General features: G+C 72.0%; 51 protein-coding genes (2 of these 51 only partly in view). 18 read left to right on the forward strand and 33 right to left on the reverse strand.

Going from position 1 to position 57479, the window contains the following annotated elements:
* On the forward strand, positions 1–336 hold the 3' portion of the coding sequence (locus BJ982_RS37470; RefSeq protein WP_184888042.1) for a D-alanyl-D-alanine carboxypeptidase family protein. Its footprint begins 807 nt before the window's first position; the window shows 336 of its 1143 coding nt (coding positions 808–1143); its start codon lies off the left edge, out of view; the stop codon is at positions 334–336.
* A gap of 3 nt (positions 337–339) precedes the next feature.
* Here BJ982_RS37470 and BJ982_RS37475 read toward each other — a convergent pair whose 3' ends face one another.
* The 3 genes from BJ982_RS37475 to BJ982_RS37485 all read right to left on the reverse strand — a co-directional run bounded on the left by BJ982_RS37475 (position 340) and on the right by BJ982_RS37485 (position 3735).
* Positions 340–1278 carry a YihY/virulence factor BrkB family protein gene (locus BJ982_RS37475; RefSeq protein ID WP_184888045.1) on the reverse strand — a complete coding sequence of 313 codons (939 nt, stop codon included), beginning with the start codon at positions 1276–1278 and terminating at the stop codon, positions 340–342.
* A gap of 95 nt (positions 1279–1373) precedes the next feature.
* Positions 1374–2378 carry a tryptophan--tRNA ligase gene (trpS, locus tag BJ982_RS37480; RefSeq protein WP_184888047.1) on the reverse strand — a complete coding sequence of 335 codons (1005 nt, stop codon included), beginning with the start codon at positions 2376–2378 and terminating at the stop codon, positions 1374–1376.
* Positions 2379–2421: 43 nt separating this feature from the next.
* A complete protein-coding gene (locus tag BJ982_RS37485; RefSeq protein WP_184888049.1) occupies positions 2422–3735 on the reverse strand; it encodes a hemolysin family protein in 1314 nt (437 codons plus the stop codon).
* 157 nt (positions 3736–3892) lie between these two features.
* Between BJ982_RS37485 and galE the strand changes: the two genes are divergently transcribed.
* A complete protein-coding gene (galE, locus tag BJ982_RS37490) occupies positions 3893–4852 on the forward strand; it encodes a UDP-glucose 4-epimerase GalE (protein WP_184888050.1) in 960 nt (319 codons plus the stop codon).
* 181 nt (positions 4853–5033) lie between these two features.
* Entirely contained in the window at positions 5034–5492 is a 459-nt protein-coding gene (locus tag BJ982_RS37495) for a hypothetical protein (protein WP_184888052.1), read from the forward strand.
* 9 nt (positions 5493–5501) lie between these two features.
* Here BJ982_RS37495 and BJ982_RS37500 read toward each other — a convergent pair whose 3' ends face one another.
* Entirely contained in the window at positions 5502–6338 is an 837-nt protein-coding gene (locus tag BJ982_RS37500) for a DUF11 domain-containing protein (protein WP_184888053.1), read from the reverse strand.
* Positions 6339–6465: 127 nt separating this feature from the next.
* Positions 6466–7992: an MDR family MFS transporter gene (locus tag BJ982_RS37505; protein WP_239123616.1), complete on the reverse strand. Its 1527-nt coding sequence runs from the start codon at positions 7990–7992 to the stop codon at positions 6466–6468.
* Positions 7993–8059: 67 nt separating this feature from the next.
* On the opposite strand from BJ982_RS37505, the gene BJ982_RS37510 reads away from it, so the two are divergent.
* The gene (locus tag BJ982_RS37510) at positions 8060–8653 is read left to right on the forward strand and encodes a helix-turn-helix transcriptional regulator (protein ID WP_184888055.1); all 594 of its coding nucleotides are present in this window, start codon (positions 8060–8062) and stop codon (positions 8651–8653) included.
* Between the two features lie 15 nt (positions 8654–8668).
* Here BJ982_RS37510 and BJ982_RS37515 read toward each other — a convergent pair whose 3' ends face one another.
* The 4 genes from BJ982_RS37515 to BJ982_RS37530 all read right to left on the reverse strand — a co-directional run bounded on the left by BJ982_RS37515 (position 8669) and on the right by BJ982_RS37530 (position 13449).
* Entirely contained in the window at positions 8669–10549 is a 1881-nt protein-coding gene (locus BJ982_RS37515) for a serine/threonine-protein kinase (protein WP_184888057.1), read from the reverse strand.
* 189 nt (positions 10550–10738) lie between these two features.
* Positions 10739–11956 (reverse strand): NADP-dependent isocitrate dehydrogenase, encoded by a 1218-nt coding sequence (locus BJ982_RS37520; protein ID WP_184888059.1) that lies wholly within the window; start codon positions 11954–11956, stop codon positions 10739–10741.
* Between the two features lie 100 nt (positions 11957–12056).
* Positions 12057–12341: a DUF3017 domain-containing protein gene (locus BJ982_RS37525; RefSeq protein WP_184888061.1), complete on the reverse strand. Its 285-nt coding sequence runs from the start codon at positions 12339–12341 to the stop codon at positions 12057–12059.
* A complete protein-coding gene (locus tag BJ982_RS37530; protein ID WP_184888063.1) occupies positions 12328–13449 on the reverse strand; it encodes a citrate/2-methylcitrate synthase in 1122 nt (373 codons plus the stop codon). The genes BJ982_RS37525 and BJ982_RS37530 overlap by 14 nt, the downstream gene beginning before the upstream one ends.
* Positions 13450–13631: 182 nt before the next feature.
* On the opposite strand from BJ982_RS37530, the gene BJ982_RS37535 reads away from it, so the two are divergent.
* Both BJ982_RS37535 and BJ982_RS37540 read left to right on the forward strand, forming a co-directional pair.
* Positions 13632–14279 (forward strand): FHA domain-containing protein, encoded by a 648-nt coding sequence (locus BJ982_RS37535; protein ID WP_114031322.1) that lies wholly within the window; start codon positions 13632–13634, stop codon positions 14277–14279.
* 136 nt (positions 14280–14415) lie between these two features.
* Positions 14416–15006, forward strand: a complete 591-nt coding sequence (locus BJ982_RS37540) for a Uma2 family endonuclease (RefSeq protein ID WP_239123615.1) — start codon at positions 14416–14418, stop codon at positions 15004–15006.
* A gap of 24 nt (positions 15007–15030) precedes the next feature.
* On the opposite strand, the gene BJ982_RS37545 is transcribed toward BJ982_RS37540, so the two are convergent.
* The 7 genes from BJ982_RS37545 to BJ982_RS37575 form a co-directional block, all read right to left on the reverse strand.
* Complete coding sequence (locus tag BJ982_RS37545) at positions 15031–17943, reverse strand: AfsR/SARP family transcriptional regulator (RefSeq protein WP_184888065.1); 2913 nt, start codon at positions 17941–17943, stop codon at positions 15031–15033.
* 258 nt (positions 17944–18201) lie between these two features.
* Positions 18202–18558 carry a hypothetical protein gene (locus BJ982_RS37550; protein WP_184888066.1) on the reverse strand — a complete coding sequence of 119 codons (357 nt, stop codon included), beginning with the start codon at positions 18556–18558 and terminating at the stop codon, positions 18202–18204.
* A 79-nt stretch (positions 18559–18637) separates the two neighbouring features.
* Positions 18638–20029, reverse strand: coding sequence for an FAD-dependent oxidoreductase (locus tag BJ982_RS37555; RefSeq protein WP_184888069.1), 1392 nt, complete (start codon positions 20027–20029; stop codon positions 18638–18640).
* A 7-nt stretch (positions 20030–20036) separates the two neighbouring features.
* A complete protein-coding gene (locus tag BJ982_RS37560; RefSeq protein ID WP_184888071.1) occupies positions 20037–20204 on the reverse strand; it encodes a hypothetical protein in 168 nt (55 codons plus the stop codon).
* Between the two features lie 173 nt (positions 20205–20377).
* Positions 20378–23293, reverse strand: a complete 2916-nt coding sequence (locus BJ982_RS37565; protein ID WP_184888073.1) for an AfsR/SARP family transcriptional regulator — start codon at positions 23291–23293, stop codon at positions 20378–20380.
* Between the two features lie 151 nt (positions 23294–23444).
* On the reverse strand, positions 23445–24905 hold the full coding sequence (locus BJ982_RS37570; RefSeq protein WP_184888075.1) for a multicopper oxidase family protein: 1461 nt from the start codon (positions 24903–24905) through the stop codon (positions 23445–23447).
* Positions 24906–25089: 184 nt separating this feature from the next.
* Positions 25090–25521, reverse strand: a complete 432-nt coding sequence (locus BJ982_RS37575) for an ATP-binding protein (protein WP_184888077.1) — start codon at positions 25519–25521, stop codon at positions 25090–25092.
* A gap of 695 nt (positions 25522–26216) precedes the next feature.
* Between BJ982_RS37575 and BJ982_RS37580 the strand changes: the two genes are divergently transcribed.
* The 3 genes from BJ982_RS37580 to BJ982_RS37590 all read left to right on the forward strand — a co-directional run bounded on the left by BJ982_RS37580 (position 26217) and on the right by BJ982_RS37590 (position 29388).
* Positions 26217–26660 (forward strand): hypothetical protein, encoded by a 444-nt coding sequence (locus tag BJ982_RS37580; protein WP_184888079.1) that lies wholly within the window; start codon positions 26217–26219, stop codon positions 26658–26660.
* Between the two features lie 25 nt (positions 26661–26685).
* Entirely contained in the window at positions 26686–27849 is a 1164-nt protein-coding gene (locus tag BJ982_RS37585; RefSeq protein ID WP_184888081.1) for a right-handed parallel beta-helix repeat-containing protein, read from the forward strand.
* Positions 27850–28212: 363 nt separating this feature from the next.
* Positions 28213–29388, forward strand: a complete 1176-nt coding sequence (locus BJ982_RS37590; RefSeq protein WP_184888083.1) for an NAD(P)/FAD-dependent oxidoreductase — start codon at positions 28213–28215, stop codon at positions 29386–29388.
* A gap of 13 nt (positions 29389–29401) precedes the next feature.
* Here BJ982_RS37590 and BJ982_RS37595 read toward each other — a convergent pair whose 3' ends face one another.
* The 5 genes from BJ982_RS37595 to BJ982_RS37615 are packed head-to-tail and all read right to left on the reverse strand — an operon-like array spanning position 29402 to position 35022.
* Complete coding sequence (locus BJ982_RS37595) at positions 29402–30379, reverse strand: hypothetical protein (protein ID WP_184888085.1); 978 nt, start codon at positions 30377–30379, stop codon at positions 29402–29404.
* Complete coding sequence (locus BJ982_RS37600) at positions 30376–31299, reverse strand: SCO2521 family protein (protein WP_184888086.1); 924 nt, start codon at positions 31297–31299, stop codon at positions 30376–30378. The genes BJ982_RS37595 and BJ982_RS37600 overlap by 4 nt, the downstream gene beginning before the upstream one ends.
* Positions 31300–31313: 14 nt before the next feature.
* Positions 31314–32270: an SCO2522 family protein gene (locus tag BJ982_RS37605; protein WP_184888089.1), complete on the reverse strand. Its 957-nt coding sequence runs from the start codon at positions 32268–32270 to the stop codon at positions 31314–31316.
* Positions 32267–33178: an SCO2523 family variant P-loop protein gene (locus BJ982_RS37610; protein WP_184888091.1), complete on the reverse strand. Its 912-nt coding sequence runs from the start codon at positions 33176–33178 to the stop codon at positions 32267–32269. The genes BJ982_RS37605 and BJ982_RS37610 overlap by 4 nt, the downstream gene beginning before the upstream one ends.
* Positions 33178–35022 (reverse strand): SCO2524 family protein, encoded by a 1845-nt coding sequence (locus BJ982_RS37615; RefSeq protein ID WP_184888093.1) that lies wholly within the window; start codon positions 35020–35022, stop codon positions 33178–33180. The genes BJ982_RS37610 and BJ982_RS37615 overlap by 1 nt, the downstream gene beginning before the upstream one ends.
* Positions 35023–35265: 243 nt before the next feature.
* Here BJ982_RS37615 and BJ982_RS37620 point away from each other — a divergent pair, with 243 nt between their 5' ends.
* Positions 35266–36402 (forward strand): 2-hydroxyacid dehydrogenase, encoded by a 1137-nt coding sequence (locus BJ982_RS37620; protein ID WP_184888095.1) that lies wholly within the window; start codon positions 35266–35268, stop codon positions 36400–36402.
* 86 nt (positions 36403–36488) lie between these two features.
* Positions 36489–38135: a 5-guanidino-2-oxopentanoate decarboxylase gene (locus BJ982_RS37625; RefSeq protein WP_239123614.1), complete on the forward strand. Its 1647-nt coding sequence runs from the start codon at positions 36489–36491 to the stop codon at positions 38133–38135.
* A gap of 13 nt (positions 38136–38148) precedes the next feature.
* Here BJ982_RS37625 and BJ982_RS37630 read toward each other — a convergent pair whose 3' ends face one another.
* Positions 38149–39000, reverse strand: a complete 852-nt coding sequence (locus BJ982_RS37630; RefSeq protein ID WP_184888097.1) for a bifunctional methylenetetrahydrofolate dehydrogenase/methenyltetrahydrofolate cyclohydrolase — start codon at positions 38998–39000, stop codon at positions 38149–38151.
* A 486-nt stretch (positions 39001–39486) separates the two neighbouring features.
* On the opposite strand from BJ982_RS37630, the gene BJ982_RS37635 reads away from it, so the two are divergent.
* Positions 39487–40824 carry a NosD domain-containing protein gene (locus BJ982_RS37635; protein WP_184888098.1) on the forward strand — a complete coding sequence of 446 codons (1338 nt, stop codon included), beginning with the start codon at positions 39487–39489 and terminating at the stop codon, positions 40822–40824.
* A 113-nt stretch (positions 40825–40937) separates the two neighbouring features.
* Here BJ982_RS37635 and purH read toward each other — a convergent pair whose 3' ends face one another.
* Positions 40938–42482, reverse strand: coding sequence for a bifunctional phosphoribosylaminoimidazolecarboxamide formyltransferase/IMP cyclohydrolase (gene purH / locus BJ982_RS37640; RefSeq protein WP_184888100.1), 1545 nt, complete (start codon positions 42480–42482; stop codon positions 40938–40940).
* Positions 42483–42596: 114 nt separating this feature from the next.
* Positions 42597–43220, reverse strand: a complete 624-nt coding sequence (gene purN, locus BJ982_RS37645; RefSeq protein ID WP_184889950.1) for a phosphoribosylglycinamide formyltransferase — start codon at positions 43218–43220, stop codon at positions 42597–42599.
* 83 nt (positions 43221–43303) lie between these two features.
* Between purN and BJ982_RS37650 the strand changes: the two genes are divergently transcribed.
* Positions 43304–43714, forward strand: a complete 411-nt coding sequence (locus BJ982_RS37650; RefSeq protein WP_184888102.1) for a hypothetical protein — start codon at positions 43304–43306, stop codon at positions 43712–43714.
* Between the two features lie 144 nt (positions 43715–43858).
* Positions 43859–44155 (forward strand): UBP-type zinc finger domain-containing protein, encoded by a 297-nt coding sequence (locus BJ982_RS37655; RefSeq protein ID WP_184888104.1) that lies wholly within the window; start codon positions 43859–43861, stop codon positions 44153–44155.
* Positions 44156–44165: 10 nt separating this feature from the next.
* Here the strand turns inward: BJ982_RS37655 and BJ982_RS37660 are convergent, their stop codons facing one another.
* Positions 44166–45749: a cell division protein PerM gene (locus tag BJ982_RS37660; RefSeq protein WP_184888106.1), complete on the reverse strand. Its 1584-nt coding sequence runs from the start codon at positions 45747–45749 to the stop codon at positions 44166–44168.
* A gap of 440 nt (positions 45750–46189) precedes the next feature.
* Between BJ982_RS37660 and BJ982_RS37665 the strand changes: the two genes are divergently transcribed.
* A complete protein-coding gene (locus BJ982_RS37665) occupies positions 46190–46498 on the forward strand; it encodes a hypothetical protein (protein WP_184888108.1) in 309 nt (102 codons plus the stop codon).
* Positions 46499–46513: 15 nt separating this feature from the next.
* Positions 46514–46774, forward strand: coding sequence for a hypothetical protein (locus tag BJ982_RS37670; RefSeq protein ID WP_184888110.1), 261 nt, complete (start codon positions 46514–46516; stop codon positions 46772–46774).
* Positions 46775–47003: 229 nt separating this feature from the next.
* Here the strand turns inward: BJ982_RS37670 and sucD are convergent, their stop codons facing one another.
* Positions 47004–47891, reverse strand: coding sequence for a succinate--CoA ligase subunit alpha (gene sucD / locus BJ982_RS37675; RefSeq protein ID WP_184888112.1), 888 nt, complete (start codon positions 47889–47891; stop codon positions 47004–47006).
* Positions 47891–49069 (reverse strand): ADP-forming succinate--CoA ligase subunit beta, encoded by a 1179-nt coding sequence (gene sucC, locus BJ982_RS37680; RefSeq protein WP_184888114.1) that lies wholly within the window; start codon positions 49067–49069, stop codon positions 47891–47893. Before sucC ends, sucD begins: the two co-directional genes overlap by 1 nt.
* Before the next feature lie 429 nt (positions 49070–49498).
* Between sucC and BJ982_RS37685 the strand changes: the two genes are divergently transcribed.
* Positions 49499–50356, forward strand: a complete 858-nt coding sequence (locus tag BJ982_RS37685; RefSeq protein ID WP_184888116.1) for a hypothetical protein — start codon at positions 49499–49501, stop codon at positions 50354–50356.
* Between the two features lie 152 nt (positions 50357–50508).
* On the opposite strand, the gene pcrA is transcribed toward BJ982_RS37685, so the two are convergent.
* Complete coding sequence (gene pcrA, locus BJ982_RS37690) at positions 50509–52731, reverse strand: DNA helicase PcrA (RefSeq protein ID WP_184889952.1); 2223 nt, start codon at positions 52729–52731, stop codon at positions 50509–50511.
* A gap of 204 nt (positions 52732–52935) precedes the next feature.
* Between pcrA and BJ982_RS37695 the strand changes: the two genes are divergently transcribed.
* Positions 52936–53664, forward strand: a complete 729-nt coding sequence (locus BJ982_RS37695; RefSeq protein WP_239123612.1) for a PIG-L deacetylase family protein — start codon at positions 52936–52938, stop codon at positions 53662–53664.
* 31 nt (positions 53665–53695) lie between these two features.
* Here the strand turns inward: BJ982_RS37695 and BJ982_RS37700 are convergent, their stop codons facing one another.
* The 5 genes from BJ982_RS37700 to BJ982_RS37720 all read right to left on the reverse strand — a co-directional run.
* Complete coding sequence (locus BJ982_RS37700) at positions 53696–54463, reverse strand: CPBP family intramembrane glutamic endopeptidase (RefSeq protein WP_184888118.1); 768 nt, start codon at positions 54461–54463, stop codon at positions 53696–53698.
* Entirely contained in the window at positions 54460–54726 is a 267-nt protein-coding gene (locus tag BJ982_RS37705; protein ID WP_184888120.1) for a WhiB family transcriptional regulator, read from the reverse strand. The genes BJ982_RS37700 and BJ982_RS37705 overlap by 4 nt, the downstream gene beginning before the upstream one ends.
* A gap of 158 nt (positions 54727–54884) precedes the next feature.
* Entirely contained in the window at positions 54885–55595 is a 711-nt protein-coding gene (locus BJ982_RS37710; protein ID WP_239123609.1) for a neutral zinc metallopeptidase, read from the reverse strand.
* A gap of 40 nt (positions 55596–55635) precedes the next feature.
* Entirely contained in the window at positions 55636–56268 is a 633-nt protein-coding gene (locus BJ982_RS37715; RefSeq protein WP_184888123.1) for a response regulator, read from the reverse strand.
* A 37-nt stretch (positions 56269–56305) separates the two neighbouring features.
* Positions 56306–57479, reverse strand: partial view of an ATP-binding protein gene (locus BJ982_RS37720; RefSeq protein ID WP_184888125.1) — the 3' portion only. It continues 8 nt past the right edge of the window; the window shows 1174 of its 1182 coding nt (coding positions 9–1182); the start codon falls outside the window, past its right edge; the stop codon is at positions 56306–56308.

Below are 57479 nucleotides of genomic sequence, written 5' to 3' on the forward strand. Positions count from 1 at the left end.
GGCCACACGATCATCGTCGCGGTCATGCGCCACGAGGGCTCGTTCTGGGGCGAGGTGCAGGAACTGCTCGACTGGGGCTTCGCGTCGCGCGGGCGCGTCCAGCCCGTCGGCACGCTCGTCCCGCCGGTCCCGGAGCCGAAACCCACCAGGCCCGTCGGCGGCCCCGTCAAGGTCGGCCCCGCGCCGGCCAAGCCGGTCGAGGCCGCGCACGACTCGCCGCTGGTGGGCATCGGGGCCGGAGTGGTCGCGGTCGCGCTGCTCGGCGGCGCGGCCTGGGTGGTGTACGGCGTGCGCCGCCGAGCGCGGGCGGGCGCCCTCCCCGGGGACGCGCCCTGACCCTCACTCGTATCCGCTCATCGGCGCGGGGGTGGGCTCGGGCGGCGGCGCGCCGTCGGAGGTGGACGTCCACGCCGCGACGTACAGTGACAGGCGGGCGGCCAGGTTGATCCAGATCAGCAGGCCGACGATCACGGCGAAGGCGCCGTAGATCGGGTTGGCCAGCGTGCGGGCCAGCAGAAGCGTGGCGACCTGCTTCAGCACCTCGAACCCGATGGCGCCGATCAGCGCGCCCTTGAGGACGAACGCCAGCTTCCGTATCCGGGCCAGCCAGCGCAGGATCACAAGGAACACCAGCACGTCCCCGCCGACGCCGATGAGCACGCCCGCCGTCCGGACCAGCACCGCCGCCACGATCGACTCCTGCGCGCCGAACCACCCGAGAATCGTCCCGGTCGCCTGGACGGCGAACCCGCTCACCGCCACCGACAGCACCAGCGTGAGGCCGATCAGCACCAGCGCCACCAGGTCGCGGAGCCGGGCCACGAACCAGTTCATCGGCGGCTCGCAGCTCATGCACACCTCGTGCAGCGCCTCGCGCAGCGCGTCCACCGCGCCGACGCCCGCGTACGCCAGGCCCAGCAGTCCGATCAGCCCGGCGCCCGCGCGGGCCTCGGCCAGCCGCCTGACCTGCAGGTGTTCGGCCAGTCCCGGGAGCTGCTGGTTGATCGCGGACTCCAGGGTCTTCAGCGCGTCGGGGTTGACCGCCAGGAAGTACCCGAAGACCGCGAAGGCCAGCGCCATGAGCGGGAAGAACGACAGGAACGCGAAGTAGGTCACCCCGCCCGCGAGCCGGTCGCCCTTGACGCTCTGGTAGCGGTGGACGGTGCGGATCAGGTGGTCCAGCCACGGCCAGCGGACCCGGGAACGCTCGGTGACGCCCCTGCCCCACGCCTTGACGGCGTCCACGCGCCGCAGCAGCGCGGCCCACACGCGTCCCATCCTGGCCACCTACCCACCAGGCGTACGGTATGCGGACAGCGGTGGTCATCGGACGGGGAAGAATCCCGTCCTGAGCGGCGTGCGGCGGCCGGGGCTCAGCGCCGGGGCAGGAACCCGACCCGGTCGCGGACGACCTCCATGGTCTCGCGGGCGACCTCGGAGGCGCGGCGGGCGCCGACGTCCAGCATGCGGTCCAGCTCGGCCTCGTCGGCGAGCAGCTTCCCGGTGCGCTCGCGGATCGGCGCGAAGGCGTCCATGACGACCTGGGCGACCTCCTTCTTGAAGGTGCCATAGCCCTCGCCCGCGTACCGGGCCTCCAGGTCGGGGACGGGGGTGCCGGTCAGGGCGGACTGGATGCGCAGCAGGTTGGTGACGCCCGGCTTGTTCACCGGGTCGGCGACGACCTCCGAGCCGGTGTCGGTGACCGCGCGCATGATCTTCTTGCGCAGCGGCCCCGGCTCGTCCAGCACGTCCAGGATGCCCTGCGGGCTGGAGGACGACTTGGACATCTTCGCCGAAGGGTCCTGAAGGTCGGCGATGCGCTCGACCTCCTGGAGGATGTAGGGCTCGGGCACGGTGAAGGTGGGCCCGAACCGGGTGTTGAAGCGGCGGGCCAGCTCGCGGGTCAGCTCGATGTGCTGCTTCTGGTCGGCGCCCACGGGGACGTGGTCGGCCTGGTAGAGCAGAATGTCGGCCGCCTGCAGGATGGGGTAGGTGAACAGGCCCACCCCGGCGGAGTTCTCACCCGAGCGGGCCGCCTTGTCCTTGAACTGGGTCATGCGCGCGGCCTCGCCCATGCCGGTGTTGCAGCTCAGCACCCAGGTCAGCTCGCTGTGCTCGCGCACCTGGCTCTGCACGAACAACGTGCTGCGCTCGGGGTCGATGCCGGCGGCGAAGAGCTGGGCGGCCGAGACGCGGGTGCGCCGCCGCAGCTCGGCGGGCGTGGGGCCGACGGTGATGGCGTGCAGGTCGGCGATGAACCAGAACGCCTCGTGCGTCTCCTGCATGCCGACCCACTGGCGCACGGCGCCGAGCAGGTTGCCGAGGTGGAAGGAGTCGGCGGTGGGCTGGATTCCGGAGAGGACGCGAGGTCTGGCCATAGAACACAATTGTGGCAGCCGCCGGCGGTGGTCCGCGAATCCGTCACCGCTCCTGGGGAGGCGCGGGCTCGGGCGGCGGGGAACGCCTGATCACCCGCACCCGGGCGACCCTGCGCCCGTCCATCTCGGCGACCACGAGCGCGTACCCCGGCCCCTCGACCCGCTCCCCCGCCTCGGGCAGGCGGCCGAGCGCCGCCATGACGTAGCCGCCGAGCGTCTCGTACGGCCCCTCCTGGAGCCGGATGCCGGTCTCGGCCGCGAAGTCGTCCAGGTTGGTCAGGCCCTCGATCTCCATCTCGCCGGCCACGAGCCGCACGGTGTGGCCGTCGTCGTCGTACTCGTCGCGGATGTCGCCGATGAGCTGCTCGACCAGGTCCTCCATGGTGACGATGCCGGCCGTGCCGCCGTACTCGTCCATGACGATGGCCAGGTGCTGCCCGTCGTCGCGCATCTCGGTCAGGGTGGCGATGACCCGCTTGCTGGCGGGTAGGAGCTTGACGGGCCTGATGGGCACCAGCTCGCTGATCGGCTCGATGCGGCCGGTCAGCACCGGGTCCAGCAGGTCGCGCACGTGGATGAAGCCCACGATGTCGTCGTAGGAGTCGCGGTAGACGGGAAAGCGGGAGTGCGGCATGGCGGCGGCCAGGATCGCCGCCTCGGCCAGCGGCGTGTCCGCGGCCATGAACTCCACCTCGGTGCGGGGCAGCATGACCTCGCGCAGGTGGCGCTTGCCCGCGGTGAACACCTCGGCGATCAGGTCGCGCTCGTCCTGGGTGAGCTCGTGGTGGGCGACGACCATGTCGCGCAGTTCCTCGGTGGTCATCGCGGCGCGGTCGGCCTTGGGGTTGCCGCCGAGCAGCCGCACGATGCCGTCCGTGGACTTCGACAGCACCCAGATGACCGGCCGCGACAGCGAGGCGAGCCGGTCCAGCAGGGGCGCGACCAGCAGCGACAGGCCCTCGGCGCGCTGGCGGGCCAGGCGCTTCGGGGCCAGCTCGCCGAGCACGAGCGTGACGTAGGAGATGGCGAGGGTGACCAGGACCAGCGACACCGGGCGGGCGACGCCCGAGGGCAGCCATGATCGGGCGATGACCGGTTCGAGCTGCCCGGCGAGGGTGTCGGCGCCGACGGCGGCGGACAGCGCGGTGGCGACGGTCACGCCGATCTGGACGGCCGACAGGAAGCGGTTCGGGTCGCGGGCCAGCTTGGCGACGCGCGCGCCGCGCCGCCCTCCGCCGGCGAGCCTGCGAACCTGGCTCTCCCGCAGCGAGACCATGGCCATCTCGGCCGCGGCGAAAAACCCGCCGATCAGCACGAATAGCAGAACGAGGAGGATATTAGCCGCGACGTTGTGCACGTCGATCGATGTCCGTTTCGCACGAGGCCCAAGACGATGATCTGGTCAGCGTACCCGCTGGACGCCGCGCGGCCGGTGTCCAGAGCCGCGTAAGCTGGGCAAAGAGCATACAATTTTCAACATCACCGAACATTTTTCAACGAAAGGGACCAGACGCGTGAAGCTGCTCGTCACCGGGGGCGCGGGCTACATCGGAAGCGCCGTGGCCGCCCAGCTCGTCGAGGCGGGGCACGAGGTCACCGTCCTGGACGACCTCTCCACCGGCCACGCCGACGCCGTCCCACCCGGAGCCGCCTTCGTCGAGGCCCCGCTCACCGAGGCCGGCAAGGTCCTGTCCCCTTCGTTCGACGGCGTGCTGCACTTCGCCGCGCGGTCGCTGGTCGGCGAGTCGGTGGAGAAGCCGGGCCTGTACTGGTCGGCCAACCTCGGCGGCGCGCTCGCCCTGCTCGACGCCATGCGCGAGTCGGGCGTGCCGCGCATCGTCTTCTCCTCCACCGCCGCCACCTACGGCGAGCCGGAGACCACGCCGATCCCCGAGACCGCCCCCACCCGGCCGACCAACCCCTACGGCGCCTCCAAGCTGGCCGTGGACACGGCGCTGACGGCGTACGCGGACCTGCACGACCTCGGGGCCGTCAGCCTGCGGTACTTCAACGTGGCGGGCGCCCACACCGCCGCCGACGGGCGCGTGTACGCCGAGCGGCACGCCGTGGAGACCCACCTCATCCCGAACGTCCTGGCCGTCGCGCTCGGCCGGCGCGAGTCGGTGAACGTCTTCGGCGCCGACTACCCGACCCCGGACGGCACCTGCGTCCGCGACTACATCCACATCACCGACCTGGCCCGCGCGCACCTGCTGGCCCTGGACGCCTGCCGTCCCGGCACGCACGCCGTCTACAACCTGGGCAGCGGCACCGGGTTCTCGGTGCGCGAGGTCCTCGACGTCTGCCGCGAGGTGACCGGGCATCCGATCCCGGCGGTGCTCGCCGAGCGCCGGGCGGGCGACCCCGCGGTGCTGGTGGCCTCCTCCGAGCTGATCCGCCGCGAGCTGGGCTGGACGGCCGAGCACGCCGACCTGCGCGAGATCGTCGCCGACGCCTGGTCCGCCCTGCGCTGACGAGCCCGCCGAGGCGTGCGGCGAAGACATGGTCCCGACGGGCCCGGCGGCCGGGGGCGTACGACGAGTGCCACGATCGCCGTACGTGACCGGCCGCCCGGCCGGGCTCGGGTTGCGAATGCGAATCACTCTCCGCGAACCTGACATTCCGGTGCGCGATCTGTGATGGGGTTCCCCCGTGATGCCCGCAGGACGTCGTCTCCCACCGCTCGCGATCAAGGCCGGCGCCGCGGCCCTGATCCTGGTGTGCGCGGGACTGGCCGCCGCGGGCGCGGTGTTCGCCACCACACGGCCGGCCGGGCCGGCGGCCCGCCCCACCTGCTCGGGCGCGCCCGCCCGCTACGGGGACTACAAGAGGGACGGCAAGCCCGGCAAGCCCGACGAGTCCGGGCGTTCCAACGGTCACCGCCGCTACGGCGACCGCGGCCAGGTCCCCCCGGCCTACCCACCCCCTGGGTACCCGCCACCCGGATACCGGCCGCCGCCGGGCTATCCCCCGCCTCCGCCGCCGGGGTACCCGCCGCCATGGCCACCGCCCGGCTACCCGCCGCCCCCGGGGTACGGCCCGTCCCCGGCGCCGTCCACGGCCCGCCCGCCGTCCACGTCGGCCGGCTACCCGACGCCCGCTCCCCCGACCTAGCCGCGCGGCTCAGCCGCGGCCGAGCGAGACCCGCATGCGGGCCTGGTTGTTGCCGGGCCGCCGGTCGCCGAGCCTGGCCGAGTAGACCGTCGCCGCGACCTCGCCCGCGCCGTCGCGGGGCACCTGGAAGACCAGGCTGAGCGTGCCGCGCGCCCCGGAGCCGATCGGGCGCAGAACGCAGCCGACCTTCCCGTGCCGGGCCGAGCACCGGCCGCCCTTGGCCGACAGGAACCGCGCGCCGCGCTCGGTGAAGTACACCCGCGCGTCCGGCACGCGCCGCGGGCCCTTGTTGCGCACGGCGGCCCGCACCGTGAAACGCCCGCCCGGCGGGGCCGTGCGGTGGGCCGGGGACAGCCGGACGGCGAGGTCCGCGCCCTCGTCCACCTGCGTGGTGGCCTCCGCGCGGTTGTCGGCCTCGTTCTCGTCCACGACCTCCGACGACAGCACGGCCGAGGCGCGCAGCGGGCCCTTCGCCCCGGTGCGGACGACCCCGAGGATCGTGACCGCGCCCGACCCGCCGGCCCGGATGTCCACCGGCGAGGGACACACCACCTCGTTGCGCGCCCTCCCGGGACGGCAGCTCGCCACGTTCACGCCGGTGATCTGCACCTCGTCGGGCATCCTGACCCTCAGCACGGGCAGCACCGCGTCCCCGGGCCCGGCGTTGCGCACCTTGACCACGTACGACAGCCACTGACCCGGCTGGGCGACCTTCGGCGCGGCGGTGAGCCGTACGGACAGGTCGGCCCCTCCCCAGACGCCGGACGCCCGGGCGGCGTTCGCCACCACCGGGGCGCCGGTGACGAGGAACAGGACGAGACCGGCGGCGATTCCCGTCGAGAACAAGACCATTGCTGTGCGCCCCCCAAGCGTTCGCGATCAATTCAAGCCCTGGGACGCACGGCCCGCCCGCCCGACACGCGGCCTCCGGTGCAGGTCAACCCCACGGGCGGGCAAAACCTGCGTGCGCGGGTCACTCGGCGGGGACCGCCGCGGGCAGGTCCCGCCGGACCCGCGGGAGCGTGCGGTCGGGCAGGAACACCAGGGCCAGCATCGCGACGACGGCGCCCACGGCCGCGAGCCAGGGGATGACCGTCGCGGCGGCCGCGTGCGCGTCCACCATGCTCCCCCTGCTCGCGTGCCCGGCCGCCCGGTCGCGGACGACCGTGGTGTAGACGGTCCCGGCGACGGCCAGGGCCACCGAGCCGCCGATCTGCCGGAAGAAGGTGAGGTTCGCGCTGGCCGTCCCGATGTGCTGGGGCGGCACGGACGTCTGGACGGCGACGGTGAGCCCCGACAGCATGGGGCCGACGCCGAGCCCGATCAGCGCCATCCAGGCCACCAGCGCCCAGAAGGGCGTCTGGACCGTCAGCCCGGCGCACAGCAGCGCCCCGGCCACGCCGAACAGCGGCGCGCCGAGCAGCCACGGCTTGTAGCGCAGGGTCCTGGTGATGAGCACGCCGGTCAGGACGCTGCCGGCGAGCATGGCGAGCATGAGCGGGTAGATGTGCAGGCCGGAGGAGGTCGCGCTCTGGCCCTGCGCCTGCTGGAAGTAACGGGGCAGGAACACCACCCCGGCGTACAGGCAGGACGCGCTGCAGAACGAGGCGATGTTGACGACCGTGTAGGTACGGTCGCGGAACAGCTCCAGCGGGATGATCGGCTGGGTGGCCCGCCGCTCGACCAGGACGAACGCCACGAGCAGCGCCGCCGAGGCGATCAGCGGGAATGCCACCGCGGGGCTGGTCCAGGTGTGGCCGTCCAGGCCGTGCTCGGTCAGGCCGATGAGCAGGGAGCTGATCGCGGCGGTGAACACGGCGATGCCCAGGTAGTCCGGGCGCGAGCCTCCGATGCCGGGCACGCGGGGCAGGCGCCGCACGATGACCGCCAGCAGGACCGCCCCGATCGGGAGGTTGACGGCGAACGCCCACCGCCAGCTCGTGTGGTCGGTGAAGATGCCGCCGAGCAGCGGCCCGGCGACGTAGCTGGCCGCCATGATGCCGCCGAGCGCGCCCTGCACCTTGCCGCTCTTCTCGGGCGGGAACAGGTCGGCGACCAGCGCGAGCGACAGCGGCAGCAGCGCGCCGGCGCCGAGCCCTTGCACGCCGCGGAAGGCGATGAGCTGGGTCATGTCCTGGGCGGCGCCGCTCAGCGCCGATCCGGCCAGGAACACCGTGACGCCGATGAGCAGCAGCGGCTTGCGGCCGTAGACGTCGGAGAGCCTGCCGTACAGGGGGACGGTGACCGTCGAGGTGAGCAGGTAGGAGGTGACCACCCAGGTGTAGAGGCCGTTCTCGCCGCCCAGCTCGGCGGTGATGCGCGGGAGCGCGGTGCCGACGATCGTCTGGTCGAGCATCGCCAGGAACATCCCGCCGAGCACGGCGGCGAGCAGCGGGCCGGTGCCCTTCCCGCCCGGCGGCGCCCACGCGGGCCTGGACCGCACGCCGGGCGGCACGGCTGCCGTGGACCCGTTCATCGTCATGTCGCGCTCCCTGGTCATGTCGGCGATAACATGTAGAAGATGACATGTCGGTAGTGACATGTCAATGCGGAGATAGGATGCCGTCATGTCCCTGCGGATCGCGCTTCTCGGCCTGCTGAGCACCTCCGGCCCCGGCAGCGGCTACGACCTGACCAAGGCGTTCGAGAGGTCGATCAACTACGTCTGGCACGCCGGGCACAGCCAGATCTATCCGGAGCTGGCCAAGATGGCCGCCGACGGCCTCATCACGGTCGAGGCGCAGGGCACGCGCGGGCGCAAGACCTACGCGATCACGGAGCGGGGCGCGGAGGAACTGCACCGCTGGCTCACCGAACACCGGCCCGCGCCGCCCGTGCGCAGCGAGGGCGCGCTGCTGGCGTTCCTGCTCCCGCTCCTGGACCCGGCCGAGGCGATCGGCGTACTGCGCCCCCTGGAGGCGGAGATGACCGCGCGGCTCCGCGAGCTGGAGGAGCTCCGCGCCCTCAAGCGGTCGTCCCAGGTCCCCCCGCGAGGCGGCCTCTACGCCCTGGACTTCGGCATCAGGAGCGCCCGCACGGCCCTGGAGTGGATCCGCGCCACCGCCGACGACATCGCCGCCCAGGCCACCCCCGGCGCGGAGCGTCCCACCGGCACGCATCCGGCCGAGCACACCGGCCCGGCCGGGGACGCGGACGCCTGAGCCCGCGCGGGCCCGTCAGTCGCAGCTCACCGGTGAGGGCATCTGGGTCTCCGGCGTGAAGTGGACCTTCGAGAAGTACTTCCTGAGCAGCGACTTCACCGTGCCGTCCTGGTACATGCGGCTGATGGCCCCCCGCACCGCCTTGCACGTCCGCGTGTCGCCCCGCTTGATCGCCACCGCGTACCGCTCGTCGGAGAGCTTGGCGCCGAGGACGCGGTACCGGATGTTCTCGCGGTCGGCGAACCCGGCGAGCAGCAGGTCGTCGCCGGGGACGGCGTCCACGACCCCCCGCCGCAGCATGTTCATGCAGTCGGTGTAGTTGTCCGCGGCCACCAGCCGCACCTTGACGACGTCCTGCACCATGCCGATCGAGACGTTCGTCCCCGGCGCGCACAACGTGCGCCCCTTGAGATCCTCGATCTTGGCGAACGGGTCGCCGTCGCGGACCAGGACGTCCACGTGCGCGGTGTAGTACGGCCCGGCGAACGTCACCCGCTCGTCGTCGTTGATCGAGTAGGTCGCGATCACGAGGTCGGCCGCGCCGGAGTTCAGCATGGACACCCGCTCGTTCATGCCGGACTCGACGAACGTCACGCCGTTCGCGGGCACCCCGAGCTGCTTGGCGATGGAGGCGCCGAGCTCGACCTCGAAGCCGCGCCAGGTGTCCCCCGAGGCGAGCGCGATGCCCGGCAGCATGTTGCGCATGGCGATCGTCAGCTTGCCCGTCCTGGCCGCCTTGTCCACGACGGAGGTGAACCGCGGCGGCTGCGGCACCTGGGCCGAGGAAGTCTCGGTGGGGTCGGGCAGCGACCGGCCTCTCAGTTCGGACCAGAGGTCGGGCGCGAACCGCCGCACGGCCATGGCGCCCCCGCCGGCGAGCACGGCGACCGCGACCGCGGCGGCGATCCACCTGCCGGGGCCGCGCCGGCGGGCGGGCACCGGGCCGTCCGTCACCGCGGCGGCGGCCTCGCCGCCGCCCCTGGCCGCCGTCCTTCGCCCCCACGCCCCGCTCCGCGGGCGCGTGACCGTCTCGCGGGCGGCCAGCTCGGCGCCCTGGCTGAGCACGGCCGTGGACGCCCCGGCCTCCTCGTGCCGGCCGAGCAGGCGCAGCAGGATGCGGTCGGCGGTCGGGCGTTCCGCCGGCTTCTTGTTCAGGCAGGCGCGGACCACGCCGCGCAGCGGCTCGGGCAGCCCGCCGACCTCGACCTCGTCGTTGAGCACGCGGTTGAGCACCACCGCGATGGAGTTCCCGCCGAAGGGCACCTCGCCGGTGGCGGCGAACGCGACCGTCGCCCCCCAGGCGAAGACGTCGGCGGGCGGGCCGACCTCGCCGCCCGAGATCTGCTCGGGCGCCATGTAGGCGGGCGTGCCGACGGCCCTGCTCGTGATGGTGCCGGTCGAGTCGAGGATGCGGGCGATGCCGAAGTCGACCACCCGGGGCCCGTCGGCGGCCATGAGCACGTTGTCGGGCTTGAAGTCGCGGTGCACGATGCCCGCGTGGTGGATGGCGGTGAGCGCGGTGGCCGTGCCTACGGCCAGCCGCTCCAGCGTGCTGCCCGCGAGCGGGCCCGAGGTCTCGACGCTCTCACGCAGCGACCTGCCGTCGATGTACTCGCTGGCGATGTACGGGGTGTCACCGTCGAGGTCGGCGGCCAGCACGCGGGCCGTGCAGAACGAGGCCACCCGCTCGGCGGCCTTCAGCTCGCGAGCGAAGCGCGATCTCGCGGTGCGGTCACCGCTGAACTTGACGTGCAGCAGCTTGACCGCGGCCCGCTCCCCCGCGTCGTCCTGCCCGAGGTAGACGACCCCCTGCCCGCCTTCCCCGATGCGCCCGGTGAGTTCGAAAGGGCCCAGCCGCCGGGGGTCTCCCCGTTCGAGCGGCCCGAGTTCCGGCATTCCCCGTCCCCGTGTTCCCGTCAAGTGTCGACCATGAGAACTTTACGACTTGTTGGCGTCTTTACACGGAGACGAGACCACGCCGTGACCTGCCGTGTCCTTTCCGCCACCACGCCAAGCCCCCGGGCCCCCCGGACACAAGCCGGCCCCTGCCCGGCGGGAAACCGCAGGCAGGGGCCGATCTCGTGACTAGCCCGCCATCTTCTTCTTCAGGTTCTCGTCCAGGGCGGCGAGGAAGTCCTGGGTGGTGAGCCACTTGGCGTCGCCGCCGACGAGGAGGGCGAGGTCCTTGGTCATCTGGCCGCTCTCGACGGTCTCGACGCAGACCTGCTCCAGGGTCTCGGCGAACGCGGTCACCTCGGGCTGGGAGTCCAGCTTGCCGCGGTGGGCCAGGCCCCGGGTCCAGGCGAAGATCGAGGCGATCGGATTGGTGGAGGTGGGGTTGCCCTTCTGGTGCTCGCGGTAGTGGCGCGTGACCGTGCCGTGCGCGGCCTCGGCCTCGACCGTGCGGCCGTCGGGGGACATGAGCACGGAGGTCATCAGGCCGAGCGAGCCGAACCCCTGGGCGACGGTGTCGGACTGCACGTCGCCGTCGTAGTTCTTGCACGCCCAGACGTAGCCGCCCTCCCACTTGAGCGCGGCGGCGACCATGTCGTCGATGAGCCGGTGCTCGTAGGTGAGGCCGGCGGCCTCGAAGTCGGCCTTGAACTCGGTCTCGTAGACCTCGGCGAAGATGTCCTTGAAGCGGCCGTCGTAGGCCTTGAGGATCGTGTTCTTCGTCGACAGGTAGACCGGGTAGTTGCGGGCCAGGCCGTACCGCATGGAGGCGCGCGCGAAGTCGCGGATCGACTCGTCCAGGTTGTACATCGCCAGCGCGACGCCCGAACCGGGGAAGTCGTAGACGTCGAGCTCGATCGGCTCCGAGCCGTCCTTGGGCGTGAAGGTCAGCGTGAGCGTGCCCTCGCCGGGGATCTTGAGGTCGGTGGCGCGGTACTGGTCGCCGAAGGCGTGACGGCCGACCACGATCGGCTTGGTCCAGGTCGGCACGAGCCGCGGCACGTTCTTGATGATGATCGGCTCACGGAAGATGACGCCGCCGAGGATGTTACGGATGGTCCCGTTCGGAGAGCGCCACATCTTCTTCAGCCCGAACTCCTCGACGCGGGCCTCGTCCGGCGTGATGGTGGCGCATTTCACCCCCACCCCGTACTGCTTGATCGCGTTGGCGGCGTCGACCGTCACCTGGTCGTCGGTCGCGTCACGGTGCTCGATCCCCAGGTCGTAGTACTTGAGGTCGACGTCGAGGTAGGGCAGGATCAGCTGGTCCTTGATGAACTGCCAGATGATCCGGGTCATCTCGTCGCCGTCGAGTTCGACGACGGGACCCGCTACCTTGATCTTGGGCATGCTTGGGGTTCCCCTTCTCAACACTTCTTACGACTAGGCTGACCAACCGGTCTGTTGCTGGACAACGCCGGTTGAGGCTACCGGACCGGGCAAATCCGGCTTACTGCCTACCCATGATCCATTGCACGGCGACGCTGACGGCGGCCACGCCAAGGGCGACGCCGAGAACCGCGGACATGACGGCGTCGGCGCGCCTGCTGCGCACCGCGAGCAGGCTCGCGCCGTCATGGGGGACGAGAAGACGCAGCACGGCGCCCGCGAGCACCGAGCAGGCCACGATGAACGAGCCCGCCCAGGCGGGCAGGCCCATCGCGATCGTCCCAAGGCCGGTGGCCGCACCCACCACGGTGAGCAGGTACGGCCCCCATGCCTTACCGTTCGTCAATAGGTATCCACTTCTGGTCGCGCTCTCCGATGTACTCGCTGTCCGGGCGGATCAGGCGGTTGTCGGCGTGCTGCTCGATCACGTGCGCCGTCCAGCCGGACATCCGGCTGACCGAGAACACCGGAGTGAACAGGTCCGTCGGGATGCCGAGGTAGTGGTAGACCGTCGCGGCGTAGAAGTCGACGTTCGGGTACAGACCCTTCTCCGCGAAGACGACCTCCTCCATCTCCTTCGACATCCGATAGTAGGTGTCGTCCCCGCTCGCCTCGCCCAACTCCTGCGACATCTTGCGCAGGTGCGTCGCGCGCGGGTCCTCGGTCTTGTAGACCCGGTGGCCGAAGCCCATGATCTTCTCGCCGCGCGCCAGCTTGTCGCGCACGGCCTGCGCGACGCCGTCCGCGGGGATGCTCTCCAGCGTGCGCATGACCTGCTCGTTGGCGCCGCCGTGCAGGGGGCCCTTCAGCGTGCCGATGGCCGCGACGATCGCCGAGTGCATGTCCGACAGCGTGGCCGCGCAGACGCGGGCCGCGAACGTGGAGGCGTTCATGGTGTGGTCGGCGTGCAGCACGAGGCAGGCGTCGAAGATCTCGACGGCCCTCGGGTCGGGCTCCCTGCCGGTGATCTGCAGCAGGAAGTTCGCCGCGATGCTCAGCGCCGGATCGGCGTCCCTCGGGGTGACGCCGGTGCGCGCGCCGTGGTAGCGGGCGACGAGAAGGGGCTGCTGCGCCGTCAGGCGCGCCGCCTTGCGGCGGTTGGCGTCCTGCTCGTTGGAGTCCTTGTCGGGATCATCCGCCGAAGCCAGGGAGACGAGCGTGCGCAGGGCCTCCATGGGCGCCTGTGTCTGGGCGATCTCGCCGATGTTGGCCTGGACCAGAGCTCCTAGCTCGCGCCCTCCCACGAGTTCCGCTCCGTAGTCGGCGAGTTGCCGGCGTGTGGGAAGCGTCCCGTGCTGAAGTAGGTGCGCGGTCTCTTCGAAGCTCGTGCGCCCGGCCAGATCATGGATGTCGTAGCCGCGGTAGAAGAGGCGACCGGCTTTGCCGTCGATGTCACTCAGCGCTGTGGACGCGGCGACGACATCGGCGAGACCTTTGGTGGGGTTGTCCGCCATGTGTTGTTTCCTCCGCTTATCTTCGTCCGCAGTCTACCTGTGAGCAGGTAAAACCGGCCGAGGAGGTCCAGACCAATTTCTGCAGTGATTCTCGTTATGGCAAACGAGATTCCCCAACCCCTCGTTTGGGTAAGCCGGAGCTGTAGCGGAAGTAACGGCGGGCTACCTGGGGAGGAACTGCCGTGGAGGGGCCGTTCATACGCGTCGAGGACACCGGCGAGGTCGTCCCGTTGCGCCCCGAAGTCACGACGATCGGCCGAGGCCGAGGCGTCGACGTCAGGCTGGCCGATCCGAGCGTGTCACGGTTGCACGCCGAGTTCGTCCGCCGCGGACCATACCTGTATGTCGTTGACCTGGGCCTGTCCCGCAACGGCACCCGGGTGAACGGGAGGCCGATCGCCCGGAGGGTACTCGACGACGGTGACGTCGTCTCGTTCGGCGCCGCCCGGTGCAGGGTGGGCGGCGTGCCAAGGGAGGACTTCGCCCCCGAGGTCGAGCTGCGCCGGGCCGCCGCGCCCGAGCTCACCCGGCGCGAGGTCGACGTCCTCACATCCCTGTGCCGTCCCGCGCTGTCGGACGAGGCGTTCGTCGCCCCTGCCACGGCGCGCGAGATCGCCGACGACCTCGTGGTGACCGAGGCGGCGGTCAAGCAACACCTGCTCCGGCTGTACCAGAAGTTCCGCATCCCGGAGGGCATCAACCGCCGAACGCGGCTGGCCAACGAGGTCGTAGCCCTCGGCCTGGTCCGCCCCACCCCGGTGGTCCCCCCGCAACGCACCGCCGGCCCCGGCGAGTCACCCCCGCAAACCGCGGGCCGCCGCGCCTCGTAGAACAATCCCCCGACGCCCTGGGCACGCCGCCCGGGGCGTCAGGCTTGCTCTTGATACGCGCACCGACGCGGGCCGTGTGAGTCCGCGACAAGCGGAAGTCGCGGTACGTGAGCAGTCAAGTCGCTAGCGTGAGGGCGTGACAGAGCATCCCCTTGACGTGGGAACAGAATCCCTGTGGCCGGTGCCCCCCTCCGGCGGCCACACGGTGGAAGATCTCGTTCACCTCCCGGATCTGCCTTCTCACACCCAGTTGATCGACGGCAGCCTGATCTTCGCGGCTCCTCAGACCGCCTGGCACTCCGTGGTGCTCGACCTCCTGGGCAGGGTCCTGCGGGAGTGCTGCCCGGCCGAGTACCGAGTGCGCCGGCAGACATACGTCATGCTCGGTCCTCGCCAGTGTCCGGAACCGGATATCATGATCATCAGCTCCAACGCCGCGCATGCCGACACCGGCGTCTGCCGACCGGCCGATGTGCTGCTCACGGTCGAGGCCATGACACCGGACTCCGAACTGCGCGACAGGGAACGTAAACCCCAGTTGTATGCCGAGGCAGGCATTCCGCACTTCTGGCGAGTCGAGCGAAGCTCAGGGCCCGCGACGGTGTACGTCTACGAATTGGACCCGGCCACCCGCTCGTACGCCCTCATGGGCATTCACCACGACAAACTGCACCTCTCGATCCCGTTCGAGATCGACGTCGACCTCGCCGAGGTCGAACGACTCTGAGTCTCGATCCGCGTAGCCGGCCGATCAAGTGTTTCCGAGAAGGTTCGACAGGAAGGCCGTCAGTTCCGGGAGGGACAGTTCGCGTCCCCGGGCCGCCGCGGATTCGTAGCGGTCGGGGGGGAGGGACTCTCGGACGGCGGTGGCCTCGCGGGGGCCGTCCAGGGGGTCCATCAGCTCGGGGGAGAAGCCGACTCGGCGGCCTACGGCCTCCACGCCGCCCATCAGGACGGCGGCCTCCTCGGCGTGGCCGGTGAGCGTGAGGGCGTGGGCGGCGGTGTGCAGGAGGACCAGGCGGGATGTCACGTCCTCGTGGCGGTCGAGGGCGTCGACGATGCCGGTGGCGATCCGCAGGGCCCGCCGGCCGTCGCCGGCGTCGCAGGCGGTCTTCATGCCGGCCCACGCCGCGGAGCCCGCCGCCCAGTCGTGGCCGCAGGAGTTCGCCGTCGCCACGGCCTCGGCCAGCACGGCGGCGGCCCCGGGAAGGTCTCCGAGGACGCGGGCCAGCATCCCCCGCACCATCAGGGCCTCGGCCACCAGCCAGTCCTCCCCGGCGCGCCGCGCGAGATCGACGGCGCCGCGGGCCAGCGCCGGGGCGTCGATGGGCATCCCGGCGAGCACGCCGAAGTGCGTCTGGTAGACGCGGGCGGACGCCTCGACGACCAGGTCACCGGCCTCCCGGGCCTCCGCCTCCGCCAGCAGGACGGCCTCGTACGCCTCGCGCGGCCGCCCGGCGAGGTAGCCGAGCCCGCTGACGGCGAGCCGCGCACGGCCGCGGACCCCCGGCTCGGCGTCCGGGGCCGCGGCGAACGCCCTGTCCATCCAGGCCAGGCCCTCGGCGATGTGGCCCATGCGGTACCAGAACCAGTACAGCGCGCCGCCCAGCCGCAGGGCGTAGACCCCGTCGCCCTCCTCCAGCGCGGAGGCGAAGGCCGCGCGGAACTCGGGTTGCTCCCGGGTCAGCCGGGCCAGCAGTTCGGCGGCCTGCGGGCCGTGCAGGCGGCGCTCCGCGCTCTCGGCCCGCGCCAGCGCCCAGGCCCGGTGGCGGCGCCGGGTGCCCGCGAGGTCGGCCACGTCCAGCTCGCGAAGCGCGTACTGGCGCAGCGTCTCCAGCATCCGGTAGCGGCGGGGCGCCGTGCCGGGTTCGACGGTGACCAGGGACTTGCGGACCAGCGCCGACAGCGGGCGCAGGACCTGCGGCTGGCCACCGACCGCGCCCGCGGAGTCCAGGTCGAACCCGGCGGCGAACACGCCGAGCCGGTGGAACAACCGCCGTTCGTCGGGTTCGAGCAGCTGGTGGCTCCAGGCGACGGCGGCCTCCAGCGCGCGGTGCCGCGCGGGCAGGTCGAGCGGACCGTCGACCAGCACGTCGAAGCGGTGCTCCAGGGCGTCGGCGATCTGCCCGACCGACAGCACGCGGCACTGCGCGGCGGCCAGCTCGATGGCGAGCGGGATGCCGTCGAGGCCGGCGCACAGCACCGGGATCCGGTCCAGATCGCCGGGGTCGGGGGACCAGGCGGGCAGCGCCGTGGCGACCCGGCTGCGGAACAGTTCGCTGCCGTCCCCGGCGGGGTCGAGCGGCGGCACCTCGTAGACCGCCTCCCCCTCCACGCCGAGCGCCTCGCGGCTGGTGGCCAGCACGCGCAGGTCGCGGCAGCGGCTCAGCAGGACGCCGATCAGCGCGGTGACCGCCTCCAGCAGGTGCTCGCAGTTGTCGAGCACCAGCAGCAGCCGGCGCGCGGCGAGCACGGCGGCCAGTTCGTCGGCGGAGGACGGCCCCGGGACCCCGAGGGCGGCGGCGACGGTGGCGGGCAGCAGGTCGGCGGAGGTCAGGGCGGCCAGTTCCACCATCCACGGCCCGTCGGCGTCGCCGGTGCGGCGCCGGGCGAGCTCCAGCGCGAGCCGCGTCTTGCCGACCCCGCCCGGCCCGGTCAGCGTGACCAGCCGGTACTCGGCCAGCAGGCCCTCCACGGCCGTGATCTCGGCGGCGCGGCCCACGAAACTGGACAGGGCGAAGGGCAGGTTCCCCGGCACGGGACGGGCGCCCGTGGCGGCGGATGCTCCCCCGCCGTCCGGCGTTCCCCCCGCGTCCGATGCCTCCCCGCCGCGCTCGGCGTACCTCGGCCCGGCGGCGCCCCTGAGGCGGGCGGGTGGAGGGTCGAGGCGCGGGTCCTGGGTGAGCACCGCGGTCTCCAGGTCGCGTAACGCGGGACCCGGGTCGATGCCGAGCTCGTCGGCGAGCCGCTCGCGCGCCGCCCGCAGCGCGGCGGTGGCGTCGGCGCGCCGTCCCGACCGGTACAGGGCCAGGGTGAGCAGTTCCCAGCCGCGCTCCCGCAGCGGCTGCTCGGCCACCAGGGCCTCCAGCTCGCCGGCGGCCGCGGCGTGCCGTCCGAGTTCGATGGCGGCGGCGAGCCGGTCCTCCTGCGCGCCGGCCCGCAGGTCCTCCAGCCGCGCGGCCTCGGGCACCGCGAACCCCGCCTCGGCGAAGTCGGCGTAGGCGGGGCCGCGCCACAGCCCGGCCGCCTCGGTGAGCAGTTCCTCTGCCTCCCCCGGCCTGCCGCCGCCCAGGGCGCGCTTCCCGGCGACGGCCAGGTCGGCGAACCGCTCGGCGTCCACGGCGGCCGGGCCGGCCCGCAGCGCGTACCCCGGGCCCTCACGGACGAGGAGCCGGGGCGGCGCGCCGGACCGCCGCCCGGGCTCAAGGGCCCGGCGGAGCTCGGAGACGTAGGCGTGCAGGGTGGTCGGGGAGGGCGGCGGGGCGTCCTCCCACACCTCGGCCATGATCCGCTCGGCGGAGACCATGCGCCCCCGGGCGATCAGCAGGACCGCGAGGACCGCCCGCTGCCGCGGACCCCCCAGGCCGACGGCCCCTCCCCCTGCCTCGGCCCGCAGGGGGCCGAGCACTCCGAACCGCACAGCGGCGGGATCGACCCCGGCCATCGGCCTCCTCGCGGCGCTCGTGGAGATCGTGAGATCTTCTGCGAGGGTAACCGAAGGGGCACGGCCTCAGAAGGGGTCGATCACCAGGCGGATCGGGCTCGTGCGAGCGGACCGGGCCGAGACGTGCGCGCGCCTCCCCCCTTGGCGACGTCACCGCAGGTCACAGCCACGGTTCGGTTTTTCGTGGTGCCCCCCACCATCAGGGCATCCGCAGGACGGCTCCCCCCTCGGCAACCGTCCTGCCCGACGCGCGGTGGTTCAGCCCGCGCAGGTGGCCTTGACGGAGACGTACACGCGGACGGCTCCCCCGTTGGTGGCGGTCACGGTCAGCTTGTCGCGGCTGAAGGCGTCGGAGGTGGTGTCCAGGCTGGTGCCGACCGACACCGCGGGGCCGGCGGTGACGGTGATCGTGTCTGTCAGCATGGTCGGCGCGTACGAGGGGCACATCACGAGGAACGACCGGGTGGCGCCGGGCTCGACCCAGACGGCGTTGCCGGCCTTGGCCGTCCCCGCCGCGGAGGCCGGGAGGGCGGCGACGGTCAGCCCGCCCGCGACGGTGGCGGCGGCCAGGGTGACGCCGGCGGCGCAGCGCTTGATCGTGAGAGCGTTGATCATGACGGTGTCCTTTCACTCCGGTCCCGTTCGGGACCGGCTGGGGATTTCAGGGTTCCGCTCCGGATTCGGGCGGGGTGTTTCACTGACCGGCCGGGACACGGTCCCGGGCCGGAGTCTTGTGGCGGGCGCGGCCGGGACGCGGCCGGAGAACCCGGGCCAGGACGCCCGGCGACAGCAGCCGCTGGGGCGGGGCCTGCAGGTTGGCGACGCTGAGGAAGGCGTGCCCGACCGCCGGGTCCGCCCCGGCGGCCACGTGCAGGCGCGCGATGTAGGCGTTGAGCAGCTTGAGGCGCAGGGGACGCGGGCCCTCGACGGACGGGAAGCGCAGGTCGCCGCCAACCGATATGTCCCAGGCCACGTCGATGATCCGCGCGGCGCGCCCGTGGAAGCGCCGGGCCAGGCCGTCACGTCCGCCCGGCGCGGCCAGGCATTCGCGCAGCGCCACCGCCTCACAGGCGGCCACGGTCATGCCCTGCCCGTAGGTGGGGTTGAACTGGCACAGCGCGTCGCCGAACACCAGGTAGCCCTCGGGGAAGCGGCGCAGGCGCTCGTAGCGGCGGCGGACGCTCACCGGGATGCGCATCAGCCGGGGATCGCCGAGCGGTTCCAGCCGTTCGAGGAGGCGGTGCAGGTCCGGGACCGGGAGCCGGGCGGCGAACCGGTGGTAGCCGTCCGGGTCGGTGGGCGGGATGTCGTCGCCCATGCCGTACAGCGTGACCAGCCAGCGGTCGCCCTCCCCGCTCAACGCGACCCCGCCCCGGGGGACGGCCGTGCCGTGCCCCACGATCATGGCGACGACCTCGGCGTCGCCCGGCCGGCGCCGGTACTCACGCGAGACGTACACCAGCCGCGAGTCGACGCGCTCCTCGGCCGCGGGCTCGTATCCCAGCCGGCGCAGCCACTCGGTCCCCCGGTTGCCGCGGCCCGTGGCGTTCACCACGAGGTCGGCCTCGATCTCCTCGAACTCCCCCGGCTCCCCCGGCCGGCCGGGACGCGCCACGCGCACCCCCGTGACCACGCCGGGCCGTACGGCGACCGGCTCGACCACCTCGCGGCGGTCCTGGATCACCACGCCGGGCAGGGCCTCGACCCGGGACCGCACGTACCGTTCGAGCAGCGGCCTGCTCACCGACAGGCCGCGCAGCCGCGACGACGCCGGACGCAGCAGCAGCCCGTCGTTGTACCAGTGGACGTCCCGCTGGATGTCGCACGGCACGGCGCCCGCGGCGACCAGGTCGTCGAGCAGGCCGGGGAACAGCTCGTCGAGGATCTCGCGGCCCCGGGACAGCAGCCCGTGCGCGTGGTGGCCCTGCGGCACACCCCGCCTCGGGACGCCCTCCCCGGGCAGCGCGTCACGGTCGAGCACCGTGACGCGGTCGAAGGACTCGCCGAGCACCCGGGCGGCCAGCAGCCCGCCCATCCCCGCTCCCACGACGACGGCGTGCCGCGCGGGGCGGCCGATGCCTGTCATGGCGTCCTCACCCCCACTGGGAGGGGTCGCCGGTGACGGACCACGGCGACGGGTCGCCCGCCGCGGACCACTGGGTCGGATCGCCGCCGGCGGCGTGGGCGGCCGTGCCCAGGCCCAGCAGGGCCGCCAGGGCGATCCCGGCCGCCGCCGCCGTGCGGATGATGCTCTTGCTCACGGTTCACCTCGTTGTCCGGATCGTCCGGCCGCCCTGTGCCGGGCGGCGTCGCGTTCACGACAACGAGCATGCGGACGGCCGCTTGGCGGCCGATGGGAACCGGCTTTCCCAGCGGATTCCAAGCGCCCCCGCCGATGCTTGGAGGCACGACAGGGGCGCGGGGGCCCGCGGGATCAGGGGAAGGTGATCAGGTGACCGAGCAGGGCGCCGGCCTCCTGGCGGGACAGCGTGCGGCCCCGGGCGGCGTGGCGCGCGTACTCCTCCGGCGGCAGGGCCTCGCGGACGGCGGCGGCCTCGCGCGGGCCGTCCAGCGGGTCCATCAGCTCCGGCGAGACGCCGGCCCGCGCGCCGATCGCCTCCACGGCCCCCATGAGCACCGCCGCCTCCTCGGCCTTCCCGGCCAGCACGAGCGCGCGGGCGGCGCTGTGCACCGTCACCAGCCAGAAGGAGATGTCCCCGTACCGGTCCATGGTGGCGAGGATGCCCCCCGCGACGGCGAGCGCCCGTGCCCCGTCGCCCCGGTCGGAGGCGGTCTTCATCTCGCACCAGGCGGCCCCGTCGGCGGCCCAGTCGTGGCCGCTGGCACGGGCCGCGGCGATGGCCCGGCGGAACACCGCCTCGGCGGCGGGCAGGTCTCCGAGGGCCCGCAGGGTCATGCCCCGCGCCATGAGCGTCTCGGCCTCCACCCAGTCCTGCCCGGTGCGCCGGGCCAGCAGGACGCCCTCCTCGGCGAGCGCGGCGGCGCCGTCCGCCACCCCGGCGAGCACGCCGAAGTAGGCGGCGTACGCGGTCGCGAGCGACTCCGTCACCGGGTCGCCGGCCGTACGGGCCTCCTCCAGCGCCGTCCGTACGGCCTGGTGCGCCTGGTCGGGCCGCCCGGCCATGTACCGCAGCCCCGCCACGGCGAACCGGGCCCGCGCGCGGACGTCGGCGGCGGCGCCCGGGGCCGCGGCGAACGCCTCCGACAGCCAGGCCAGGCCCTCCCCCACGTAGCCCATGCGGAACCAGAACCAGAAGAGCGCGCCGCCCAGCCGCAGCGCGTACTCCCCGTCCCCGAGTTCCAGGGCCGAGGCGAACGCGGCGCGGAACTCCGCCTGGTCGCGTCCGAGCCCCTTCAGCAACGCCACCGCCTGCGGGCCGCGCAGGTGGCGTTCGACGTTCTCGGCGCGGGCCAGCGCCCAGACGCGGTGGCGTTCCCGGGCGGCGGCGCGCTCCTCGGACGGCAGCGCGGCCACGGCGTAGTAGCGCAGCGTCTCCAGCATCCGGTAGCGGCGCGGCGCCGTGCCGGGTTCCACGGTCACCAGCGACTTGCGGACCAGCGCCGACAGCGGGCCGAGCACGGGGGCGACGCCGCCGACCGCGGCGGCGGCCTCCAGGTCGAAGCCGCCTTCGAGCACGCCGAGCCGGTGGAAGAGGCGGCGTTCGCCCGGCTGGAGGAGCTGGTCGCTCCAGGCGATGGTGTCCACCAGGGTGCGGTGGCGGTCGGGCCGCCCGGCGGGCCCGGCGACCAGCAGCGTGAAACGGTCCTTCAGGGCGTCGGCGATCTGGTCGAGGGACAGCGTGCGGCACTGCGCGGCGGCGAGCTCGATGGCGAGCGGATTCCCGTCGAGCCGCGCGCACACCGTCTCGATCGTCTCCCGGTCGCCGGCCTCGGGGATCCCACCGGGGAGCGCGGCGGCGGACCGGCGCAGGAAGAGCTCCGTGCCTTCGGTGGCCGCGTCCAGGGGCGGGATCTCGTAGACGGCCTCCCCGGTGATGCCGAGGGACTCGCGGCTGGTGCACAGCACGCGCACGCCGCCGCAGCGGGCCAGCAGGGTGTGGACCAGGTGGGCGGCGTGGACCAGCAGGTGCTCGCAGTTGTCCAGGACGATGAGCGTGCGACGCCCGGCCAGCATGGCGGCGAGCTGCTCGGGCGACGAGGCGGAGGGCAGGCCCAGGGCCGCGGCGGCGGTGGGCGTGAGCAGTTCGGGGGCGTGCAGCCCCGCCATCTCCACCAGCCACGGCCCGTCGGCGTCGGTACGGGCGCGGGCCGCCTCCAGGGCTAATCGGGTCTTGCCGGCCCCGCCGGGTCCGGTGAGCGTGACCAGCCGGTGCGTGTCCAGGTACGCGCCGACGGCGGCCAGGTCCCGGGTGCGCCCGACGAAGCTGGACAGGGCGAACGGCAGGTTCCCCTGGCCGGACGCACCCCCGGCGGCCTGTCCGCCGGAGGCCGGGGGCTCCGCCCCGGTCGCGGGCGCGTCGGCACTGGCGTTGGCATCTGGGCCGATCCCGGCCTCCGCCTGACTCCTCCGCCCGCCCGCCCGTGCCGGCGGGTGCAGCGCCGGGTCCTGGGCGAGGATGGCGGCCTCCAGGTCGCGCAGACCGCGCCCCGGGTCGATGCCGAGCTCGTCGGACAGCCGCCGGCGTACCGCGCGCAGGGCGGCGAGCGCGTCGCCCTGCCGTCCGGACCGGTACAGCGCGAGGGCCAGCAGTTCCCAGCCGCGCTCGCGCAGCGGCTGCTCGGCGACCAGCGCCTCCAGCTCGCCGACGGCGGCGGCGTGCCGCCCGGCGGCGATGATCGCGGCGAGCCGGTCCTCGTGGACGGCGGCCCGCAGGTTCTCCAGCCGCGTCGCGTCGGGGGTGGCGAAGGCTGCGCCGCCGAAGTCGGCGTACGCGGGCCCCCGCCACAACGCGAGCGCCTGCCCGAGCAGGTCGGCGGCCCGCTCGGGGTCGCCGCCGTCCAGCTCGCGCCGGCCGCGCGCGGCCAGGTCGGCGAAGCGTTCGGCGTCGACGGCGGCGGGGGCGGCGCGCAGCGCGTACCCGGGCCCGTCACGGACCAGCAGACTGGGCGGCGCGCCGGGGGCCCGTCCCGGCTCCAGCGCGCGGCGCAGATCGGCGACGTACCCGTGCAGGGTGGTCGGCGAGGGTTGCCGGGCGTCGCTCCACACGTCGGAGAGGATGCGGTCGGCCGAGACGATCCTGCCCCGCGCGATCAGCAGCAGCGCCAGCACCGCCCGCTGCCGCGGCCCGCCTAGCCCCGCCGGCCGTCCGCCCACCTCGGCCCGGAGCGTTCCCAGTACCCCGAACCGCACGCCCTCGGCGACGCTCACCGCAGCCTCCCTGATGCCCGCCGTGACGATATCCGAATCATCTACGTCTGCGAAGAGGCTGAATTCGGACGTGCGTCCGGCATCGTCCCGGAGGCTTCCGCCGGCGGCGCACGAAAACGGACGGCACGGCGGGGCGCCGTGGCGGATCAGATCAGGGAACGACCTCCATCTGGGCCATCATGCCGAGGGACGAGTGCTCCAGGAAGTGGCAGTGGTACACGTACCGGCCCAGGTAGTTGCGGAACGTCGCCTGGACGCGCACGGTCTCGTTGGCCGGGAGCTGGATCGTGTCCTTGAGCCCCGCGTCCCACGGCTGCGGCGGGGCGCCGTTCCGGTCCAGCACCCGGAACTGCACCAGGTGCATGTGGAAGGTGTGCTCGATGCCCTGGGCGCTGTCGCCGTTGGTCAGGGTCCAGATCTCCGTGTCGCCGCGCTTGATCCGGAAGTCCACCCGGTTCGGGTCGAACTGCTTGTCGTTCACCAGGCCGAAGACGTCGGTCTCGGTGTACCCGAAGCGCATCGAGACCTCGCGCTGCACCGTCGCTGTGGGCATCGGGGGCAGCGGCCTGAGCACGTCGGGAACGCGGCTGTCGTCCCGTGCCTGCCGCACCACGTCGAACCTGACCACGGGCGTGCCGCTGCCCGCGTCGGTGAGGACGACCTGGGTGCCGACCGGGTAGCGCCCGAAGTCGACGACGATGTCCGCGCGCTGCGCCGACCCGAGGACCAGCTCGGTCAGCGGCACCGGCGCGGGCAGCAGCCCTCCGTCGGAGGCGATCTGCTGGAACTCCGTACCGCCGAGGCTGAGCCGGAAGGTGTACTCGTTGGCCCCGTTGACGAGCCGGAACCGGTACTTGCGCGCCGCGACGGGGAAGTACGGCTGCGACCTGCCGTTGGCCAGGATCGTCGTGCGATCGTAGGGGCTGAAGAAGACCAGGCCGCCGTTCTCGTCGAACTGGGCGTTGCGCAGGAAGATCGGCACGTCGTAGGGCCCGTCGGGCAGGCGCAGGCGCCGCTCGGCCGGGTCGTCGATCACGTACATGCCGTGCAGGCCGCGGTAGACGTGCTCGGCCTCCATGTGGTGGCTGTGGTCGTGGTACCACAGCGTGGCGCCCTGCTGGGCGTTCGGGTAGTCGTAGCTCCGGAAGCGCCCGGGGTCGATGGTGTCCATCGGGTGCCCGTCGCTGATCGCCGGTACGTGCGCGCCGTGCAGGTGCACGTTGGTCGGCCGGTCGAGCCGGTTGACGAACACGACCTTGGCCGGGCGCCCGGTCCGCGCGCGGATCGTCGGGCCGACGAACGTGCCGCCGTAGGTCAGCACGGGGGTGGTGAGCCCGGGGAGGATCTCCAGGTTCGCCGGCTGCACAGCGATCTTGTAGACGTCGTGGTCGCGTCCCGACCAGGCGGGGCGCAGTTCCTGGGGCACCGGCATCCGCATCGAGAACGGAGCCCCCGTGGACCGCGCCGCGGCCCTCGGGGCGCGCGGGATCAGGTCCTCCCTGCGCAGCGGCACCGTGTCGTCGGCCCCCTCGGCGGTGAGCCGTGAGAACGGCAGCACCATCGCACCACCGGTGATGGCGCCGAGCGCCAGTAATCGTCGCCGGTTCAGCATCGATCTTCCCCCTATCACGTGACGGCCGGGCGGCGGCGCTCCCGGCCGCACGCCGGACGACGCCCAAGGGAACGCGCGTTAGGGAAGAATCTTGCATCGACGCCTCGCGACGTCTTCTTCCAAAGTGCCTGACCGCTTCGGTGATCCGTCACCGCACGTCCGCGCCCGGCGCCGGCCGTGCCGATCAGGTGGTGGACACCTGAAACCACACGACGTGACCGTCCGGATCCGCGCGCCAGCCCCAGGCGCTGGCGAGCTGGCACACCAGCCAGAGCCCCCGCCCGCCCTCGGCGTTCTCCCCCACGTCCCTGTGGACGTACGGGTGGGCGCTCGCCCCCTCGTCGATCACGTCCACCTGGATCGCGCGGCCGTGATCGGTCAGCACGACGGCGAGCCGCCCGCCCGGATGCCGGCCGGACCCGGAGTACCGGATCGCGTTCGTCACCAGTTCGCTGACCATCAGCACCGCGTCGTCCAGCTCCGGACAACGGGTCGTCCGCAGGATCTCCCTGACGAACGCCCGCGCCAGCCCTACCGACGCCGCCCTGCCGGGAAGCTCCACCCGCCCCAGCAGATCCGCCGTCGCCATCACCCCGATCTCCGGCATCGCCGTCATCGCCCCGACCTCCATATGCCCCCTGGCGGACCGCGCCATGGTATGCGTGGTCCCGTACTTAGCATGGCATTTCTCGTTGAATGGTGTAAATCAGTTTGTTTGGCGGATTCACCATGCCCAGGTGGCGCCGGGGGTGATATTCATGATCGCCTGCGAGAATGCGAAAACGGGCCGGATTTTAACGCGATAGGGGACCACCCAAAGGGCGCGGCGGACGCACGCGCGGGGCGCAGGGCCCCCACGCCGCAGCCGCGCCCCCTACGCCACCCCGCGGCGACGGGATCCTACGGGCTCGCAGGCAGGCGAGCACCCCCGAACCAGGGAGAGATAACCCTTGACCCGCCCGACCAAACGCCGAAATAAAGTCATTAATTGGACAGCATTTCCCCCTCGCCAACCCATATGCCTCTCGCCATACTGGGACGGTTCTCGCCCATCCATCCCTCTCGCCACAGAGCCCGATTTACGGGTTTGGAACGGTACAAAATTTTCCCACCAGCCCGGACTTCGTCATGTCTTCAGACGTCGCACATCATTCGCGACTTTTGACTTCCGAGCATGAGGAGATCCGACTCCTCGCATCCGAAGAAGGTTGAAAGAAGAAACGTCCCCGAAGGCAAGGAAGAAAACTGAACATGATTCGATTAAGCCGTGCGGACCGTCCTCCCCGCCCCTCGCGACAACGCGGGCGGCGTGTGGGCCGGCCCCCCGCCGCCGTCCTCCTGACCGTGCTCGCCCTCAGCCTCGGCCAAGCCCCCACCACGGCCGCCCACGCCGCAGCGACCATCGGATGGGGATGCGGGCTCACCCTGACCACCAGCGTCACCCTCACCGAGGACCTGGTCCGCGCCGGCCGCGGGCCGATCATCGGGGCCGACGACATCACGATCGACCTCAACGAACCTCTTCACGAGGAACGGCCATGCCCCGAGCGGGCTCACCGACCCGCAGGGCGTGCCGGTGCGCGGAGCCTCCACATCGGCTTCACCGCCGGTTCCCGGCTCACCGTCGCCGACAACACCGGCACGCGCAACGCCGGTTACTTCGTCTACGCCCCGCCCGGCACGGTGACCGACGGCGGCGGCAACAAGGGACGCCCCTGCGGACCCCAGCCCACACCGGCCGTGACCTGTCGCTGACGGCCCTCTCTCGACTAGGAGTGACATGCGAACGAACCGATCGGCGCGGGCGGATCACGGCCCGCGGTTCTCACGTACGTTCGGCAGGCGGGGGTGGGCGGGCTTCGCCGCCGTCCTGCCGGCCGCCCTCACCCTCAGCGGCCAGGCCGCCGCCGCGGCGGACCCCGCCCCCACCCCGGCCGCAGGATGCGGGGTCACCCTCACCACCAGCGTGACCCTCACCGAAGACCTGGTCTGCGCCGACAGGGCCCTGCTCATCGGCGCGAACGACATCACGATCGACCTCAACGGCCACACCATCCGCGGCCCGGGCACGGGCACGGGGATCTCCGCCGACTATTTCCGTGACGTCTCCTGGACCAACATCACGGTGAAGAACGGAAAGATCGAAGGTTTCCCGACCGCCATCTACTACGCGAACGTGACCGGGGGCGCCGTCACCAATGTGCAGGCCGGAGGCCAGATCCGCCTGGAGGCCGTGAAGGACCTGACGATCAGCGGCTCGTACCGCCGGTGCGTCCTCGGCTCCTTCCACTCGTGGCACGGCCGCGTGACGATCGACCACTGCACGCTGCACGGCGTCACCCGCAACCTGGAATCCGCGACGACGGTGAAGAACAGCAGGCTCATCTCCGGCCAGCTCCGGTTCAACCAGTCCGACAACAGCACCATCGTCGACAACGTCCTCGACGACTATCCCGTGAGCATGGGGACCGAGAGCCGCGGCAACGTGTTCAGGAACAACGTCTTCAAGAACGCCGACATCGCGTTCGAGACAGGCGGCGCCATCCGCCCGAACACCATAGAAGGCAACACCTTCAAGGACAACTCCATCGGCATCACCGGCTATCTCTTCAGCGAGAACATCACCGGTAACCGCTTCATCGGCAACCGCACCGCCGGCATCTACCTCGGGGACTACGCCCAAGGGCCGAACACCATCACCGGGAACACCTTCACGAGAAACGGCCACGACCCGAGCGGCCTGACCGACCGCCAAGGAAACCCCGTACGCGGCGGCATCCACATCAGCCCGCGGCAGCCGCCCGCGTCACTCACCATCACCGGCAACACCGGACGCCACAACGCCGGCTACTTCATCTACGCCCCGCCCGGCACCGCGACCGACGGCGGCGGCAACAAGGGCCGTCCGTGCGGTCCTGAGCCGTCCGCGGTGACCTGCCGCTGACGGTGCGCGGAACTCGTCACGGGGGTCACGCGGACCCGTCCGGTCCGGCCCGCCCAGGGAGGACGCCGGCCGGGCGGCATGGACGGGTGAGCGAGGATCAAGAGATCTCCGACCCCCGTGACGCCCCGGGCCCGTGCCCCGGTCGGTCGGCCTCCTGGCCGGCTCGGCGGCGCTGATCGCGGAAGGCCGCCGCGACGGGCCCGCGTGGCGTCGTAACGGATCACCCACGCGACGACGGCATTTCCCGGCCCGCGTGGTCCCCTCGCGGTACAGTGCCGCCGAGGCCACGGGTGTGTGACCTTCATGAAGGGCCGCGCCTCGCTTACTGTCGGAGCAGGGGACGGCGAAGCACAGGGAGCCTCGGTGCCTGAGACCTGCGACGTCGCGATCATCGGTGGTGGTGTGATCGGCTGCGCGGCGGCACGCGCGCTCGCCTCGCGGGGCCGCACCGTCCTGATCGTCGACGCGGCCGACCGGCTCGGCTCGGGCGCGTCCAGCGCGGCCATGGGCGGCATCCTCACCCAGACCGAGCCGTCCTGCCTGGGGCCGCTCAGCGCGGTCATCAAGCACAGCCGCGACCTCTACCTCGGCTGGCTGGACGAGCTGACCTCGGTGTCGGGGGTGGACGTCCCGGTCCTCCAGGGCGGCGACATCCAGGTCGCGCTCGACGAGACCGAGATGCGGCGCCTGGAGGACGAGGTGCTGCCCCGCTGGACGGGCTCGCCGTTCGAGGTCGTCCGCCTGACCGCCGCCGAGGCCAGGGAACGGGAACCGATGCTGAGCGAGGCCGTGATCGGCGGCTTCCTGCTGCCCGAGGAGCTGGCGCTCGACCCGATGCTGCTCATGGAGTCGCTGACCACGGCGCTGAAGGCCGGCGACCTGCCGATCCGCGTGCGGACGGGCGCGGCGGCGACGCGGGTGGCCTCCACCCCGGGCGGCGCGGAGGTCCGCCTCCGCGACGGCGACCGGATCGCGGCGGACGCGGTCGTGGTCGCCGCCGGTCACCACAGCCCGGCCCTGCTGCCCAGCCACCGCGCGCACCTGTTCCCCATCAAGGGCGAGGCGTTCGACACCCGCCCGCCCGGCGCGAAGGGGTACCCGCTGCGCCACCACATCTTCACCGAGTACAGGGACGGCGACTTCGAGGCGTTCCCCTACCTGGTGCCGCGGCACGACGGCCGGGTGGCGATGGGCGTCACCTACGAGCCGTGCGTGAGCGACACGACCGCGACCGCCGCGGCCCGCGAGCAGATCATGCGCGGGGTCGCGGCCCTGATGCCCGAGGCGGCGACGTGGCCGGTCGTGCGCCACTGGGCCGGCCTGCGCCCGGGCAGCACCGACCACATGCCGATCATCGGCCACGTCGACGACCACGCCCGCGTCCTCGCCGCCACCGGCCACAGCGGCCTCGGCATCACCCTCGCCCCCGCCACCGCCGAACTCGTCGCCACCCTCATCGCCGGCCACCCCACCCCCGAGACCCGCCCCCTGCTGGACATCTGCCGCCCCGACCGGGAGTTCGTGCCCCCCGCCACCTGAGCGGGAGGCGGCGCTACGGCCGGGGCGAGGCGACCCGCCACAGGTCCTCGAAGCGCTCCATGCCTTCGCGCACCTTCTCCGGGCGCGCGTTGATGACGGTGCTGGCGATCGTCGGGGTGATGCCGGTGCGCTGCGGCGCGGGGTTGGACTCGTAGTAGACGGACCGGTCGAAGATGATGAAGTCGCACAGCGACCCGCCCAGCGCCATCGGGGTGTCCTCGTCGGTCAGCACGCGCACGTCGATGCCGACCTCCGTCTGGAGCTTCCACACGCGGCGGAACTGCTCGGAGTCCAGCCACTCGGAACGGTCCACGACGAAGATGCGGCGCGCCCGCACCCCGCGCAGTACGAGATCACGCTGGATCTTGATGTAGCGCTGCCCGAGGTCGGACACCCAGAAGCCGCCCGCGAACTCGGTGTCCCGGGCGTCCACGCTGCTCAGGCTGATCGCGTCCAGGCTGACCTGGGCCTTCAGTGCCAAGGCCAGCAGCCACTCCCGGTCCTCGCCCTCGTAGAAGGCCCTGCCGGTGTCGCCGAGCTCCTGCAGGAGCTTGGACAGGCGCTCGATCTCGTGGTGGACGAGGTTCCTCATCAGCTCGGGCAGGTCGTCGCCGATCTTGGTGGCGCAGCGGACGAACCGGGTGACCGCCTCGGTCCGCATCGCGGAGCTCTCCACCAGGCCGTATAGCTCGCCGGCCTCGTTGATCCTGGAGAAGCCCTCGGTGACGAGGCGGTGCGTGCTGCCGTGGTGGACGCGCTGCTCGTCACGGACGATGTCGAGCTGGACGTCCACGTCGATGAGGAACTGGACGACGAAGACCACGCCGCTGATGAATATCGCGAGCAGCATGCTCCAGACGTCCTCGTTCTCCCCATGGATGAACGCGTTCGTCACCAGATAGCTCGCGCCGCCGATCAGCCCGGTGATCAGCAGCTTGCGGACGATCTTCGGGACGACCATCGGGGAGGGTTTGCGGGGACCGTCGTTCATCGGCACCTCCGTCCTGCTTCCGCGGCCACGCGCAGAAGGGCCAGCGTGTTCACCGCCACCTGGTCACGGATGCGGTCGACGAGGGTCAGCCACTGGCGGGTGAACCCGGACCTGCGGTCGAGGCTGTCCCAGAAGGGGAGCAGAGCGGGATCGACGTGCGCGGCGGGCATCCACAGGTGGAGCAGGTGGTCGATGGCGGGGGCCAGCCGGGCCGCGGCGTCGGGCCTGACGCCGATGCCGGCCTTCTCCGCCATGCGCAGCACCGTGGTCAGCAGCCAGTCGTGCAGGGCCAGGTCCTCGCAGAGGCCGAGGACGGCCGGGGTGAACGGGCCGGCGTGGACCACGCGCAGGGTGCGCAGGCCGTCCCCGCGGACGGTGAAGCGGATCGCGGGCTCCCCTGTCTCCGCGACCCAGCGCACCCGGGTCCTCGCGGCCTTGAACGAGGCCCGCCGGTCGAACCCCGGGGACGACTGGACCAGGTCCACGAGGCGGGCGCCGATCGAGCCCAGGTCGAGGCCGTCCGGGTCCGGATCGCCGTCGAAGCCTTCGGCGACGTCACCGGCCTTGACCTTCCCGAGCACCTCGACGACGCCGGGGCGTGCCATGTAGTGCGACCACGGGAGCCTGCGGTCGGCGCCCCGCTCGACGCGGGTGTGCGCGGAGCCCTGCACGACACGGCCGCCCGTGATCGTGCCGCGGGCGACCACCGTGCCGACGCCGCGCACGCGCGCGCGTGACGCCGAGGGGAGCCCGCAGTCGACGCCGACCAGGCGATCCGGAGAGACGGCGTAGGCGATGGGACGCCGGGACACGCGCACGGGCTCGCCCGCCGTCAGCGCGAGCACGCTCGCGCACGCGTCGTCGTCGATCTCCCCGGAGTTCTGCAGCAGCGCGGTCCTGACCTCTCCCAGCACCAGCATCGGGTGTCCGTCCGCTAGCCGAAGACGTAGAAGACGCGGTCGACGAGCTCGTCCGCGAGCTCGACGCCCTCTTCCCCGCCGCGTTCCTTGAGCTGCCGCAGGACCTCGCCGTCCACGGCGACCTGGCTCAGGATCGTGCGCACGGCCAGCTCGACCGGCAGGAACCGGGGGGAGAGCACGGACATGGTGGTGTAGGCGGTGAACGGCGGAGCGTCGTCGCGCAGGCGGACGACGGCGGGCATGGCGTCCCAGTCGGCCGGCCAGGCGGGCGGACGCGGCGCCGGACGTACGGGCAGCGCGCCCTTGTCGCGCAGCGCCCCGAGGCGCAGGAGCTGCCAGACGGCGGCGAGGAACGGGCAGGACCAGACGCGGCCGGTCCCCTTCTCGTCCCACAGCTCCACGTCGACGAAGATGGAGTGGCCGCGCTTGGCGTTCTGCACCGGGGGCGCCCACGGCCGCTCCTTGCCCATGGCCTGCGCGCCCGCCCCGGACGGCGACCGCGCGCCGTTGCACAACCAGCCGGACTCCATGACCGGCGGGCGGGAGCCGTTGGTGCCGGGCGGCGGATCTCCGACGATGCGGTCGGCCACCAGCCGGGCGAGGTCGAGCCCGTCGGCGGTCGCGCAGCCGGACTCGCGCGCCAGGTAGTCGACGCGCAACCCGCACGTCTCGGCCACGTCCAGGACCATGGGGACCAGCGCGGCCGGAGTGCTGAAGCGGCTGAAGTAGTCGTCGATCAGGAAGCAGGTGCTGATCCTGGCGGACTGGGACCCCACGCGTCCCCGCCAGGCCGACCGGACGGCCTCCAGCCAGGGCGCGACCCGGCGGAACTGCGCCTCCAGCCGCTCGGGCCCGGCCTGGAAGTCCTCCATGTAGAGGTGTCCCAGCTCGACCGAGACATGGGACAAGGGCGCGGAGGAGACCCTGCGCTCGGCCGAGGTCTCCCCGAACGCCGCGTCGACGGACGTCACAACCCCTCCCAGGCGCTGTCGTCGATGATCTTCTTGGCGAGGTTCTCGAACGCCTCGGCGGTCTCGGCGTTGGCGATCTTGCTGGCCAGGACGTCCTCGTCGGTGATGAGCTGCTCACGCCACTGCAGGACGGGGTCGAGCGGCACCTTCCCCAGCATCGTCGTACGGCCGACGCCGTGCCGCCCCGCCAGCTCGCGCAGCTCGCCGTCACAGGCGCTCAGCCACGCCCGCTGCTCGTCGCGCAGGCCTTCGAGCTCGGCGGCGTCGGCCTCCAGGACGGCGGTCCTGACGAACCGGACGCGGTCGCGCAGGACGTCAGCGTCGTGGCCGTGCCGGGCGCCGACATCGAGGAGGCCGTCGGTGCCGGTGACGAGGCCGTCGGCGGCGATGATGTGCTGGCGCGTCCAGCGATGGAAGACCAGCCAGCGGAAGGGGATCCGCGTCCGGGAGGTCACCTTGAGGATCATCTCGGCGGTGAACGAGCGCCCGGCGCTCACGTCCACCATGCACAGGTCGTACTCCTCCTCCAGCAGGCCGAACAGCCGCCCGCACCTGCGCACCATCTCGTCGTCCACCGCGGACAGCTCGCCGCCGCCCTCGCTGCCGGGGTAGAGGATCATGCGCCCGGCGCCCGAGGGCTTGTTCCTGAGCCCCTCGCGGTCCGACTCCCCCCACACGTCGACGCGCCGCGGCTCGGCGGCCTCGCCGCGCAGGTACTCGTGCAGGCCGCCCGACCTGATGCCGCGGGCCACCGCGCCGACGCCGAAGATGGCGCCCGCCGTCGGCGAGCCGAAGTCGAAGTCCAGGTAGCAGACGTCGTTGCCCTGCAGGGCGTGGCGGTAGACGATGTTGGTCCCGGTGACCGACCGCCCGGTGCCGCCCTTGTCGGAGATCGCGAACACCAGCATCAGATGGCCTCCGACGCGCTGTCACGTGCGGTCGCCAGCCGTTCCAGGGCGAGCAGGGCGTCGTAGATCAGCGCCTGCGCCGTGGCGGGCTTGTCGCTGACGATGGCCCGCGCCCGCAGCAGGCCGGCCTGGATGCCGCGCAGCCTCGGCTGGATGGTCTGGCCGGCCACCAGCGGACGGCTCACCAGCTCCTGGTCCAGCAGGTGCTCGGCCTCGCCCAGCATCTGGTAGGCGAGCTCCACCAGGCCGGGACTGCGCGGCGGCGACTCCCCGCTGGACTTCGCCGCCGACACGAGGAACTCGACCACGCGCTCGGTGACGTACCAGAACGGCTCGTCGTGGCGGGCCTGGATGTCGGAGAAGACGTTGCCGGGCTGGTCCCACAGCCCGCGCGCCGCGCCGTCGGTGCACCGGCGCAGCGCCACGTGCTGCCAGATGCTTTCCGCGAGGCGGAGCAGCCGTTCACGGACGGCGGTGTGCTGGGCGACCGACGCGGCCCAGATCGTGCGTTTCAGCAGGGTGATCGAGAAGTCGGAGACCATCCAGACCAGGCTCGGCCCGAGCGCGTCCGAGCCGTGCAGGTTGGCCACGACCCCGGGATAGTGCATGCGCACGGCGGGATCGCCCGGGACGGCGCGCCGGGTGATCTTCGACCGCATGGCGAGCTCTTCCAGCACCCCGGCGACGCGGCCGAGGTCGACGTCGGAGGCCCGGCTGCCGACGTCGTTCACCAGGCTCTGCACCACGATGGCGGACACCAGGAGGCTGTAGTAGTCCGATTCCTTCTCGTCGGTCGTCCTCCAGGGGATGTCCTCCAAAGGCCAGGTGCCGCGGCCGAACATGGCGATCGTGCGCCAGTAGAGGCGGGTCAGGTCCCAGCGGCGCTGGATGTACTGGGCGAGGGTGAGCTGGTCGTCGTTCAGCAGGCCGAGGGTACGGGTGCGCTGGGAGAACAGGTCGGCGATGCCGACGAGGGCGTTCACCGTGAAGTACAGGCGCGGGGCGTCGATGGCGACACCCTTGGGCTGGGGGCCGATGTTGAGCGGGGTCGGGATGTCCGGCGCGTCCTTGACGATGCCCCAGGACCACCCGCACTCGAACAGCAGGTTCTCGTTGTCCAGGTCCACCTGGCTGCCGGAGCCGATGGTGAGGTCGCGCAGGCCCGCGCGGACCGGCTCCAGTTCGCGGCGCAGCTCTTCCAGCGCGCGGCGGGTGGGCGCCTCGGTCTGGTTGGCGGTCCTGAGCAGCGCGCGCCCCGCCGTCGAGTTCGGGTCGAAGGCGTTGACCGTGAAGCTGCGCAGCAGTCCCACCATGGCGGCCGACAGCCGCTTGCTGGCCTCCTTCTCGATCGTCGCGATCTCGGCGAGGATCGCCTCCCTGCGCACGCTCTGCCGGAAGACCTTGAGGAAGCCGAGCGTGCCGAGCATGAGGGTGACGGACATGGAGAACGAGTCCACCACGTCAAGCTGGAGCTGGTCGGGGGTGATCTCGGCGTTCTCGTCCGCGGTGCGGAAGTAGCTTCCCCCGGAGAAGATCGGCCGGCCGTCCTCGGCGGTGTAGGTGCGGATGTACTCGCCGACCACCTTCAGCAGCAGTTTGGGAATCTCGACGGCGTCCCCGAAATCGGACAACGCGGTGAGGACATCGTCCGCGGTCTGATTCGGCGTGTCGAGCCGGAAACCGGGAAGTTCCGCCGCCGGATATACGAAGCACAGCAACTGTTCCGCGTCGGAAATGGAGTTCGACCCACCGCGCCCGCTCCACGCCCACGTGCCGCCGCGGTACGACGTGCGGGCGGCGGCCTCCCAGAGTTCCAGAAGCTGCTGGCGGGGCTGCAGTCTCATGTGCACCCTCTCCGTACTAGAGGCATGTACACGTAGTCGGGTGAAGGTGTGGCACCCCTATCGGCCCACTCTTGAGTTCCGCTTTAAACTTAGATGAAGACGGAACCACCAAGACCCTTATACCATTAGAATCCAACCTCGTCGCCAGGACCACGAGGAGATTTCGCCCCCCGCACATTTACCTGTGGCACCGAGAGGTACGACGAAACGGACATTTAGCGCCTAAGGCCGAGAGGCTGAACCATGCCCCAAGAAGCGGCGCCCACGGACGACCGTCCCGCGGCCCGGCACATGCCCGCAGACGGACGCGCGCTCGGGGGCGACAAGGTCCTGGTCACCGGCTCGGGCGTCGACATGAGGCTCCTGGAGCCGCTCCGGCGGCGTGGCCTGGAGCCGTGGCGGCCGGACCGGCACCTCTCGGAGCGCGAGCTCGCACGGGAGCTCAGGGGCGTGGTGGCCTATCTGCACGGCGGCGAGGAGCGCGCCACCGAGACCGCCCTGAGGAGCGCCGAAGGCACGCTGCGGGTGGTGGCGTTCCTCGGCGTGGGCTACGAGAACTTCGTCGACGTGGCCGCCGCGAACGATCTCGGCATCGTCGTGACCAACACGCCCGGCGCCGCCACCACCTCGGTCGCCACCTTCGCGATCGGCCAGATCGTCAACGCCAACTGGCGTATCACCCGCCACCTGGGCAGCCTGGTGCCCGACTGGGCCGACGGCGAGGAACTGCCGTACGAGCTCGGCGCACGGAAGATCGGCATCGTCGGCCTGGGGTCGATCGGCACGCGCATCGCGCATATCCTCAAACACGCTTTCGGCGCGAATCTCGCGTATTTCAGCCGCACCAGAAAGCAGCACCTCGAAGCATCTCTGGACATGCCGTATAAGCCTCTTCACGAGCTGGCGGAGTTCAGCGACATCCTGGTGGTCATGGTGCCGGGCACCGGCAAGACCATCTCGATGATCGATTCATCGGTGATCAGCCGGCTCGGCCAGGGCTCCGTATTGGTGAACATCGCGCGCCCGGCCATCGTGGACGCGGAGGCCCTGTACAACGGCATGAAAGAAGATCGCATCGCGGTCGCGGTCTTCGACGGCTTCTACGGCGGCGACTCCGATTTCGGCCTGCGGATTCGCGAGGACTTCCCGGACCGGCTCCTGGTCACCGGCCATATCGCCTCGCACACGCGCCAGGCCATGGATCGAATGGTGCGTCAGGCGGTCAAATCCATTGAGAACGTGCTCGATCACGGCGTGGACGAACACGCGGTCGGCACGTTCACGGATCCGGAACCGTATGCGGAACCGTATCGGAAAGTCGCGGGCCCGCACCGGCTTACTTCGGACACACCACAAAAGGCGGGGTGCGGCACGCACTAATATCCGGAACGGGAAAGGCGTGTGGCGATAACGGGAACGATGCCCGTACCCTACGAGAAATTTTCCCGAGCCCATGGATGTGACGCGTGGCGGCTGACGAATCGATCCCGACGGCGGGAGGAAAAGGGCTAACGGGAGCGGGGGCGCTCGTCGCCGGGCTCCGGTCGCACGGCGTCGACACGGTGTTCGGGATCCCGGGGCTGCACAACCTCGCCGTCTACGCGGAGCTGGACCGCGCGGGGATCCGCTGTGTGACGCCCCGCCACGAGCAGGGCGCCGGGTACGCCGCCGACGGGTACGCGCGGGTCACCGGCCGGCCCGGGATCGTCCTCACCACGACCGGGCCGGGGGTCACGAACGCGGCCACCGCGCTCGGCGAGGCGTACTCCGACTCCTCGCCCGTGCTGCTGATCTCGCCGGGCGTCCCCACCGACCATCCGCGCGGCGGGCGCGGGTACCTGCACGAGAGCAAGGACCAGTCGCGGGCCATCGAGGCCCTGTGCGCGTGGAGCCACCGCGTGACCTCCGTGCGCGAGATCCCGGCGGCCGTGGCCCGCGCGTTCGCGGCGTTCACCGAAGGACGGCCGCGGCCGGTGCACATCGAGATCCCCGCCGATCTGCTGGACTCCAGGACCGAGGTGCACGTCGCCCCGCCGTACCGGGTCATGCCGCGCGTGCCGGACCCGGCCGCGCTGCACAGGGCCGCCGAGCTGCTGAGCCGGGCGCGCCGGCCGGCGTTCGTCCTCGGCGGCGGCACCCACCGGCCCGCCGAGGACCCGAGGCCGCCGGGCGAGCCGATCATGCGGCTCGCCGAGCGGGTCGGCGCCCGCGTGGTCACCACCGCCAGTGGCAAGGGCGTGGTGCCGGAGAGCCATCCGCTCTGCCTGGGCGCGACCCTGCACCTGGAGACGGTGCGCCGCTGGCTCGCCACCTGCGACGTCGTGCTCGCCATCGGCACCGAGCTCGGCCCCGCGGACCTGTGGGAGGAACACTTCGCCCTCACCGGCACGCTGATCCGCGTGGACGTGGACCCCGCCCAGATGTACGGCGACCACGTGGCCGACGTGGCGATCGTGGCCGACGCCGCGCTCGCCGTCCAGGGGCTCGGCGAGCAGCTCCGTGACGTCGCGGGCCCGGTGCCACGGGAACGGCCGGGGTGCGACTACCGCGCCGAGCTGGAGACGCTGACCGGGCGCTGGATCGAATACCTGCGCGCGCTCGGCCGGGCGCTGCCCGGGGACGCGATCATCGTCGGCGACAACTCGATGGTCGTCTACCACGGCGCCCTGGTCGGCATGGTCATCGACCCGCCGGGGCGGTTCCTGTTCCCCGCCGGGTTCGGCACGCTCGGCTTCGCGCTGCCCGCGGGGATCGGTGCGAAGCTCGGACGGCCGGACCGGCCCGTCGCGGTGCTGGCCGGCGACGGGGCGCTGCAGTTCAGCCTCCAGGAGCTGGCGATGGCCGTGGAGCTGCGCCTGAGCCTGCCCGTGGTCGTCGCGCTGAACGGGGGGTTCGGCGAGATCAGGGAGGAGATGGTGCGCAAGGGCATGAGCCCGGTGGCCGTCGACCTGCACGGCCCGGACTTCCCCGCGCTCGCCGAGGCGTACGGCGCGCACGGCCGCGCGGTGAAGTCGCCCGAGGGGCTGCGCGAGGCCGTGGAGGAGGCCCTGCGGACCCCCGTCCCCACCGTGATCACCTTCACCGAGCCGTGCGGCGGCGACGGCCCCGCGTGACCGGGGAGGACGGTCAGCGGGCGCGGCGTTCCGCGGACTCGACGACGTTGGTGAGGAGCATCGCGCGGGTCATCGGGCCCACGCCCCCGGGGTTCGGCGAGAAGAACCCCGCGACCTCCTTGACCTCCAGGGCCACGTCGCCGGCGAGCTTGCCGTCGAGGCGCGAGACCCCGACGTCCAGGACGGCCGCGCCGGGCTTGACCATGTCGCGCGTGATCAGGCCGGGCACCCCGGCGGCGGCCACGACGATGTCGGCCCCGCGCACGTGGGCGGCGAGGTCCTGCGTGCCGGTGTGGCAGAGGGTGACGGTGGCGTTCTCGGTGCGCCGGGTGAGCAGCAGGCCGAGCGGCCGGCCGACGGTGATGCCGCGGCCGATGACGGCGACCTCGGCGCCCTTGATCGGCACGCCGTACTCCTGCAGCAGGGCCACGATGCCGCGCGGGGTGCAGGGCAGCGGGGCGTCGACCATGTGGACCAGACGGCCCAGGTTCACCGGGTGCAGGCCGTCGGCGTCCTTGGACGGCTCCATGCGCTCGATCAGCGCCTGGGCGTCGAGGTGGCGGGGCAGCGGGAGCTGGACGATGTAGCCCGTGCAGGCGGGGTCGGCGTTGAGCTCGTCGATCGCGGCCTCGACCTCGGCCTGCGTGGCGGTCTCGGGGAGGTCCTTGCGGATCGAGGCGATGCCGACCTCGGCGCAGTCGCGGTGCTTGCCGGCGACGTAGATCTGGCTGCCGGGGTCGTCCCCGACGAGGACCGTGCCGAGACCGGGCGTGACACCCTCGGCGGTCAGCCGGGCGACGCGCCGCGCGAGGTCGGACTTGATCTTGGCCGCGGTGGCCTTGCCATCGAGAATCTGCGCGCTCACAACTCGCCATCCTTCCATGCCGCCCGCGCCGGCCACGCGCCGACCGGTCCGGTCGGGCGGAGGGTTCTCCCGGGCCGCTCACCCGCTCGACGGCGGGGAGGATTTCTCGCGCCCGGCGCCGGTACGGCCCCGCCGCGGGACGGCTCCCCGCGTGGCGGGCGAACCATCATACGTGGCGATCGGCGGATGTGAAGGCGTGCGCGACGTCGCAAACAGGCGGCCGAAGTCTCTCGTCAATCTCAGATCACTTAGTTCATAATAGCCGCGTTGTCCCTCATATCCGGAGGAACTCCTCGTCAGCATAACGACACGCTTATCCGATTCGGCTGACCACAATCTTCGTGGCCATAAGCCCGTTACGGCGGATGCGTGTCCATTGAGCGATCTCGCGATTCCTTCGTCCGATCGATCGGGGGGGCCGGTTATGGAACGTGCCATCACCGGCTTCCCTTTCGAGGCCCATCAACGGCACAGGAAAGGACAAAAGTGCTGCCACACCAGAAGAGGCGGGCGAGAGATCTCCCTTGGCCTGCAGCGTGGTCGGCGGGGTGGTCGGCGGGGTGGCGCAGAGCGGGTTCGGCCGTCTTCCTGCTCGCCGCGCTGCTCGGTACGGCACTCGGGCAGATCCCCGCGAGCGCGGCCACCTTGAGCGGGGGCGCCGCCATCGCGCCGCCCGGCCCGGTCGCCGACCCCGCGCCGCCGTTCTCCCTGTCGGAGATCACCATCACCCCCAGACCGTCCCTCTTCGCCCCTCCGCCGACCGGGTTCGGCTGCGGGAAGCTGCTGCTCGCCAGCGTCACCCTGACCGAGGACCTCACCTGCGAGGGCGACGGCCCGATCATCGGCGCGGCCAACGTCACGATCAACCTCAACGGGCACACGATCTCCGGGTCGGGCACGGGATACGGCGTCAGCGTCGGCAACGCCACCACCGGCTACTGGCCGGGCGCCGTCATCCGCAACGGCACGATCGACGGCTTCGCCGTCGCGGTGTACCTGGAGCGCTCGACCGGCGCGCGGCTCGTGAACGTGACCAACTCCGGAGGCCGCGTCCAGGCGCTGCTCGGGTCGAGCCTCGCGATCAGCGGCTCGCGGGGCAGGTGCGTCATCGAAGGCCTGTACATCCAGGATTCCGCGCTGACCGTCGACCACTGCACGATTCACGGCGACAACGGCCTGAACCGGGGCAACGGATTCTCTTTCACGTCGAGCCGGTTCACCGGCGGGGGCCTCAGCATCGGCCAGTCGGACAACGGCGTCATCACCCGCAGCGTTCTCGACGACTGGTCCCTGTCCGTCTACGCCGAGAGCCGCGGCAACAGAATCCACGACAACGTGTTCAAGAACTCCGAGACCGCGCTGTGGCTCGGTGACACGTCGGTGCCGACCGTGGTCGAGAACAATGCGTTCAGGGACAACTCCGTCGCCATCGAGGGATACAACTTCAGCGGCATCGTGAAGAACAACGAATTCGTCCGCAACGCGACGGCCGGCATCTATCTGCGTAACGCCCAGGGAGTGGTGGGCCAGATCTCCGGCAACACCTTCGCGCGAAACGGCCGGGCCCCCAGCGGGCGCACGGACCCGGACGGCAACCCGGTGCGGGGGGACATCCACATCGGCTGGAAGGACGACCCCAAGCCGATCACCGTGAGCGGCAACACCGGCAAGAGGACCACCGGGTGGTTCATCTGGGCCCCGCACGACTCCGTGACCGACGGAGGCGGCAACCACGGCGCCCCCTGCGGCCCGCCGCCCTACGAACAGCACACCCCCGGCGGGGGGCCCACGGTCGTCATCGACCCGGCGGTGACCTGTAGCTGATCCGGCATCGGCGGCAGGGCACTTCGCCTCCGGGCGTCCTTCCCGGCGCCCGGCGGCGGAACAGGAACGCGTCCGGCGGCCGGGCGCGGCGTGCGCGCCCGGCCGCCGCGTGGTCAGTGGAAGAAGTGGCGTGTGCCGGTGAAGTACAAGGTGATGCCGGCCTTGGTGGCGGCCTCGATCACCTCTTCGTCGCGGATCGACCCGCCCGGCTCGACCACGGCCTTCACCCCGGCGTCGATGAGCACCTGAAGGCCGTCGGGGAACGGGAAGTAGGCGTCCGAGGCGCCCACCGCGCCCGCGGCCCGCTCCCCCGCCCGGGACACGGCCAGGCGCGCGGAGTCGACCCGGTTGACCTGGCCCATGCCGACCCCGACCGTCGCGCCGTCCGCGGCGAGCAGGATCGCGTTGGACTTCACCGACCGGCAGGACTTCCACGCGAAGGCCAGGTCGGCCAGCACCTCGGGCGACGCCGGAGCGCCGGCCTTCAGCTCCCAGGTGGCGGGGTCGTCGCCGGGGGCGTTCACGCGGTCGACCGTCTGGACGAGCAGCCCGCCGTCGACGCGGCGGAACTCGGCGGTGTTGGACGGCCCGGACGGGCAGCGCAGCAGCCGGATGTTCTTCTTGGTCGTCAGTACCGCCAGGGCCTCCTGGCTGAACTCGGGAGCGACCACGACCTCGGTGAAGATCGGCGCGATCTGCTCGGCGAGCGCGCCGGTGACCTCGCGGTTGACGGCGATCACCCCGCCGTACGCCGACAGCGGGTCACAGTCGTGCGCCTTGCGGTGCGCCTCGACGACGTCGGCGCCGACGGCCAGCCCGCAGGGGTTGGCGTGCTTGATGACCGCGACGGCCGGCTCGGGGAAGTCCCACACCGCGCGCCAGGCGGCGTCGGCGTCCAGGTAGTTGTTGTAGGACATCTCCTTGCCGTGCAACTGCTCGGCGTTCGCCAGGCCGTCCTCCGAGCCCGAGTACAGCGCGGCCCCCTGGTGCGGGTTCTCGCCGTAGCGCAGGACGGCGCGCCGCTGCCAGGCCGCGCCCATGAACGTGGGCCAGCCCTCGTCCTCGGGGGCGTAGACGTCGCCGAACCACGAGGCGACGGCGGTGTCGTAGGCGGCGGTGTGGGCGTACGCCCGGGCGGCGAGGCGGCGGCGCTGCGGCTCGGTGAAACCGCCCTCCTCGATCGCCCGCAGCACGTCGCCGTACCCGCGCGGGTCCACGACGACCGCGACCGTGCCGTGGTTCTTGGCCGCCGCGCGGATCATCGCGGGCCCGCCGATGTCGATCTGCTCGACGCACTCCTCGGGCGAGGCGCCGGAGGCCACCGTCTGCTGGAACGGGTACAGGTTGACCACGACAAGCTGGAACGGCTCGATCTCCAGCTCTTCGAGCTGCTTGACGTGAGAGGGGTTGTTCCCGTCGGCCAGCAGGCCGGCGTGAACCCGCGGGTGCAGGGTCTTGACCCGGCCGCCCAGGCACTCGGGGAAGCCGGTCAGCGACTCGACCGGGGTGACCGGCACGCCGAAGGACGCGATCTTCGAGGCCGTGCCGCCCGTGGACACGATCTCGACGCCGGCGGCGTCCAGCGCCCGGACCAGCTCCTCCAGCCCGGACTTGTCATATACGGTGATCAGCGCGCGCCGGATGGCGATGCGGGTCACTTCGTGCTCCTCCCTGTGTCCGGGCGGCCCGGCGCACCGGGCGGCCCGGAGGTTGCCACTGGCGGGACGTCACGCGCCGGGGCCTCCCGGGTCGCGCCCCTCCCCGCCCTCCCACTACTGTCCGCCGTCGCCCGCCGGTACGCCAAGGCGGACGTGACGACCGGTGAGCGTCCAGCCGTGCCTGGCCATGCGGCCGACGACGTCGACGAGCAGGCGGCGCTCGACGACCTTGATGCGCTCGTGGAGGGACCGCTCGTCGTCCCCATCCTCCACGGTCACGGGCTCCTGCGCGATCACCGGGCCGGTGTCCACGCCCGCGTCCACCAGATGCACCGTGCAGCCGGTGACGCGCACCCCGTACGCCAGTGCCTGCGGCACCGCGTGGGCGCCGGGGAACGCGGGCAGCAGGGCCGGGTGGGTGTTGACGACGGTGAACGCCCGGAGCACGCGCGGGCCGAGGATCTTCATGAACCCGGCGGACACCACCAGATCGGGCCGGTGCTCGGCGATGCGCGCGCACAGGGCCTCGTCCCAGTCCTCCCGGGTCGGGTGGTCGGCCACCTTGACTACGAAGGTGGGCAGGCCCGCACGACGCGCGCGGGCCAGGCCCTCGATGTCGTCGCGGTCGGCGCCGACCGCGACGACGCGGGCGCCATAGCCTTCGTCAGCGGCGGCGTCCATGATGGCCTGTAGGTTGGTCCCTGAACCGGAGACGAGGACCACGAGCCGAGCCGACAGGGCTGCACTCCTTCGGGGCGACGTTGACGGGTACGGCAGTCAGCGTATCGGCCCGCCACGCTCTCCAACGCAGAGGAGGTCAGGTGCTTCACCAACCCGCGGACACCTCGGGGGTCGAGATCGGGCGCCGGGCGCTGCTGCTGTCCATCGGCGCGCTGGCGTTGACGCTCATGTTCCCGGTGCTGGGCCTGGCTCTGGGCGTCTTCTCGATCGTCGTCAGCGTGCGCGGCTGGCAGGCGCTGGCGCGCAAGAAGAGGTCCGTGCTGATGCCCGTGCTCGGGTCGCTGATCTCGTCGGCGTCGATCGTGCTGGCCGCCCTGATGGCCTGGTTCCAGACGTATTTCGGCAACGAGCTGAGCGCCTACACCGAGTGCATGAAGGGCGCCGGCACCACCACCGCCCAGCAGATCTGCGCCACCCAGCTCCAGCGTGACATGGAGCGCAGGCTCCCCTTCCTGCCGGAAGGCAGCCTGCGGTTCTCCCTGCCCTCGTGAGCCGGACCCCCTGATCCGGCGGCGTCCCGGGTACACCGCACGTAGACCTGACCTGGTGCGGGCGAGATCCGGTCGTGCCGGTCCCAGGGAGCCGGGAGGCCGGTACAGTGCGGTGGCGGTGCCGTTCCCAACCGAGGAGAAGCCGTGAGCGTCTGCACACACCTCGAACTGCTGCGCGACGTCGAGCCGCGCACCGACCTCGGCTGCGAGGACTGCCTGGCCAGCGGGGGCCGCTGGGTCCACCTGCGGACCTGCCTCACCTGCGGTCACGTCGGCTGCTGCGACTCCTCGCCGAACCGCCACGCCTCCCGGCACGCCGCCGGAGTGGGCCACCCCATCGCCGAGTCCTTCGAGCCCGGCGAGGACTGGGCGTGGTGCTTCGCCGACCAGGTGCTCTTCGAGCCCTCCCCCAGCGGCAAGGGCATCCGCGCGCACGTGTAGGACCGCCCGGCTAGGCGTCGCGGTCCCAGGCGTAGGGGTCCACGTAGATGACGTGGCCGCCGCGGTCGTCCGACTCGTCGACGATGTCACGGCGCTGGGTCCTGCCGGCGGCGGGTGTGGTGGTGGCGCCGTGCTCGTCGGTCCAGTCGGCGCGGATGGCCGGGATGGGCGCGGTGTCGGCCTCGGTGGCGTCCATCCAGTGGCCGGACGGCTCGGGCGCGGCCGGTCTGACGCGGCTCGCCACGCTCGCCACCTTGGCGATCACCTCGCCCGCCTTGCGGACGGGCACGGGTTCAAGGCCGCGGTGGTAGGTCAGCCACCAGTTGGTCAGCCCGGCCGAGATGCCGGACGCCACGCCGACCTCCAGCGTGGCCGACAGCGCGACCTCCCAGGCGGACGGCCCGACGGCGGACAGGCGCGCACCGCCGAGCGGGCCGCCGGCGAGGGCCGCGAGCAGCCCCGCCGACAGGCCCGTGGCCAGACCGCAGGCGAACCCCCACAACGGGGCCGACTCCAGCTGGGGGGTCGGGGCGATGCGCGCCATGACGACCCCGGCGACCGCGCCCGCGAGGAACGGCACCGCGAGCACACTCATCGTCCACGGGGAGGTGACCCCGGAGCCGGGGAGCGCGCCGAGGACCGGCAGGGCGGGCACGTCGCCGAGCTGCACGCCCGTGGGCGCGACCAGGGTGCCCGTGCCGAGCGCGAACCCCGGGCCGCTGAGGTAGGCCATGCCCCAGATGACGAAGTTGAACAGGTAGAGCACCTGCACCAGCAGCAGGAGCAGGCCGCCGACGAAGCCCGGCGCCAGCAGGGACGACAGCCGCTGGACCTCGCCGAAGTTGAGGACTACCGCCGCCAGCGCCAGCACGAGCCCGGCGGCCAGCATCGTGGACAGGGCGACGGCCGTGCCGGCCACCACCGACCGCGCGCGCACGGGGAGCAGCCGCAGCATCGACCGCCATGGCCCGATGGTGCGCGCGGTGGCCAGCGACCCGGCCAGGAAGGCCAGCAGGAAGTGGCTGAGCAGCGCCTCGCCGACGAACGGCTGGGTCACGTTGTTGTGGGCCACCAGAGCGATCACGCCCGCCAGCAGCGCGTACGGCGCGGCCAGTGAGATGCCCGCCTGGGCGATGAGCAGGAGCTGCGCGCGGCGGCGCGCGTTGGACAGGTCCTTGGCGCTGCCCTTGGGCAGACGGGCCGGCAGGCGCAGCCGCAGGTCGGCGTCGCGGGCCATCCACAGGGCGGCGCGGTAGAGCAGGACCGCGGGCAGGAGCATCAGGCCGAGCGGGAGCAGGCCGATCCGTCCGCCGGGGATCGCGAAGCCGGCGTGGTGCGCGGCGAGCCAGACCTGGCAGGCGGCGCGGAAGACGCCGGGGAGTCCCTGCCCGAAGGCGCCGCGCGGGGCGGCGATCCACCCGATGAGGGTGAGGGTGGTCAGAACGGCGAGGCCGGCGCCGAGGGTGGAGGCGGCGGCGAGCATGCCGGAGACGGGCAACGGGCGGCGCGTCTCGTCGTCGTCGCCCCCGCTCCCGGGGATACGCCCGAGTACGGCGCGGGGAGCCGCCCGGAGCTGGTCGAAGAGGGCCGTCACAGTAGTCGATGCTCTCAGGCCGGACGGTGCGGGCGAACGTAGGCACCCCGCGTGTCGCCCCGTTTGTCCCCTGGACGCCCGGTGCCCGCGTGCTCTTGGCCCCCCGATGGCCAGGCGTCCCGGCACCGAGATATCCGTTCGAGGCGAAATGTCGATGTTTTTTCGCGGGAGTCGCGGTCTTTTCCTCGGGGACCAGATACGGGCGGATGTCCGCATCCTGCAACGTGCCGTTTCCCGGTCGGGCGCGGGGGCAGCCGGGGCGCGGCTGACCTGGGACGACACGTGATTGCGCGCCGGTGCGCGACAGTCCTGGGACGGCTGACAGGAAACGGTCACGGCCGTGCAACTTGCTGCCGCGCCCTCGTCTGTCACGGGGCAGGTGAATCCCGCAAAGTTGTGAGTGAGAGAACGGACGTACCGTGAAGGAAGCGAGAAAGAGAATGTCGAGCATCACCGCCCACCCGAACTCCGGTCTGGTCTCCCGGATTTCCACCGCGGTCGTCTCGGCCGCCGTCGCGCTCGGAATCGCCGCCGCCGGGTACACCGCCCTGAACTCCGGCACCACCTGGGACTCCCGCGCGCACGTCGCGGCCCTCGGCACCACCTGGGACACCCCGCCCGCGGACGACGACGGCACCACCTGGGACGTCACCCCGGCCGGGACGACCTGGGACAGCGCGCCCGCCCACGGCTCCGGCACCACCTGGGACTCCGCGCCCGCGCGCACCAACGGCACGACCTGGGACTGAGAAAAGCCGGGCGAAATGCAGGCCGAGATCAGACTGCACCGCACGAATCCGCCGGGCACCGGCAATTCACAGATGGACGCGATAAGAATACTGGGCCTGCTGCCGCGGGAATGGACGCGGCATCTCAGTCAGGCCGACGGGGACATGGTCCTCCGCGTGGACACGGCGGACGAGACGACCCCAGCGCAGATCCTGGCCGCCGCAGCCGCCGCTCTCGCCGACCCGGCCGTCGCCCACTGGCGATTGAGCGCCTGTGAGCCCCTCGCCTCCCTCTGAGTCTCTAGAAGCACTCCCCGCCTCCAGGAGCCCGTCCGCCGGCCCCGCGGGCCGGCGAACCTCCCCGCCTCGGACTTCCCTGCCAGGCACGTCCCCGCACCCCCTGCCGTCCCGGTGCGCCGTCGCGGCCGATCGGCTGCGGGAACGCGGAAGCGCCCGGCGGGTGGCCGGGCGCTTCCGAGGTGGTCACCGGGTGGACGGTGAGCCGGTGCGGCGTTCCTGAGCGCGTTCAGCGGGAACGCATGACCTCGCGCATGAGGCGCGCCGTCTCGCTGGGGGTCTTGCCGACGCGGACGCCGACCTTCTCCAGCGCCTCCTTCTTGGCCTGGGCGGTGCCGGCGGAACCGGACACGATGGCCCCGGCGTGGCCCATGGTCTTGCCCTCCGGGGCGGTGAAGCCCGCGACGTAGGCGACGACCGGCTTGGTGACGTGCTGCTCGATGTAGGCCGCCGCGCGCTCCTCGGCGTCGCCGCCGATCTCGCCGATCATCACGATCGCGTCGGTGCCCGGGTCGTTCTGGAAGGCCTCCAGCGCGTCGATGTGCGTGGTGCCGATCACCGGGTCGCCGCCGATGCCGACGGCGGTGGAGAAGCCGATGTCGCGCAGCTCGTACATGAGCTGGTAGGTCAGCGTGCCGGACTTGCTGACCAGGCCGATGCGGCCCGCCGTGGTGATGTCGGCGGGGATGATGCCGGCGTTGGAGGCGCCGGGCGAGGCGATGCCGGGGCAGTTCGGGCCGATGATGCGGGTCCTGCCGCCCTTGGAGATGGCGTACGCCCAGAACTCGGTGGTGTCGTGGACGGGCACGCCCTCGGTGATGACGACGGCGAGGGGGATCTCGGCGTCGACGGCCTCGATGACCGCGGACTTGGTGCCCGCCGGCGGCACGAAGATCACCGTGACGTCCGCGCCGGTGGCGGCCATGGCCTCGGCGACGGTCGCGAAGACGGGCAGCTCGACGCCGTCGAAGTCGACGGTGGTGCCGGCCTTGCGGGGGTTGGTCCCGCCGACGACCTTGGCGCCGGCCTTGAGCATGCGCCGGGTGTGCTTGGAGCCCTCGGACCCCGTGATGCCCTGGACGATGATCCTGCTGTTCTCGGTCAGCCAGATTGCCATTACGCACCTACCGCGGCGAGCTCGGCGGCACGCTTGGCCGCGTCGTCCATCGTGTCAACGAGTTCGACCCGGGGCAGGCCCGCGTCGGACAGGATCTGCCGCCCGAGGGCGGCGTTGTTGCCGTCCAGCCGGACGACGAGCGGGTGCGTCACGGCCTCGCCGCGGTCACCGAGCAGTTTGAAGGCCGAGACGATGCCGTTGGCGACCGCGTCGCAGGCGGTGATGCCGCCGAAGACGTTCACGAACACCGACTTGACGCTCGGGTCGGACAGGACGATCTCCAGGCCGTTGGCCATGACCTCGGCGGACGCGCCGCCGCCGATGTCGAGGAAGTTCGCCGGGCGCTGGCCGCCGAACTGCTCGCCCGCGTAGGCCACGACGTCGAGGGTGGACATGACCAGGCCCGCGCCGTTGCCGATGATGCCGACCGAGCCGTCGAGCTTGACGTAGTTGAGGTCCTTGGCCTTGGCCTTGGCCTCCAGCGGGTCCTCCGCGGCCTTGTCGGCGTACGCCTCGTGCTCGGGCTGGCGGAAGGAGGCGTTGTCGTCGAGGGTGACCTTGCCGTCCAGCGCCTTCACCTGGCCGTCCTTGGTCAGGATCATGGGGTTGACCTCGACGAGCGTGGCGTCCTCGTCGAGGAAGACGGCCCACAGCTTCTCGATGATCTCGGCGGCGCCGTCGAGCGCGGCCTCCGGCAGGCCGCCGGCCTGGGCGATCTCGCGCCCGCGCGCGCGGTCCACGCCGGTCAGCGGGGAGACCGGGATCTGGGCGACCTTCTCGGGGGTCGTGTGCGCGACCTCTTCGATGTCCATGCCGCCCGACGCGGAGCAGATGGCGAGGAAGGTGCGGTTCGCGCGGTCGAGCAGGAAGGAGAAGTAGTACTCCTCCGCGATCGCGCTGGCCTCTTCGACGAGCACCTTGTGAACCGTGTGCCCCTTGATGTCCATGCCGAGGATGTCGGTGGCCTTGCGCTCGGCGTCGGCGACGTCGTCGGCGACCTTGACGCCTCCCGCCTTACCGCGGCCCCCGGTCTTGACCTGGGCTTTGACGACGACGCGGCCGGTCAGCTGCTCCGCTGCCGCGCGCGCCTCCTCCACGGTGCGCGCGACGACGCCGCGCGGCACCGGGATGCCATACTCCGCGAAGAGCTCCTTCGCCTGATGTTCGAACAGGTCCACGAGGGTCCGTCCTTGCTTGTCCGGCTGACTTCTTCTCTACGTTGAGGACCAGACCCCGGGGCACCCGCGAACTACCGGGAAGCCTGGCCTCAGAAGCCTAGCCTCCGTGGAGACGTGGAGCGCCCGCCGGGGGGCCTTTGCCGCCGCATGACAAGTAATGCGATACGGCAAGTTTCCCCAAATTTCGCGAAACCGCGGCCCGTGACCCTGCCCGCCGCCCGGCCGCACCGGGGCGCACGGACGGTGACGGAGGGTCACGTACCCCATCGGCACCGACACCACATATGCCGATATATCCCTCGACTGCTGCTATTTGCGCCAAAGGGCCTCTCTACCTGGCGATCCGTGATATCAAGCTGATCTTGCACGGCATGGACGCCGGGACCCTCGACGACGGATAGAGGGTCTTACGACGGGAGGAACCCCTTAATGAGGCGATTGATCGCCCTGACCGCGACCGCCCTGCTCGCCCCCGCCCTGGCACTGGCCGCGTCGGCCACCGCGCACGCCGCCCCGAAGCCCACCGCGGCCGGCCCGGCCGACGCCCTGCGGCAGCAACTGGTCAAGCGGACCACCGTACGCATCGACGAGCGCAACGAGTTCCGGCTCGGCAAGACCGCCCTGCGGTACCGGGAGACCGGCGTCGTGCGGTTCGGCAGGTCCGGGCCCGACGCGGGTGACACCAAGCTGACGATCAGCTCCGGCGCGTCCAAGAGCACCGGCCACATCATCGCGCTCGGTGGCAAGGTGTACGTGAAGAGCCCGGTGTACGACGACGCCCTGCCCGCCGGCAAGACCTGGGTGCGGTTCACCGGCCCGGCGCGCACGACCCTGCTCGTCGACGTGCTGCGGCCCCGGACGCTCGGCGCGCTGGTCGCCCACACCAAGAGCAAGGCCCCCGGCGGCACGGTCAACGGCGCCAGGACCACTCTGCTGCGCGGTGCCATCACGCTGGGCGAGCTGGCCAAGGTGTCGCCGGACGGCGGCCTGCGCGGCCTGAGCGGCAAGGAGAAGAAGATCGCGGTGCCGTGGAAGCTGTGGGTCGGCGGCGACCAGCTTCCCCGGCGGTTCCAGGCGGCGGTGGTCCTGCCGGGACCGGCCCCGCTCGGTGACCTGAAGCTGTCGAGCGACGCGCGCTACGCCGGCTGGGGCGGGCACGTGGCCATCCAGGCTCCGCCGGCCGACCTGGTCGTCGACCAGAAGGACCTGGAGACCGACGAGGACCTGCCCGAGGCACGGCCCGACCTCATCACCACCATCACCGGCAGGGCGGCCGCCAAGAGCTGACCACCACGCGCCGCCGTCCGCGACGGCCGCGCACCGACGGCCCGGTAAGGCTTCCTTACCGGGCCGTCGGCTTACCGGGACATCTTCCTCCGGCCGGACGAGCCGGAAGACAGAACCCCTGGTGCGGACGGCGTGCGATCCGATCCGCGCGGCTAGAGCTTCTCGATCGGGGCGTACGCCAGCAGCAAGGTCTTCTCGCCGCCGGAGCCGAAGTCGATCTTCACCTTGGCCTTCTCCGCGACGCCCTCGACCGTGACCACGGTGCCGAGCCCGAAGGCGTCGTGCGTGACGCGGTCGCCCGGGCTGAGGTTCGGGATCGACCGGCCGCCGCCGCGCGACGGCGCCGCGGCAGCGCGCGTCTCGCGGACGGTCGCCGCCGTCCACGCCGACTTCTGCGGGTCGCTGCGCCAGTCGAGCAGGTCGGACGGCACCTCGGCCAGGAACCGGGACGCGGGGTTGAACGCGGGGGACCCCCACGAGCTGCGCACGGCCGCGCGCGAGACGTACAGCCGCTGCTGGGCGCGGGTGATGCCGACGTAGGCGAGGCGGCGTTCCTCCTCCAGCTCGCGGGGCTCGCCGAGGGACCTCATGTGGGGGAAGACGCCGTCCTCCAGGCCGGTGAGGAACACGACCGGGAACTCCAGGCCCTTGGCGGTGTGCAGCGTCATCAGCGTGACGACGCCCTGGTGGTCCTCCCCTTCGGGGATCTGGTCGGCGTCGGCGACCAGCGAGACCTGCTCCAGGAAGTCGACGAGCGTGCCCTCGGGGTTGGCCTCCTCGAACTCCTGGGCCACGGAGATCAGCTCGTTGAGGTTCTCCAGCCGGCTCTCGTCCTGCGGGTCGCCGGAGGTCTCCAGCTCGGTGCGGTAGCCGGTGCTCGCCAGGACCTCTTCGGCCAGCTCGGACAGCGGCAGTTCCTTGCCCCGCAGGTCTTCGAGCAGGGCGACGAACTCTTTGATGGCGTTGAGCGAGCGCGTGGCCAGCCCGGGAGCCTCCTCCGCCCGGCGCAGGCCCTCCCAGAAGCTGACGCGCTCGCGGGCGGCGAACGCCTCGACCATGGCCTCGGCGCGCTCGCCGATGCCCCGCTTGGGGACGTTGATGACGCGGCGCAGCGAGACGGTGTCGTTGGGGTTGGCGAGCACCCGCAGGTAGGCGAGCAGGTCGCGGACCTCGCGGCGCTCGTAGAACCGCACGCCGCCGACGACCTTGTACGGCAGGCCGGTGCGGATGAAGATCTCTTCGAAGACACGGGAGGCGGCGTTGGTGCGGTAGAAGACGGCGACCTGGCCGGGCGTGACGTCCTCGTCGTCGGCGAGACGGTCGACCTCCTGGGCGACGAACATGGCCTCGTCGTGCTCGTTGTCGGCCACATAACCGATGATCTTGGGCCCTGCGCCCTGGTCGGACCAGAGGTTCTTGGGCTTGCGGCTCTCGTTGCGCGAGATCACGGCGTTGGCCGCGGACAGGATCGTCTGGGTGGAGCGGTAGTTCTGCTCCAGGAGGATCGTGCGCGCCTGCGGGTAGTCGCGCTCGAACTCCAGGATGTTGCGGATCGTCGCGCCGCGGAAGGCGTAGATCGACTGGTCGGCGTCGCCCACCACGCACAGCTCGGCGGGCTCCACGCCCCCGCCCTCCACGACCGGCTCGCCGTCCGCCGTGAGGCGGTCCGGCAGGCCGACCAGCTCTCTGATCAGCATGTACTGGGCGTGGTTGGTGTCCTGGTACTCGTCGACCATGACGTGGCGGAAGCGGCGGCGGTAGTGCTCGGCGACGTCGGGGAAGAGCTGGAACAACGTGACCGTCAGCATGATCAGGTCGTCGAAGTCCATGGCGTCGGCCTCGGTGAGCCGCGCCTGGTAGGTGGCGTACGCCTGGGCGAGCGTGCGCTCCAGGTGGGTCTGCGCCTTGTCCTTGGCGGTGTCGTAGTCGATCAGCTCGTTCTTGAGGTTGCTGACCTGCGCGGAGAACGAGCGCGGCGGGTAGCGCTTGGGGTCGAGGTCGAGCTCGCGGCAGACCATCGCCATCAGCCGCTGGGAGTCGGCCTGGTCGTAGATCGAGAAGCTGGAGGAGAAGCCCAGCCGCTTGGCCTCACGGCGCAGGATGCGGACGCAGGCGCTGTGGAAGGTCATCACCCACATGGCCCGGGAGCGGGGACCGATGAGGCGGTCCACCCGCTCCTTCATCTCTTTGGCGGCCTTGTTGGTGAAGGTGATCGCCAGGACCTCCTGCGGCTGGACGTGCCGCTCGGACAACAGGTAGGCGATGCGGTGGGTGAGCACCCGCGTCTTGCCCGAGCCGGCCCCGGCGACGATCAGGAGGGGGCTTCCCTGGTGGACGACGGCGTCGCGCTGCTGCGGGTTGAGCCCGTCCAGCAGGGGATGGTCAACGGCGGGATTCGCGGCACGGGTGGACACCCCCCTAGATTATGGCGACTCACCGACAGTGGACGCCTCTTCGCCCCCCATCCCGCCCCTGTTTCCGCGTCCGATGCGGCCGATCGGCTCAGCACTCCGGCAAGTCACTGGAAATATCAAGTTGCCGTGGTTTGTTCATGGCGCAGTGGACCGAGGAGGAACAGCGTGACCCCACTTGACGACGCCGACGTGAGCACCGTTCTGGTGGTGACCGCGCACCCCGACGACGTGGACTTCGGCGCGGCCGGGTCGGTGGCCCTGCTCACCGACAAGGGAATCCGTGTCGTGTACTGCGTGGTCACCGACGGCGACGCCGGAGGCTTCGATCGCGAGCTCGACAACGGCGGCATGGCGCAGTTGCGGCGCGCCGAGCAGACCGAGGCGGCCAAACGGGTGGGCGTGACCGACCTGCGTTTCCTGGGGTACCAGGACGGGACGGTGGAGCCGACCCTGGGCCTGCGCCGCGACATCTCGCGGGTGATCCGGCAGGTGCGGCCGGACCGCGTGATCACCTCCTCGCCCGAGCGCAACTACGTCCGCATCCAGCCGAGCCACCCGGACCACCGGGCCGTGGGCGGCGCGACCCTGGACGCGGTCTACCCCGACGCGCGCAACCCCTACGCCTTCCCCGAGCTGCTGGCCGACGAGGGTCTTGAGGCGTGGGCGGTCAGGGAGGTGTGGCTGACGGGCGGCCAGGCCAACAACCACTGGGTGGACATCACGGCGACCGTCGACCGCAAGGTGTCCGCGCTGAGGGCGCACGTCAGCCAGATCGCGCACATCGCCGACGGCATGGAGCAGTTCGTGCGCGGCTTCCTCGCGGCCAACGCCAAGACGGCGGGCCTGCCGGAGGGCAGCTACGCCGAGGGCTTCCAGGTCGTTCAGACCGCCTGACCGGTCGCGCGGACCGCTTCAACGTTCATGTTCACCGGTCATGCTGACCGCCGGGCCGCCCCGCGCGCCGTTCGAGCCGGCGCGCGGCCCGCGCGGCGAAGTAGCCGAGCGTGTTGGTGGCCAGGTGCAGCAGGGACGGCGCCGCCAGCCCGCCGCGCCGCCGCAGCTCATGGAAGGCGGCCCCGGCCAGGGCGGTGGTGACCACCGTGCCCGCGACGACCCGGACCGGGCCCTCCGCGGGGCCGTCCTGCGGCTCGCCCGAGGCCAGGCGGCTGAAGGAGGGGTTGGTGGCGGCCATGTCGAGCGCGGGCAGGATGTGCCACAGCCCGAACAGCGCCGAGGCGCCCGCGACCGCCGCCACCGGGCCGTGCGAGCGGCGCAGCGCGGCGGGCAGCACGCCGCGGAAGGCGACCTCCTCCAGCAGGACGGTGCCCAGCGGCACCTGGACCAGGGCCTCCTCCAGCAGGCGGGCCCGCGACACCCCGAGGGCGCGCTCGTCCAGGAACAGCGGGCGGGTGCGCGGCGTGAGCACGCCCGCGGTGTAGACGGCGGCGACGGCGGCGGCCAGGGCCCCGCCGATCACGGCCCCCCGGCGCGGAGTGGTGAAGCCCATCTCGGGCCAGGACAGGCCCGCACGCCGGCCCAGCGCCACCAGCGCCCCGGCCGCCACGGCGGAGGTCACCGGCGCCAGCCGCCGCGCGACACGGTTGTTCAGCACATTGGCCACCACGAGCACCCCCACGGCCGGTGCCACGACCCCGGCGACGACCCGCCCGGAGGGGGACTCGGGGGTGCTCATGAGGCGGCCCGGCGGCCCCAGCCCGGGGGGAATCGGAGGCGGCGGCGTTCGGCGGTGGTCAGGCCGCCCCAGATGCCCTCGCGCTCCCCCGCCCGGACCGCGTACGCCCGGCACTCCAGGATGACGGGGCAGGCGGCGCAGACGGCCTTGGCCCTGGCCTCCTGTTCGGGGAAGGGCGCCTCGGGGAAGAAAAGCTCGGGATCGGCGCCGCGGCAGGCCCCCCTGCTCGCCCAGCCCGCTTCGCGAACGGCCCGCGTCCCCATGGTGCACCTCCCGGCCGCGCGGCCCCCGCGCGTCATGACCGCGCGCGCCGGCCCGTCCGGCCGCGCTCCAGAACGCCAGGTTACGGGCCCGCCACGGGTGCCACATCCGCCCACGGGCGTATCCGCGCTCCCCTTCACGGCGTAGTCCGCGCGGGCCTTCAGCACGCGTCGGCGCCGCTGTCGTAGCCGCCCGCGAACGCCTGCTGGCGCTGGGCCGGGGTGCCGTGCGCGTCCGGGCGCAGCCACTCGTCGGTGGGGTCGCCGGCCGCGGCGAGGTTGGCGAGCAGTTCCTCGTCGTCGCCCGCCTCGGCCTCGATGGAGCCGGAGTCGATCATGCCGCGCAGCGCGGCGCCCGCGTAGCAGTCGGCCTGCAGCTCGCGCTGGACGTTGAGGCCGAAGTCGCTCATGAGCTGCGCCTGCACGGCGTGCCCCAGCTCGTGCGGGATGATCACGTACACGGCGCCGTCGCCGCCGTTCTCGTACAGCTTGCGCATCCACGCCTCGTCGTAGGCGACGAAGTGCCCGAGCGGGCAGTAGAAGGCGTTCTCGGGCACAGCAGGCTGCTCGCCGCAGGCCGGGCCGCCCTCACCGGAATACGCCTGGAAGCCCTGGATCGGGCGGTAGGCCCGGCCCGCGGCCTCGAACCTCTGCTGCCAGAAACGTTCGCTGAGCGTGCGGGCGAGCTCGACGTCCTCCTCGAACTTCTGGCCGAAGGACCGGGGCGAGGCGGAGGCGCTCCCGTCCGAACCCGTGTGGTCGGGGTACCTGCGGGGGAATTCGGAGGAGCAGGCCGCCGCCAGAAGCACGACCAGCACAGCGGACAGGACGGACAGGAACGGGCGGACGTGCGACGTGCGGCGAGGGGTCACACGTCCCATCCTGTCGGAATCATCCTGCCGGTGCGGCGGCTCACACCAGACGGCGCGCGGTCGCCCAGCGGGACAGTTCGTGACGGTTGGAGAGCTGAAGTTTGCGCAGGACCGACGAGACGTGCGTCTCGACCGTCTTCACCGAGATGAACAGCTCCTTGGCGATCTCTTTATAGGCGTACCCGCGGGCGATCAGGCGCAGCACCTCGCGCTCCCGCGACGTCAGCGAGTCCAGCTCGGGGTCGATGGACGGCGCCTCGGTGGAGGCGAAGGCGTCCAGCACGAACCCGGCCAGCCGCGGCGAGAAGACCGCGTCCCCCTCCGAGACCCGGACGATCGCGTCGGTCAGCTCCCTGCCGCTGATGGTCTTGGTGACGTAGCCGCGCGCGCCGCCGCGGATCACGCCGATGACGTCCTCGGCGGCGTCGGACACCGACAGGGCGAGGAAGCGCACCTGCGAGCCGGAGCCGAGCACCCGGCGCAGCACCTCCTGCCCGCCGCCCCCGGGCATGTGCACGTCGAGCAGCACGACGTCGGGCTTGAGCTCCTCGATGGCGCCGACCGCGGTGTCGACGTCCTCGGCCTCGCCGATCACCTCGATCTGCGGCCCCAGCTCGGCGCGGACGCCGGACCGGAAGAGCCGGTGGTCGTCCACGATCAGTACCTTGACCATCGTCACAGCTCCCTCACGCGCCGGTTGTGCTCGCGGATCACGCCTGCTCCCGCTTCATCGTCAGCATTACCTCGGTTCCGTCGCCCGGTTCGGTCCGCACCCGGGCGCTGCCGCCGTGCCGCTCCATGCGGCCGATGATCGACTGACGGATGCCCATGCGGTCGTCGGGGACCTCCTCCATGGTGAACCCCTTGCCGCGATCCCTGACGAACACCGTGACCTCCTCGGGCTCCACCTCCGCGTAGACGGAGATGACCGGAGCCTCAGCGTATTTGGCCGCGTTGACCATCGCCTGCCGGGCCGCCTGCAGCATCGCGCGCAGGCCGTCGTCCAGGTCGCAGTCACCCACGCAGACGATCTCGATGGGCACGCCGTGCTCGTCCTCGATCTCGGCGGCCACCCGGCGGACGGCCGCCGCCATGGTCGCGTCGGCGTCGGACTTCGGCTGGTACAGCCAGTTGCGCAGCTCGCGCTCCTGCGAGCGGGCGAGGCGGGTGACCTCGAAGGGGTCCTGGGCGCTGCGCTGGATCAGCGTCAGGGTGTGCAGGACCGAGTCGTGCACGTGCGCGGCCATCTCGGCGCGCTCCTCCTGGCGGATGCGCTCCCTGCGCTCCTTCTGCAGTTCCTTCCACAGGCCGGTCAGCCAGGGGGCGGCGATGAGGCCGATGCCGCCGACGACGACGCCCGTGAACGCCAGGCCGGGCCGGGCCTCGGCCAGCTTGCCCTGGGCGGCCAGGAAGCCGATCGCGCCGATGACGACCAGGACCAGGCCGATGCCGGTGCGGATCCACGACCGGCGGACCTGGCGGACCGCGTCGGTCATCCAGCGCGCGCGCCGCCCGGGGTCGGCCTGCTGCCACAGGATCAGCGTGCCGATGCCGCCCACGGCGATCGACCAGGTGCCGACGCCGCCGGTGGAGGCGCCGGTGAGCCATCCGAAGGAGGTCAGCGCGACGCCGAGCACTCCGTAGGCGGTGGCCTGTCCCCAGTCGCGGGGCGGCGCCTCGCCGGGTTCGCGCGGGGTGAACATCCACAGCGCCGCGTACGCGAGGACGCCCAGGCCGTCCAGGACGCTGAGCAGCACGAAGGCGAGCCGCAGCACCACGGGGTCCAGCCTGAGCTGGGCGGCGGCCCCTTGGGCGACGCCCGCGACGAGCCGGCCTTTCAGCGGCCGGATCAGGCGCGGGTACGCCTCGGGAAGGGTGGGGGTC

The organism is Sphaerisporangium siamense (genome assembly GCF_014205275.1).
GTDB classification, from domain to species: Bacteria; Actinomycetota; Actinomycetes; order Streptosporangiales; family Streptosporangiaceae; genus Sphaerisporangium; species Sphaerisporangium siamense.

Bases quoted from the DNA above. Each gene is read 5' to 3' on its own strand.
- BJ982_RS37670 (WP_184888110.1), top strand. From the start codon at position 46,514: ATGCAGGCCGAGATCAGACTGCACCGCACGAATCCGCCGGGCACCGGC.
- BJ982_RS37700 (WP_184888118.1), bottom strand. From the start codon at position 54,463: ATGAGCACCCCCGAGTCCCCCTCCGGGCGGGTCGTCGCCGGGGTCGTG.
- BJ982_RS37685 (WP_184888116.1), top strand. From the start codon at position 49,499: ATGAGGCGATTGATCGCCCTGACCGCGACCGCCCTGCTCGCCCCCGCC.
- BJ982_RS37510 (WP_184888055.1), top strand. From the start codon at position 8,060: ATGTCCCTGCGGATCGCGCTTCTCGGCCTGCTGAGCACCTCCGGCCCC.
- BJ982_RS37550 (WP_184888066.1), bottom strand. From the start codon at position 18,558: ATGATCAACGCTCTCACGATCAAGCGCTGCGCCGCCGGCGTCACCCTG.
- BJ982_RS37555 (WP_184888069.1), bottom strand. From the start codon at position 20,029: ATGACAGGCATCGGCCGCCCCGCGCGGCACGCCGTCGTCGTGGGAGCG.
- BJ982_RS37715 (WP_184888123.1), bottom strand. From the start codon at position 56,268: ATGGTCAAGGTACTGATCGTGGACGACCACCGGCTCTTCCGGTCCGGC.
- BJ982_RS37505 (WP_239123616.1), bottom strand. From the start codon at position 7,992: ATGACCAGGGAGCGCGACATGACGATGAACGGGTCCACGGCAGCCGTG.
- BJ982_RS37575 (WP_184888077.1), bottom strand. From the start codon at position 25,521: ATGACGGCGATGCCGGAGATCGGGGTGATGGCGACGGCGGATCTGCTG.
- BJ982_RS37595 (WP_184888085.1), bottom strand. From the start codon at position 30,379: ATGAACGACGGTCCCCGCAAACCCTCCCCGATGGTCGTCCCGAAGATC.
- BJ982_RS37705 (WP_184888120.1), bottom strand. From the start codon at position 54,726: ATGGGGACGCGGGCCGTTCGCGAAGCGGGCTGGGCGAGCAGGGGGGCC.
- BJ982_RS37515 (WP_184888057.1), bottom strand. From the start codon at position 10,549: ATGCCGGAACTCGGGCCGCTCGAACGGGGAGACCCCCGGCGGCTGGGC.
- sucD (WP_184888112.1), bottom strand. From the start codon at position 47,891: ATGGCAATCTGGCTGACCGAGAACAGCAGGATCATCGTCCAGGGCATC.
- BJ982_RS37620 (WP_184888095.1), top strand. From the start codon at position 35,266: ATGCCCCAAGAAGCGGCGCCCACGGACGACCGTCCCGCGGCCCGGCAC.
- BJ982_RS37610 (WP_184888091.1), bottom strand. From the start codon at position 33,178: ATGCTGGTGTTCGCGATCTCCGACAAGGGCGGCACCGGGCGGTCGGTC.
- BJ982_RS37520 (WP_184888059.1), bottom strand. From the start codon at position 11,956: ATGCCCAAGATCAAGGTAGCGGGTCCCGTCGTCGAACTCGACGGCGAC.
- BJ982_RS37600 (WP_184888086.1), bottom strand. From the start codon at position 31,299: ATGCTGGTGCTGGGAGAGGTCAGGACCGCGCTGCTGCAGAACTCCGGG.
- BJ982_RS37530 (WP_184888063.1), bottom strand. From the start codon at position 13,449: ATGGCGGACAACCCCACCAAAGGTCTCGCCGATGTCGTCGCCGCGTCC.
- BJ982_RS37545 (WP_184888065.1), bottom strand. From the start codon at position 17,943: ATGGCCGGGGTCGATCCCGCCGCTGTGCGGTTCGGAGTGCTCGGCCCC.
- BJ982_RS37585 (WP_184888081.1), top strand. From the start codon at position 26,686: ATGCGAACGAACCGATCGGCGCGGGCGGATCACGGCCCGCGGTTCTCA.
- trpS (WP_184888047.1), bottom strand. From the start codon at position 2,378: ATGGCCAGACCTCGCGTCCTCTCCGGAATCCAGCCCACCGCCGACTCC.
- BJ982_RS37615 (WP_184888093.1), bottom strand. From the start codon at position 35,022: ATGAGACTGCAGCCCCGCCAGCAGCTTCTGGAACTCTGGGAGGCCGCC.
- BJ982_RS37665 (WP_184888108.1), top strand. From the start codon at position 46,190: ATGTCGAGCATCACCGCCCACCCGAACTCCGGTCTGGTCTCCCGGATT.
- BJ982_RS37475 (WP_184888045.1), bottom strand. From the start codon at position 1,278: ATGGGACGCGTGTGGGCCGCGCTGCTGCGGCGCGTGGACGCCGTCAAG.
- BJ982_RS37570 (WP_184888075.1), bottom strand. From the start codon at position 24,905: ATGCTGAACCGGCGACGATTACTGGCGCTCGGCGCCATCACCGGTGGT.
- BJ982_RS37495 (WP_184888052.1), top strand. From the start codon at position 5,034: ATGCCCGCAGGACGTCGTCTCCCACCGCTCGCGATCAAGGCCGGCGCC.